General features: G+C 67.7%; 38 protein-coding genes. 32 read left to right on the forward strand and 6 right to left on the reverse strand.

Going from position 1 to position 40,796, the window contains the following annotated elements; genetic code table 11:
• Window positions 1-60: 60 nt before the first annotated feature.
• Window positions 61-927, forward strand: coding sequence for a lysophospholipid acyltransferase family protein (locus HA630_RS15480; protein WP_166835821.1), 867 nt, complete (start codon window positions 61-63; stop codon window positions 925-927).
• Between the two features lie 6 nt (window positions 928-933).
• Here the strand turns inward: HA630_RS15480 and HA630_RS15485 are convergent, their stop codons facing one another.
• On the reverse strand, window positions 934-1,845 hold the full coding sequence (locus tag HA630_RS15485) for an alpha/beta fold hydrolase (protein WP_166835823.1): 912 nt from the start codon (window positions 1,843-1,845) through the stop codon (window positions 934-936).
• Complete coding sequence (gene yihA / locus HA630_RS15490) at window positions 1,842-2,552, reverse strand: ribosome biogenesis GTP-binding protein YihA/YsxC (RefSeq protein WP_166835824.1); 711 nt, start codon at window positions 2,550-2,552, stop codon at window positions 1,842-1,844. The genes HA630_RS15485 and yihA overlap by 4 nt, the downstream gene beginning before the upstream one ends.
• A 109-nt stretch (window positions 2,553-2,661) precedes the next feature.
• Between yihA and HA630_RS15495 the strand changes: the two genes are divergently transcribed.
• The 5 genes from HA630_RS15495 (at window position 2,662) to HA630_RS15515 (ending at window position 8,697) form a co-directional block, all read left to right on the forward strand.
• Entirely contained in the window at window positions 2,662-3,276 is a 615-nt protein-coding gene (locus HA630_RS15495) for a cytochrome c (protein WP_166835825.1), read from the forward strand.
• A gap of 194 nt (window positions 3,277-3,470) precedes the next feature.
• Entirely contained in the window at window positions 3,471-5,615 is a 2,145-nt protein-coding gene (locus HA630_RS15500) for a cytochrome c biogenesis protein ResB (RefSeq protein ID WP_166835827.1), read from the forward strand.
• Window positions 5,612-6,973: a c-type cytochrome biogenesis protein CcsB gene (ccsB, locus tag HA630_RS15505; RefSeq protein ID WP_166835828.1), complete on the forward strand. Its 1,362-nt coding sequence runs from the start codon at window positions 5,612-5,614 to the stop codon at window positions 6,971-6,973. The genes HA630_RS15500 and ccsB overlap by 4 nt, the downstream gene beginning before the upstream one ends.
• Window positions 6,974-7,064: 91 nt before the next feature.
• Complete coding sequence (gene msrP, locus HA630_RS15510; RefSeq protein ID WP_166835830.1) at window positions 7,065-8,063, forward strand: protein-methionine-sulfoxide reductase catalytic subunit MsrP; 999 nt, start codon at window positions 7,065-7,067, stop codon at window positions 8,061-8,063.
• A 4-nt stretch (window positions 8,064-8,067) separates the two neighbouring features.
• On the forward strand, window positions 8,068-8,697 hold the full coding sequence (locus HA630_RS15515) for a sulfite oxidase heme-binding subunit YedZ (RefSeq protein ID WP_166835831.1): 630 nt from the start codon (window positions 8,068-8,070) through the stop codon (window positions 8,695-8,697).
• Window positions 8,698-8,728: 31 nt separating this feature from the next.
• Here HA630_RS15515 and lysA read toward each other — a convergent pair whose 3' ends face one another.
• Both lysA and HA630_RS15525 read right to left on the reverse strand, forming a co-directional pair.
• Window positions 8,729-10,027, reverse strand: coding sequence for a diaminopimelate decarboxylase (gene lysA, locus HA630_RS15520; RefSeq protein WP_166835833.1), 1,299 nt, complete (start codon window positions 10,025-10,027; stop codon window positions 8,729-8,731).
• A gap of 25 nt (window positions 10,028-10,052) precedes the next feature.
• Window positions 10,053-10,217, reverse strand: a complete 165-nt coding sequence (locus tag HA630_RS15525; RefSeq protein WP_166835834.1) for an LPS translocon maturation chaperone LptM — start codon at window positions 10,215-10,217, stop codon at window positions 10,053-10,055.
• A gap of 12 nt (window positions 10,218-10,229) precedes the next feature.
• Between HA630_RS15525 and cyaY the strand changes: the two genes are divergently transcribed.
• Window positions 10,230-10,559: an iron donor protein CyaY gene (gene cyaY, locus HA630_RS15530; protein WP_166835835.1), complete on the forward strand. Its 330-nt coding sequence runs from the start codon at window positions 10,230-10,232 to the stop codon at window positions 10,557-10,559.
• Here cyaY and HA630_RS15535 read toward each other — a convergent pair.
• The gene (locus HA630_RS15535; RefSeq protein WP_166835837.1) at window positions 10,549-12,951 is read right to left on the reverse strand and encodes a penicillin-binding protein 1A; all 2,403 of its coding nucleotides are present in this window, start codon (window positions 12,949-12,951) and stop codon (window positions 10,549-10,551) included. The two genes, cyaY and HA630_RS15535, sit on opposite strands and share 11 nt — an antisense overlap.
• A gap of 263 nt (window positions 12,952-13,214) precedes the next feature.
• On the opposite strand from HA630_RS15535, the gene HA630_RS15540 reads away from it, so the two are divergent.
• The 25 genes from HA630_RS15540 (at window position 13,215) to HA630_RS15660 (ending at window position 39,486) form a co-directional block, all read left to right on the forward strand.
• Window positions 13,215-14,297 carry a pilus assembly protein PilM gene (locus tag HA630_RS15540; RefSeq protein ID WP_166835881.1) on the forward strand — a complete coding sequence of 361 codons (1,083 nt, stop codon included), beginning with the start codon at window positions 13,215-13,217 and terminating at the stop codon, window positions 14,295-14,297.
• On the forward strand, window positions 14,294-14,914 hold the full coding sequence (locus HA630_RS15545; protein ID WP_166835839.1) for a PilN domain-containing protein: 621 nt from the start codon (window positions 14,294-14,296) through the stop codon (window positions 14,912-14,914). Before HA630_RS15540 ends, HA630_RS15545 begins: the two co-directional genes overlap by 4 nt.
• 23 nt (window positions 14,915-14,937) lie before the next feature.
• A complete protein-coding gene (locus HA630_RS15550) occupies window positions 14,938-15,621 on the forward strand; it encodes a type 4a pilus biogenesis protein PilO (protein ID WP_166835841.1) in 684 nt (227 codons plus the stop codon).
• Window positions 15,618-16,169 (forward strand): pilus assembly protein PilP, encoded by a 552-nt coding sequence (locus HA630_RS15555; protein WP_166835842.1) that lies wholly within the window; start codon window positions 15,618-15,620, stop codon window positions 16,167-16,169. Before HA630_RS15550 ends, HA630_RS15555 begins: the two co-directional genes overlap by 4 nt.
• 26 nt (window positions 16,170-16,195) lie before the next feature.
• Window positions 16,196-18,307 (forward strand): type IV pilus secretin family protein, encoded by a 2,112-nt coding sequence (gene pilQ, locus HA630_RS15560; protein ID WP_166835844.1) that lies wholly within the window; start codon window positions 16,196-16,198, stop codon window positions 18,305-18,307.
• Window positions 18,304-18,849, forward strand: coding sequence for a shikimate kinase (locus HA630_RS15565; protein ID WP_166835845.1), 546 nt, complete (start codon window positions 18,304-18,306; stop codon window positions 18,847-18,849). Before pilQ ends, HA630_RS15565 begins: the two co-directional genes overlap by 4 nt.
• 4 nt (window positions 18,850-18,853) lie before the next feature.
• Window positions 18,854-19,960: a 3-dehydroquinate synthase gene (gene aroB / locus HA630_RS15570; protein ID WP_166835847.1), complete on the forward strand. Its 1,107-nt coding sequence runs from the start codon at window positions 18,854-18,856 to the stop codon at window positions 19,958-19,960.
• Window positions 19,944-21,197 carry a deoxyguanosinetriphosphate triphosphohydrolase family protein gene (locus tag HA630_RS15575; RefSeq protein WP_166835848.1) on the forward strand — a complete coding sequence of 418 codons (1,254 nt, stop codon included), beginning with the start codon at window positions 19,944-19,946 and terminating at the stop codon, window positions 21,195-21,197. The genes aroB and HA630_RS15575 overlap by 17 nt, the downstream gene beginning before the upstream one ends.
• Before the next feature lie 16 nt (window positions 21,198-21,213).
• Window positions 21,214-22,428, forward strand: coding sequence for an MFS transporter (locus HA630_RS15580; protein WP_166835850.1), 1,215 nt, complete (start codon window positions 21,214-21,216; stop codon window positions 22,426-22,428).
• Between the two features lie 11 nt (window positions 22,429-22,439).
• Complete coding sequence (locus tag HA630_RS15585; RefSeq protein WP_166835851.1) at window positions 22,440-23,147, forward strand: transposase; 708 nt, start codon at window positions 22,440-22,442, stop codon at window positions 23,145-23,147.
• Between the two features lie 194 nt (window positions 23,148-23,341).
• A complete protein-coding gene (locus HA630_RS15590) occupies window positions 23,342-28,081 on the forward strand; it encodes a glutamate synthase-related protein (RefSeq protein WP_166835853.1) in 4,740 nt (1,579 codons plus the stop codon).
• A 30-nt stretch (window positions 28,082-28,111) separates the two neighbouring features.
• Window positions 28,112-29,587, forward strand: a complete 1,476-nt coding sequence (locus HA630_RS15595; protein WP_166835854.1) for a glutamate synthase subunit beta — start codon at window positions 28,112-28,114, stop codon at window positions 29,585-29,587.
• 94 nt (window positions 29,588-29,681) lie between these two features.
• Window positions 29,682-30,491 (forward strand): ABC transporter ATP-binding protein, encoded by an 810-nt coding sequence (locus tag HA630_RS15600; RefSeq protein WP_166835855.1) that lies wholly within the window; start codon window positions 29,682-29,684, stop codon window positions 30,489-30,491.
• Window positions 30,488-31,270, forward strand: coding sequence for a lipid asymmetry maintenance ABC transporter permease subunit MlaE (gene mlaE, locus HA630_RS15605; RefSeq protein ID WP_166835857.1), 783 nt, complete (start codon window positions 30,488-30,490; stop codon window positions 31,268-31,270). The genes HA630_RS15600 and mlaE overlap by 4 nt, the downstream gene beginning before the upstream one ends.
• A gap of 16 nt (window positions 31,271-31,286) precedes the next feature.
• Window positions 31,287-31,769, forward strand: a complete 483-nt coding sequence (gene mlaD / locus HA630_RS15610) for an outer membrane lipid asymmetry maintenance protein MlaD (protein ID WP_166835859.1) — start codon at window positions 31,287-31,289, stop codon at window positions 31,767-31,769.
• Window positions 31,770-31,811: 42 nt separating this feature from the next.
• A complete protein-coding gene (locus HA630_RS15615; protein ID WP_166835861.1) occupies window positions 31,812-32,537 on the forward strand; it encodes a VacJ family lipoprotein in 726 nt (241 codons plus the stop codon).
• Between the two features lie 105 nt (window positions 32,538-32,642).
• A complete protein-coding gene (locus HA630_RS15620; protein WP_166835863.1) occupies window positions 32,643-33,296 on the forward strand; it encodes a phospholipid-binding protein MlaC in 654 nt (217 codons plus the stop codon).
• Between the two features lie 12 nt (window positions 33,297-33,308).
• Window positions 33,309-33,590, forward strand: coding sequence for an STAS domain-containing protein (locus tag HA630_RS15625; RefSeq protein ID WP_166835865.1), 282 nt, complete (start codon window positions 33,309-33,311; stop codon window positions 33,588-33,590).
• A 12-nt stretch (window positions 33,591-33,602) separates the two neighbouring features.
• Window positions 33,603-34,526 (forward strand): ABC transporter ATP-binding protein, encoded by a 924-nt coding sequence (locus tag HA630_RS15630; RefSeq protein WP_166835867.1) that lies wholly within the window; start codon window positions 33,603-33,605, stop codon window positions 34,524-34,526.
• Between the two features lie 8 nt (window positions 34,527-34,534).
• Window positions 34,535-35,290, forward strand: a complete 756-nt coding sequence (locus HA630_RS15635; RefSeq protein ID WP_166835884.1) for an ABC transporter permease — start codon at window positions 34,535-34,537, stop codon at window positions 35,288-35,290.
• 1 nt (window position 35,291) lies between these two features.
• The gene (locus HA630_RS15640) at window positions 35,292-35,531 is read left to right on the forward strand and encodes a BolA family protein (RefSeq protein WP_166835869.1); all 240 of its coding nucleotides are present in this window, start codon (window positions 35,292-35,294) and stop codon (window positions 35,529-35,531) included.
• 9 nt (window positions 35,532-35,540) lie between these two features.
• Window positions 35,541-36,815 carry a UDP-N-acetylglucosamine 1-carboxyvinyltransferase gene (gene murA, locus HA630_RS15645; protein WP_166835871.1) on the forward strand — a complete coding sequence of 425 codons (1,275 nt, stop codon included), beginning with the start codon at window positions 35,541-35,543 and terminating at the stop codon, window positions 36,813-36,815.
• Window positions 36,812-37,498 (forward strand): ATP phosphoribosyltransferase, encoded by a 687-nt coding sequence (hisG, locus tag HA630_RS15650; RefSeq protein WP_166835873.1) that lies wholly within the window; start codon window positions 36,812-36,814, stop codon window positions 37,496-37,498. Before murA ends, hisG begins: the two co-directional genes overlap by 4 nt.
• Window positions 37,495-38,820: a histidinol dehydrogenase gene (gene hisD, locus HA630_RS15655; protein WP_166835875.1), complete on the forward strand. Its 1,326-nt coding sequence runs from the start codon at window positions 37,495-37,497 to the stop codon at window positions 38,818-38,820. Before hisG ends, hisD begins: the two co-directional genes overlap by 4 nt.
• A gap of 15 nt (window positions 38,821-38,835) precedes the next feature.
• A complete protein-coding gene (locus HA630_RS15660; protein WP_166835877.1) occupies window positions 38,836-39,486 on the forward strand; it encodes a glutathione peroxidase in 651 nt (216 codons plus the stop codon).
• A gap of 67 nt (window positions 39,487-39,553) precedes the next feature.
• Here HA630_RS15660 and hisC read toward each other — a convergent pair whose 3' ends face one another.
• Window positions 39,554-40,630 (reverse strand): histidinol-phosphate transaminase, encoded by a 1,077-nt coding sequence (hisC, locus tag HA630_RS15665; protein WP_166835879.1) that lies wholly within the window; start codon window positions 40,628-40,630, stop codon window positions 39,554-39,556.
• Between the last annotated feature and the right edge of the window lie 166 nt (window positions 40,631-40,796).

Below are 40,796 nucleotides of genomic sequence, written 5' to 3' on the forward strand. Positions count from 1 at the left end.
GCATTGTAATTCCAACCCGCTGGGCGGTGCAGGCACCGGCCCATGCCCTGACGTGTGACCATGCTGTCTGTGTTCCGATTTTTGGCCCGCTGGCCGCTGCCACTGCTGCACGCCGTGGGCTGGGGCTTGGGCTGGCTGGCCTGGCTGCTGGCGCCCGATTACCGCCGCCGCTGGTTCCACCACACCGCTCTGGCGGGGGTGCGGGGCCGGGTGCGCTGGGCGTCGGTGGGCGAGGCGGGCAAGCAGGTGGCCGAACTGCCGCGCCTGTGGTTTGGCGCCCCCGTGCCCACCGGGTGGGAGGGTGCCGCCCACGTGGAAGCCGCCCTGCGCCACGGTCAGGGCATACTGTTCCTCACGCCGCACCTGGGCTGTTTCGAGATCACCGCCCAGGCCTACGCCCAACGCTTTGGCCAGGCGCTGGAGCCCACGCCCGGCACCGCGGCCCAGCCGATCACGGTGCTGTTCCGCCCGCCGCGCAAGGCCTGGGCCGCCGAGGTGCTGCGCACCGCCCGCGAGCGCCCGGGCCTGGCCACCGCGCCCACCACGCTGGCCGGGGTGCGCCAGCTGATCCAGGCGCTCAAGCAGGGCCAGACCGTGGGCCTGTTGCCCGACCAGGTGCCGCCCGAGGGCCTGGGCGTGTGGGCGCCATTTTTTGGCGAGCCGGCCTACACCATGACGCTGTCGGTGCGCTTCGCGCGCACCCCGGGCACGCAGGTGTTGTTCATCTGGGGTGAACGCAAGCCCTGGGGCCGCGGCTACGTGGTGCACGTGCAACCCTGGGACGAGGTGGTGGCCGAGCCCCTGGCCGACGACATGGTGCAGGCCGCCACCCAGATCAACCGGGCCATGGAGCGCATGGTGTTGCGCCAGCCCGACCAGTACCTCTGGGGTTACGCCCGCTACAAGGTGCCGCGCAAAGGGCTGTGAAGCGGGTCAGCCGGCCAGAAAGTCGCCCAGCAGCGCCTGCACCCGCGCCGGCTGCTCGTGCACCAGCCAGTGCGAGGCGTCCGGCAGCCGCTCCACGCGCAAGCGCGGCACGTGGGCCTCCAGCCCGTCCAGCAGGCTGGGCAACAAGGCGTGGTCGCCCAGGCCCCACAGCACCAGGGTGGGCACCGACACCCGCAGCAACGCGGGTGGCAGCTGCACGCCGCTGGCGCCCGCGTCGTGCGCCGTGGCCGGGCGCAGCGGCGAGGCGCGGTAGTAGTTCAACGGCCCGGTCAGGCCCTGGCGCCAGACAGCGCGGTAGCGCTCGCGCAGCGCCTCGGTCAGCCAGGGGGCGCCGTCGCCCATTTGGGTGAAAAAGGGCCAGAGCCGGGCGAAGTCGTTCTCGGCCAGCAGGGCCTCGGCGTCGGGTCGCACCAAAAAATTCATGTAGGCGCTGGCCGCTTGTTGCAGGGGGTTGTTTTGCAATTCCCGTGCGAAAAGGCCTGCGTGCGGGGCGTTCAGGATGGCCAGCTGGCGCATCGCCTCGGGGTGCTGCGCCGCCAGGCCCCAGGTCACGGCGCCGCCCCAGTCGTGCGCCACCACCGCCGCGGCCTGGCCCGGGGTCGGGCTGTCGGCGGTGACCTGGTCGATCAGCGCTTTCAGGTCTTGCACCAGGTGTTTGGCGCGGTAGGCCGACACCTCGGCGGGCGCGCTGGAGCCGGCGTAGCCGCGCAGGTTGGGCGCCACGCAGCGGTAACCACCATGCTCGGGCTGGGCAAAGTGGCGCAGCAGGTCGTCCCAGACGAACGCGGCCTCGGGAAAACCGTGCACAAACACCAGCACCGGCCGCCCCGCCGCCCCGGCCACGTGGCATTCCAGGTGGATGCCGTGCGGCAGGTGGGCGGTGCGGGTCTGGATCATGGGGTGGCGTCGGGTGGCGGTGGGGTGATGGGGGTGTCGGGCGCCGCGCCGGCGGTCGGGTGGGTCCAATCCCACAGCGTCAGCGCCACGTCGTCCAGGCCTTGTTTTTTCAGGGCCGAAAACAGTTTCGCCTCGCCGCCGCCGGCCTGCAGTCGCGCAATCGACAGCGCCTTGTTCGCCTCGGCGCGGGTGAGCTTGTCGGCCTTGGTGAGCAGCACCAGAAAGCGCAGGCCCTGTTCCACCCGCGGGCGGATGATCTCGAGCAGCGCCTCGTCCAGCTCGGTCAGCCCCAGGCGCGGGTCGCACAGCAGCACCACGCCGGCCAGGTTGGGGCGGCTGACCAGGTAGTTGGCCATGACCTGCTGCCAGCGGCGCTTGGCCTCCTGTGGCACCGCCGCGTAGCCGTAACCGGGCAGGTCGGCCAGCACCGCGTCGGTGGCGCCTTGCTTGCCCAGGGCGAACAGGTTGATGCTTTGCGTGCGCCCCGGCGTTTTGGAGGCAAACGCCAGCCGCTTTTGCTGCGTCAGCGTGTTGATGCAGGTGGACTTGCCCGCGTTGGAACGCCCAACGAAGGCCACCTCCGGCACGTCGAGCGCGGGCAGGTGGTGCAACTGCGGCGCTTCGGTCAGGAAACGGGCCGTGTGCAGCCAGCCGTTGGCGGCTTTGGCGTCGGTGGCGGGGCCGGCGGGAGGGGTGTTGGGGGGCATGGGCAAATCCGTGGTCATTGGACATTGTAAAATCTCTGTGTTTTGCGCCTGCCGGACCTTGTGGTCGTCGGGGGCGAGTTCGTAGCAATCCACGCCCACTGCCCACGACATGAAATTCATCGCCTCCCTCATCGGTGCCGCCGCACTGGCCACGCTGTCCCTGTCTGTGCACGCGCAGGCCGCCAAGGTCGACCTGAAAAAGGGCGCCGAACTCTACGGCCAGGTCTGTGTGGCCTGCCACGCCGCCGACGGCAACTCCACCGTCGCCGCCAACCCCAAGCTGGCCCAGCAGCACCCGGAATACCTGGTCAAACAGCTGCAGGAATACAAGTCGGGCAAGCGCGCCAACGCCATCATGAGCGGCTTTGCCGGCGCCCTGTCGGACGACGACATGCGCAACATCGCCTACTGGGTGGCCAGCCAGCCGGCCAAGCCGGGCTTTGCCCGCGACAAGGAACTGGTGGGTCTGGGCGAGCGCATCTACCGCGGTGGCATTGCCGACCGCAAGGTGGCTGCCTGCGCCGGTTGCCACGCGCCCAACGGCGCCGGCATCCCGGCCCAGTACCCGCGCCTGTCCGGTCAGCACGCCGACTACACCACCGCCCAGATGAAGGCCTTCCGCTCCGGCGAGCGCAAGAACAGCGTGCAGATGACCCAGATCGCCGCCTACATGAGCGACAAGGAAATCGCCGCGGTGGCCGACTACATCGCCGGCCTGCGTTGACCCGGCCGGGGGGGCCGGCCGCGTGCCAGAGTCCCCAGCCGCAGTCGGGTTTCGGTGCAAGCATAAGCGAGCGTTAATATTCGACGGGACAATATACTGGGTCCTGCGTATTGAACCGATTGCCAGCGAACGACTCACAGTCAGGGCAGGTCCTCTTCAGGCCTGCCTTTTTTCATGCCCCTTTCTTTCTTGACATGAGCGCATCCACCGCAGGTATCGAACTCAAAAGCGGCTCGCAACGGTTGAGTGCAGCGGTGGAGCTGCTGTCGTCCATGCGCTTTGCCATCTCGCTGCTGACGGTGATCTGCATCGCCTCGGTGGTGGGCACCGTGCTCAAGCAGCACGAGCCGCTGAACAACTACGTCAACCAGTTCGGGCCGTTCTGGTCCGAGGTGTTTGGCGCGCTCAGCCTGTACTCGGTGTACAGCGCCTGGTGGTTCCTGCTGATCCTGGCGTTTCTGGTGGTCAGCACCAGCCTGTGCATTCTGCGCAACACGCCCAAAATCCTCACCGACCTCAAGCTCTACAAGGAAAACATCCGCGAACAGAGCCTGAAGGCCTTCCCGCACAAAGCCGAAGCCCGCCTGAACGAAAACACCGAGGCCGCCGCCCAGCGCATGGGCCAGGTGCTGTTGGCCTCGGGCTGGAAGGTGCGGCTGCAACGGCGCGACACGCCCCAAGGTCCGGGCTGGATGGTGGCGGCCAAGGCCGGCGCCGCGAACAAGCTGGGCTACATCGCCGCGCACGTGGCCATCGTGCTGGTGTGCATTGGCGGGCTGCTGGACGGCGACCTGGTGGTGCGCGCGCAGATGTGGTTCAACGGCAAGACGCCGTTCACCGGCGGCGGGCTGATCGCCGACGTGCCCGCGGAGCACCGCCTGAGCGCGCGCAACCCCACCTTCCGCGGCAACCTGCTGGTGACCGAAGGCACCCGCGCCGGCACCGCCATCCTGGCGCAGCCGCAGGGCGTCATCCTGCAGGACCTGCCGTTCGACGTCGAGCTGAAAAAATTCGTGGTGGAGTATTACTCCACCGGCATGCCCAAGCTGTTCGCCAGCGACATCGTCATCCACGACCGCGACACTGGCGAGACCCAAGAAGCCCGGGTGGAGGTCAACCACCCGGTCAGCCACCGGGGCATCCAGATCTACCAGTCCAGTTTCGACGACGGCGGCTCGCTGCTCAAGCTGCGGGGCCTGCCCATGGGCGGCGCCAGCGCCGCGGCGTTCGAGGTGCAGGGCCGGGTCGGCGAAAGCACCGCGCTGACCAATGGCGACGAGCGCCTGCTGCTCGAGTTCACCGGCCTGCGGGTGATCAACGTCGAAAACTTCACCGACACCTTGCAGAGCGGCGCCGACGTGCGCAAGGTGGACCTGCGCCAGGCCATCGAGGGGCGGCTGGGCTCGGCCCACAAGACCATGACCGAGAAGGAGCTGCGCAACGTCGGCCCCAGCGTGAGCTACAAGCTGCGCGACGCCGCCGGCCAGGCCCGCGAGTACCACAACTACATGCTGCCGATCGACCTGGACGGTGCCCGCGTGTTCGTGCTGGGTGTGCGCGAAACCCCGGCCGAGCCGCTGCGCTACCTGCGCGTGCCGGCCGACGAAAACGACAGCATGGACGGCTACGTGCGGCTGCGCACCGCCCTGGCCAACGCCGACTGGCGCCGCGAGGCGGTGCGCCGTTACGCCGACCAGGCCGCCCAAGGCCAGCGGTCCGAGGTGGTGCAGGCCTTGGCGGTCTCGGCCCAGCGCGCCATTGAACTGTTTGCCGGCACCGACCCCGACGTGGGCCGCCAGCCCAACGACAGCACGCGCCCGCTGGGGGGGCTGCAGGCGGTGTCGGCCTTCATGGAAATGAACGTGCCCGAGGCCGAACGCGAACGCGCCGCCGAGGTGCTGCTGCGCATCCTCAACGGCACCCTGTTCGAGCTGTACCAGATGAGCCGCGAGCGCGCCGGGCTGGCCCGCGCCGACCGCAGTGAGCAGAACGCCGCCTTCATGACCCAGGCGGTGCTGAGCCTGAGCGACGGCTTCTTCTACCCCGCCCCCATGGCCTTCATGCTGACCGACTTCGAGCAGGTGCAGGCCAGCGTCTTCCAGGTGGCGCGTGCCCCGGGCAAGAACATCGTCTACCTGGGCTGCCTCTTGCTCATCATCGGTGTTTTTGCCATGCTCTACGTGCGCGAGCGCCGGCTGTGGGTGTGGCTGGCGCCGCAGGGCGACGGTGCCCGGGCCAGCATGGCCCTGTCGTCCAACCGCAAGCTGATGGACAACGACCGCGAATTCGACACCCTCAAAACCCGTTTGCTGCAGAACTCTTCCGAGGTGACCCCATGAACGCTGCGACCCACACCGTCGACCTGAAACGAAGCGCCGGCGGCGCTGGCCTGCGCCCCGGCTATTTCGCCCGCCGCAACCTGTGGGACTGGTTGTACGCCGCGCTGGTGGTGGCCGCCGGCGGCTACGGCCTGTTCCTCTACGGCGATTTCATGGACGGCTACGAACAGGCCATCCTGGTCGGCACGGTGCCCAGCCTGATCGCCCTGGCCTGGTTCTGGCGCCCGGTGCGCGCGCTGACCGTGGTCTCGGCCGGCCTGGCCTTGCTGGCCATCTGGCTCTACCAGGTGGACGGTGTGCCGCAGGTCGCCCGGGCCGATGAAGCCTTTCTGCTCAAGTACTTCCTCTCCAGCCAGTCCGCCATCCTGTGGATGAGCGTGCTGTTCTTCATGAGCACCGCCTTCTTTTGGGTCGGCATTTTTTCGCGCCGCAACGCCGACGCCTTCGAGGCCCTGGGCTCGCGCCTGGCCTGGGTGGCGGTGACGTTGGCGCTGGTCGGCTCGCTGGTGCGCTGGTTCGAGAGCTACCTGCTGGGCCCGGACATCGGTCACATCCCCGTGAGCAACCTGTACGAGGTGTTCGTGCTGTTTTCCTGGCTCACCGCCGCCTACTACCTGTACTACGAGGACCGCTACCAGACCCGCCGCATGGGCGCTTTTGTGATGCTGGTGGTCAGCGCCGCCGTGGGCTTTTTGCTGTGGTACACGGTGGTGCGCGAAGCCCACCAGATCCAGCCGCTGGTGCCGGCGCTGCAAAGCTGGTGGATGAAGCTGCACGTGCCGGCCAACTTCATCGGCTACGGCACCTTCGCCATCGCCGCCATGCTGGCGTTTGCCTACCTGATCAAGCAAAGCGCCAGCGAAACCCGCTGGTACAAGCTGGCCCCGCTGTGGCTGCTCGGTGTGGTGCTGTGTTTCGAGCCGCTGGTGTTCCGCCAAGGCGCCGCCGAGGGCGGCGGCAGCTACTGGTTCGTCTACTTCGGCCTGTCGGCACTGATCGTCGGCGGCATCCTGGCCGCGCGCCGCCGCATCGCCGAACGCCTGCCCGCCCTGGAGGTGATGGACGACGTGATGTACAAGGCCATCGCCGTGGGCTTTGCCTTCTTCACCATCGCCACCGTGCTGGGCGCGCTGTGGGCGGCCGAGGCCTGGGGCGGCTACTGGAGCTGGGACCCGAAGGAAACCTGGGCCCTGATCGTCTGGCTGAACTACGCCGCCTGGCTGCACATGCGCCTCATGAAAGGCCTGCGCGGCACCGTGGCCGCCTGGTGGGCGCTCGTGGGGCTGGCGGTCACCACCTTCGCCTTCCTGGGGGTGAACATGTTCCTGAGCGGCCTGCACAGCTACGGCGAGCTGTGATCCGCGGCGCTTGAGACCGGCCACGGGGGTTCTGCGGAACCCCCGTGCCGTTGGTGGGGTCACATCGGTCTCTGTTGCACCGAAAGCCGCCATGCTGATACGCACCGATTCCGACGGATTCCAGCACCCCACGCCCAGCGAGATCACGCCGCAGGCCGTTTACCAGGACCGGCGGCGCTGGCTGCAACAGGCGGCGCTGGGGCTGGGTGGCGCCGCGTTGACCAGCATGGCCGCGCGCCAGGCCTGGGCCCAGGGCCCGGCCCGCCCAGGCCAGCTGGCCGCCTTGTCCGGCGCACCCACCGCGGTGCCGGGCGCCACCACGGTGGAGGCCCTGACCCCCTACCGCGACGCCAGCACCTACAACAACTTCTACGAATTCGGCCTGGACAAGGCCGACCCGGCCCGCCTGGCCGGTCGGATGCCGACCCGGCCCTGGACGGTGCAGGTGGAGGGCCTGGTGGCCAAGCCCCGCACCTACGACCTGGACGAACTGCTCAAGCTCAGCCCGATGGAGGAGCGGATCTACCGCCTGCGCTGCGTCGAAGGCTGGTCCATGGTCATCCCGTGGGTGGGGTATTCGCTGGCCGCGCTGGTGCGCCAGGTGCAGCCGCTGGGCAGCGCCCGGTACGTGGAGTTCCACACCCTGGCCGACCGGGGCAGCATGCCCGGGTTGCGCTCCAGTGTGTTGCTGTGGCCCTACGTCGAGGGCCTGCGCCTGGACGAGGCGCTGCACCCGCTGACCCTGCTGGCCTTTGGCATGTACGGTGAGGTGCTGCCCAACCAGAACGGCGCACCGCTGCGCTTGGTGGTGCCTTGGAAGTACGGTTTCAAGAGCGGCAAGTCGCTGGTGAAGATCCGCTTCGTGGACAAGCAGCCCGTCACCGCCTGGAACGCGGCCGCGCCGCAGGAATACGGCTTTTACTCCAACGTCAATCCCGAGGTGCCGCACCCGCGCTGGAGCCAGTCCAGCGAACGCCGCATTGGCGAAGGCGGGCTGCTGGCCAAACGCCTCAAAACCCAGCTGTTCAACGGCTACGCTGCCCAGGTGGGGCAGCTGTACGCCGGCATGGATTTGCGCAAGTTCTACTGAGACGATGAAGCCGCGGCATGGGACGGCGCCCTGGGTCAAGCCCGTGGTGCTGGTGTTGTGTGCGGTCCCGGCGGTGTGGTTGTGGTTCGCGGGTTTCACCGACCGGCTGGGCGCCAACCCAGCCGAGGCCTTGATCCGCGGCCTGGGCGACTGGACCCTGCGCCTGCTGTGCCTGACCCTGCTCGTCACCCCCTTGCGCCAGGCGTTTGGCCTGGCGGCGCTGGCGACCTGGCGGCGCGGGTTGGGCCTGTGGACTTTTGCCTACGCCAGCCAGCACCTGTGGGCTTATGCCTGGCTGGACACGGGGCTGGACGGCGCCGAACTGCTGCGCGACGTGTGGGAACGCCCCTTCATCGCGGTGGGCCTGCTGGCCTGGCTGCTGCTGTTGCCGCTGGCCGCGACTTCGTTCCCCCGTGCCATCCGGGCGCTGGGTGCGGTGCGCTGGCGGCGCCTGCACCGCGCGGTGTATGTGGTGGCCGGGTTGGCCGTGCTGCATTTTTACTGGATGCGCACCGGCAAAAACCATTTCGGCGAGGTCTACCTGTACGGCACCGTGTTGGCGGGGGCGCTGGCTTGGCGCGTGTGGCGCGGGTGGGCCGACCAGCGCGCCACCCTTCGCCGGGCGCCCCGCTGAGGGTGCGCTGTGGGTGAGGCGCGCAGGCGGTTCAGCCCAGCGCCAGCAGGCGTTCCTGCCGCAACTGGTCGTCCACCGTTTCGCGCGCGCGGATCAGTTGCGCCCGGTCGCCGCGCACCAGCACCTCGGCCGCGCGGCCACGGGTGTTGTAGTTGCTCGACATGCTCATGCAGTAGGCCCCGGCCGAGCAGACCGCCAGCAGGTCGCCGGGCTGCACGTTCAGGGCCCGGTCGCGGCCCAGCCAGTCGCCGCTTTCGCAGACCGGGCCCACCACGTCCCACGCGCTCGCTTCGCCCGCCCGCGGCTGCACCGGCACGATGGCGTGGTAAGCCTCGTACATGGCGGGGCGGGGCAGGTCGTTCATGGCGGCGTCCACCACCAGAAAGTTTTTCTGCTCGCCGGGCTTGAGGAACACCGCCTCGGTCACGCAAATGCCGGCGTTGCCCACCAGCGAACGGCCCGGCTCGATCAACAGCCGGCGCTGGCCGTAGCCCCGGGCGTCCAGTTGGGCCAGCAGCGCCTGCCACAGGGCGTCGGCGGCCGGCGGCGTGTCGCCTTGGTAGTCGATGCCCAGGCCGCCGCCAAAGTCGATGTGCTCCAGCGTGATGCCGGCCGCCTCGATCGCGTCCACTAGGTCGAGGATGCGGTCCATCGCGTCCAGGTAGGGCGACATTTCGGTGATCTGCGAGCCGATGTGGCAGTCGATGCCGACCACCTTCAGCCCCGGCAACTGGGCCGCGTGGCGGTAGGCTTGCAGCACCGCGTCGTGTGCGATGCCGAACTTGTTGCCCTTGAGGCCGGTGGAGATGTAAGGGTGGGTTTTGGCGTCCACATCGGGGTTGACGCGCAAGCTGACCGGCGCACGTCGGCCCATCGCGGTGGCCACTTCGCTCAGCACATCCAGTTCCGGCAGGCTTTCCACGTTGAAGCAGCCGATGCCGGCTTCCAGCGCCGCGCGCATCTCGGCGCGGGTCTTGCCCACCCCGGAAAAAATCACTTTCTCGGGCGCCACGCCGGCGCGCAGGGCACGGGCCAGCTCGCCGCCCGAAACGATGTCCAGCCCGCAACCGGCCTGCACAAAGGTCTGCAGCACCGCCAGCGAGGAGTTGGCCTTCATGGCGTAGCAGATCAGCGCCTGGCGCCCGGCAAAGCCGCGCTGGTAGGCGGCCAGCGCCGACAGCATGGCGGTCTGCGAATACACGAACAGCGGCGTGCCGTGTTCGCGGGCCAGGTCGGCCACCGGCAGGCCTTCCACGCGCAGGGCGCCGTCTTGGTAGGCAAAGTGGGGGTGGCCGGGCAGGCGCGGCGCGGGGGCAGGGGACAGGGCCATGAACAATGCAACAGAAGCAGGGGGGTCAGCGGGCAGCGGCCGGCGGCGCGCTGGCGGGGGCAGGCAGGGCGCCGGGCGCCGCTGCGGTGGTGGCGGGCGGCAGGTACAGCGGGCCTTTCTGGCCGCAACCGGCCAGCGCCAGCGCCAGGGTCAATCCCGACACACCTAAAATTTGGCGGAGTGTGAACATCAAGGAATTGTAATGACCGATCTGGAATACCTCGACCGCGCCGAAGCCGCCTTGCAGGCCATCGAGGCCAGTTGCGACCGCATCAACGACGACACCGACGCCGACATCGACAACCAGCGCGTCGGCGGCATGATCACCCTGGTGTTTGCCAATGGCAGCCAGATCGTGGTCAACCTGCAAAAGCCGCTGCACGAAATCTGGGTGGCGGCCCGTTCGGGCGGCTACCACTACCGCTTCGACGGCCAGTGCTGGATGGACACCAAGGGCGCCGGCGAGCTGTTCGACCACCTGAGCCGCGAGGCCACGGCGCAGTCGGGCCAGGCGCTGCGTTTCACTGCCTGAACAGGTCGAGGATGTTGCGTTTTTCCTGGGTGCCGCTGGCCGGCGTGTTCACGTCCGGGTCGGTCCCGGCTTCGTCGCTGGCGCCGGTGGCCATGCCCAGGCTGGCCACCCCCGCGCCGGGCTGGTATTCCTCATAGAACCATTCGCCCTGGGTGTAGACCACGCCCGCTGGCGGCGCCGGCTCCTGCACCGGCACGTTGCGCAGTGCCTCGGCCATGAACTGCACCCACACCGGCAGGCTCAGCGCGCCGCCGGTGGCCTGGCGGCCCAGGTTGCGCGGGGTGTCGTAGCCCATCCACACCGCCGCCGACAGCGTGGGGTGGTAGCCCACGAACCAGGCGTCCACCGAGTCGTTGGTGGTGCCGGTCTTGCCGTACAGGTCGGGGCGTTTGAGCGTGGCCTGGGCCCGCGCCGCCGTGCCCGAGCGGGTGATCTCCTGCAGCAACTGGCTCATGATGAAGGCATTGCGCTCCGGGATCACGCGCTGCGACTCGTCGGGCGCCCGCGGCGCGGCCTCCATCAGCACCTTGCCTTTGTGGTCGGTGATGCGGGTGATCAGCATCGGCGGCACGTAGTGGCCGCCGTTGGCGAACACGCCGTAGGCGCTGGCCATTTGCAACGGGGTCACCGAGCCGGCCCCCAGCGCCATCGTCAGATAGGGTGGGTGTTTGGCCGCCTCAAAACCAAAGCGGGTGACCCATTCCTGCGCACTGCTGGTGCCCACCGCCTTGAGGATGTTGATCGACACCATGTTCTTGGACTTGGCCAGGCCGGTGCGCACCGTCATCGGACCGTCGAACTTGCCGTCGTAGTTCTTGGGCTCCCAGGGCTTGCCGCCGGTCACCGTGGCGCTGAAGAACAGCGGGGCGTCGTTGACCAGTGTCGCCGGGGTGATGCCTTTTTCCAGGGCGGCGGAGTAAATGAAGGGCTTGAAGCTGGAGCCAGGCTGGCGCTGCGACTGGGTGACCCGGTTGAACTTGTTGCGGTTGAAGTCGAAACCGCCCACCAGGGCGCGGATTTCGCCGGTGCGCGGGTCCAGCGCCACGAAGGCGGTTTCCACCTCCGGCGTCTGGGTGATGTACCAGCCGCTGGCGCCTTTGACGGCGCGCACCACCGCGCCCGGGCGCAGCTTGAGGTGCGGCGGCGCGTTGTCGGCCAGGCCCGAGCGCACCGGGTCGAGTCCGGTGCCCGTGACCTCGAACGGCGTGTCGTCGCCACGCACCAGCACCACCTTGCGCGCGCTGGCCTCCAGCACCACGGCCGTCAGCAGGGTGCCGTTGTCGGGCAGGGCGGCCAGGGCCTGGTCCACCGCCTCCTCCCGCGCCTGCGGGTTGGCCGGCAGGTCGATGAAGCGTTCCGGCCCGCGGTAGAACTGGCGCCGCTCAAAGTCCAGCACGCCCTGGCGCACCACCCGGTGGGCCAGCCGCTGGGCCGCCGCATCGACCGAGGTGTGCACCTGCAGCCCGCGGGTGTAGGCCTCGTCGCCGTATTGCTCGAACACCGACTGGCGCACCATTTCGGTCAGGTAGTCGGCGTTGACGAACTGCTCCGGGTCGATGCGCCGCAGCCGCAGCGGCTCGTCCTTGGCGGCGCGCGCCTCGGCTTCGGTGATGAAGCCGTTTTCCAGCATGCGGTCGATGATGTGCAGCTGCCGCGCCCGGGCGCGCTTGGGGTTGCTGATCGGGTTGTAGGCCGACGGCGCTTTGGGCAGGCCGGCCAGCATGGCCGCTTCGGCGATGCTGACCCGGTCCAGCGGCTTGCCGAAATAGGTTTGCGAGGCGGCCGCAAAGCCATAGGCCCGGTGCCCCAGGAAGATCTGGTTCATGTAGATTTCCAGAATCTGTTCCTTGGTCAGCAGGTGTTCCAGCTTGAAGGTCAGCAGCACCTCGTAGATCTTGCGCAGGTAGCTTTTTTCGCTGGACAGGTAGACGTTGCGCGCCACCTGCATGGTGATGGTGGACGCGCCCTGGCTTTTGGCCTCGCCCAGGTTGGCCAGCGCCGCCCGCAGCATGCCGCGGTAGTCCACCCCGTTGTGCTCGAAGAAGCGGGCGTCCTCAATGGCCAGCACCGCGTTGACCATCACCGGTGGGATGTCCTCGAACGGCAGCAGGTTGCGGCGTTCCTCGCCAAATTCCCCGATCAGTTCGCCGTCGCGCGCGTACACCCGCAGCGGCAGCTTGGGCCGGTAGTCGGCCAATTCGGTCACGTCGGGCAGGTTGGGGTAGGCCATGGCCAGCCCCAGGCCCAGCACCAGCGCCAGGCTCGCCACCCCCGCGCCGGCCAGGCCCAGCAACCAGACCAGCACCCGCGCCAGCCCGCCACGGGGCCGGGATGATCGTTGGGGGGAGGGGGCGGAGGAGGGAGCGGAAGAGGGGGTGGGGCGTTGGGTCATGCAGGCCTTGGTGTCTGGCCGGAATTATAAAAACCGGGGCTGGGGCGGGGGGAATTTGCGTGTTTGGGGTGTGAAAGTTTGTAAGCGCGCGTGAAAAATGGCGGATACTGTGCCCGTGAGCGAGAAATGCAACGTGTGTTTTTGACAACGTCGGGGCTGGCAGCGAGGCGGCAGTGGCTTGGGTGCAGCGCGTGCTTGCTGATAGTATTGAAACAGGACGTTCACAGGTGACGTGAAACGGACACACACATTTGGGGATGGAATTGATCTCACTGGGGTCTATGTTCAGCCGGGAGCCCGCGCCGCTTCTGGGCATTGATGTCAGCTCCACCACGGTCAAGCTGGTCGAGCTGGGGCGTGGTCGGGATGGCGGGCTGGTGCTCCAGCACTGCGCCATCGAGCCGCTGGAGCGCGGCTGGATCAACGAAGGCAACGTCGAGAAGTTCGACGAAGTCGCCGAGGCCCTGCGACGGCTGGTGCGCAAGGCCGGCACCAAGACGAAAAACGTCGCCATGGCCCTGCCGGGTTCGGCCGTCATCACCAAGAAAATCAACCTGCCCGCCGGCCTGACCGACGCCGAGCTGGAGGTGCAGGTGGAGTCCGAAGCCACCCAGTACATCCCCTTCCCCTTGTCGGAGGTCAGTCTTGACTTCTGCGTGGTGGGGCCGGCCGCCAACCTGCCCGACTACGTCGAAGTCCTGCTCGCCGCCTCGCGCAAGGAAAAGGTGTCCGACCGCCAAGGCTTGGCCGAAGCCGCTGGCCTCAACCCGGTGGTGCTGGACGTCGAGTCCTACGCCTCGCGGCTGGCGGCCTCCCGCCTGATCGAGACGCTGCCCAACAAGGGCCGCAACATGCTGATCGCGCTGTTTGAGGTCGGCTCCCAGACCACCAGCCTGCAGGTGATCCGCAACGACGAAATGATTTACGAGCGCGACCAGGTGTTCGGTGGCGTCCAGCTGTCGAACCAGATCGCGCGCCAGTACGGCATCCCCTTTGACGAGGCCGAGGCCAAGAAGCGCTCCGGCGCCGGCCTGCCCGCGGATTATCGGGACACGGTACTCACGCCCTTCATGGAAGGGGTGGGCCAGGAGTTGGGCCGCGCCCTGCAGTTCTTCTTCACCAGCACCCCGCACAACAAGGTGGACCACATCCTGCTGTCCGGGGGCTCGGCCGCGCTGCCCGGTCTGGCCGAGGCCGTCATGGCGCAGACGTCCTTCCCGTGCAAGGTCATCAACCCGTTCGACGGCATGGCGGTGGCCCCTTCCATCCCGGCCAGCCGCCTGAGCATGGAAGCCACGTCCTACCTGGTGGCCACCGGCCTGGCGCTGCGGAGGTTCAGCCAATGATCACCATCAACCTCCTGCCTCACCGCGAGGCCGCGCGCAAGAAGCGGCGCGAGCAGTTCTTTGTGCACCTGGGGCTGGCCGCTGTGGCGGGCTTGGCGGTGTCGGCGGCCATCTTCGGGGTCTACGAGGCCCGCATGGCCGAGCAGCAGCAGCGCAACGGTTTCCTGCAGTCCGAAATCGCCAAGTTGGACGTGCAGATCAAGGAGATCGCCACGCTGCAGCAGGAACTGGACGGCCTCAAAGCCCGCCAGGCCGCGGTGGAGAGCCTGCAGGCCGACCGCAACCTGCCGGTGTACCTGCTGAACGAAATGGTCAAGCAACTGCCGGAGGGCGTGTACCTGCGCACCCTCAAACAGGAGGACATGGCCATCGCCATCGAGGGCGTGGCCCAGTCGCAGGAGCGGGTGTCCGAACTGCTGCGCAACCTGGGCAACCACAGCCCGTGGCTGACCAAGCCGCAGTTGATCGAAATCACCGCGACCACCGCCAGCCTGGGCCAACGGGGCCAGCGCCGGGTGTTCAATTTTTCGCTGCGTGCCACCCTGACCAAAGAGGCCGCCACAGCGGCGGGTCAGAACGGGGCGGCCGCGTCCACGCCCGCGGCGGGCAAGGTGTGAGGCGGCGGTTTCGTCGGACAACCATGGCCAAAACCTCGAAAAAATCTTCCATCGACTTTGCTGCCCTGCAGCAAAACATCCGCAGCCAGTTCACCGGGCTGGACCCCAACGACCCTTCCTTGTGGCCCAACCTGCCGCGCTACCTGCTGCTGTGCGTGGTGGCGGTGCTGGTGGTGGTGGCCCTGTGGTACGTCTGGCTCAGCGACCTCGACACGCGCCTGACCGCCGAACGCAACCGCGAAACCCAGCTGCGCGCCGAATACACGCAGAAACTGGGAAAAACCGTCAACTTCGAGATCCTCAAAGCCCAGCTTGAGCAGGTGCGTCAGTATGTGGCCCAACTGGAAAAACAGTTGCCCAGCAAGGCTGAAATGGACGCTTTGCTCTCAGACATCAACCAGGCCGGGCTGGGCCGCAGCCTGCAGTTTGAGCTGTTCCGCCCTGGGCAGGAGGTGGTGCGCGACTACTATGCCGAACTGCCCATCACCGTGCGGGTCACCGGCAGCTACAACGAAGTGGGCCTGTTTGTGTCCGACGTGGCACACCTCTCGCGCATCGTCACCCTGAACAACCTGGCGTTGTCGCCGGTGCAGGCGCGTGCGGGCGTGCTGACCATGGACGCCACGGCCAAGACCTTCCGCTACCTGGACCCGGACGAGGTGCTGGCCCAGAAAAATGCCCAGAAAGCCAAGGAGGCCAAGAAATGATCGCCTCTGCTGTGCAGCGCCCCTTGCTGCTGGTTGCGCTGGTGGCGGCCTTGACGGGCTGCGGCGCGTCGGGGCAGCAGGAACTGGCCGACTGGATGACCGGGCAACGCAACACCGTCAAGCCCAATGTGGAGCCGGTGTCGGAGCCCAAGCCTTACGTGCCACAGGCTTTCACCGACCAGGCGGAACTGTCGCCCTTCAGCGAGGAAAAGCTGAGCCGGTCGTTCCGCGACGAAGCCTCTACTGCCGCCGCCTCGGGCCTGCTGGCGGCCGAGGTCAACCGCCGCAAGGAGCCGCTGGAGGCCCTGCCGCTGGACACCATGACCATGGTCGGCCTGATGGACCGCCGTGGCCAGACCGTGGCCCTGGTGCGGGCCAACAACCTGTTGTACCAGGTGCGTCCGGGCAACTACCTGGGGCAGAACTACGGTCGCGTGACACGCATCACCGAAAACCAGATCACCCTGAGGGAAATCGTTCAGGACGCGGCGGGCGAGTGGATCGAGCGCATGTCGACTTTGGAGCTACAAGAGGGAACCGGCAAATGACAACCACACACACCACCGGCAACGCCATGGCACGCACCTTCTCCCGCACGGGCAAACTGTCTTTCCTGGTTTCGGCGCTGTTCATGGCCGGGCTGGCGCAGGCGCAACTGGCGATCCAGTCCGTCACCGCCGCCACCCAGGGCGGGGGCGAGGTCATCCGTATCCAGATGAGCGAGCCGCTCAAGCAGCTGCCGGCCGGCTTTGCCATCCAGTCGCCGGCCCGCATCGCGCTGGACTTTGCCGGCGCCATCAACGCCAGCGGCAAAAACCTGTTCGAGATCAACCAGGGCAACCTGCGCTCGGCCAACGTGGTCGAGGCCGGTGACCGCACCCGGGTCGTGCTCAACCTGGGTCAGGCCGTGGCCTACGAGACCCGGATCGACGGCAACGCCCTGCTGGTCACCCTGCAGCAGCCGCCGGTGACCACACCGGTGGCGGGCGGGGCCATGGGGTCGGTGTTCGCGGCACCGGGCGTGCCGTCCGACGTGGCCGCGCTGTCCGACATCGACTTCCGTCGCGGGCCCGAGAACGCCGGCCGTGTGGTGGTCAACCTGGCCAACAACCAGACCGGGGTGGACATCCGCCAGCAGGGGCGCAACCTGGTGGTCGAGTTCCTGAAAACCTCGCTGCCCGAGGGCCTGCGCCGCCGCATGGACGTGGCCGACTTCGGCACCCCCATCCGCATGGTCACCGCGACCCAGGCCGGTGATCGCGTCCGTCTGTTGATCGAGCCCACCGGCAACTGGGAGCACAGCGCCTACCAGAGCGACAACCAGTTCGTGCTGGAGGTGCGCGAGGTCAAGACCGACCCGAACCAGCTCACCCAGGGCCCGAACTACAGCGGTGAAAAGCTTTCGCTCAACTTCCAGAACATCGAGGTGCGCTCGCTGTTGCAGGTGATCGCCGATTTCACCAACTTCAACATCGTGACCTCCGATTCGGTGACCGGCAGCGTCACCCTGCGCCTGAAGGACGTGCCTTGGGACCAGGCGCTGGACATTGTGTTGCAGGCCAAGGGCCTGGGCATGCGCAAGACCGGCAGCGTGATCTGGGTGGCGCCGCAGGCCGAGATTCTGGCCCAGGAAAAGTCCGAACTGGAGGCCAAGCAGGCCTTGCGGGTGCTGGAAGTGCCCCGCACCCAGAGTTTCCGCCTGAACTTTGCCACCGCCGAAGACGTGGCCAAGCAACTCACCACCGCCGTGGGCAGCGGCGAGGCGCAGGTGCGCATCCTGAGCAAGCAGGGTTCGGTGTTTTCCGAGCCGCGCACCAACCAGATCTTCGTCACCGACGTGGCCTCCAAGCTGGAGGAAATCGCGGCACTGATCAAGAAAATCGACATCCCGGTCAAGCAAGTGCTGATTGAGGCGCGCATCGTGGAGGCAACAGATGACTTCAGCAAGCGTCTGGGTGTGCGGTTTGGTGCTCGATCTAGGCCTGCACAGTTGAGTGCTGACGGTACAACATCTACTGCTCCTGGTGCTTCGTTTGGTTTTGGATCTCTCGCTCCAAATTCGTCTAATGCTTTTACTACTATTCCTACTGGCGAGAACTTCCCTGAAAGTGGTTTGAATCCTCGTGGAGGTTTGGTCGCGTTGTCTCTTTTTAATTCTGGTGTAACTAGACTCCTTAATTTGGAAATTGTGGCGAACGAGTCGGATGGAAAAATAAAAACGATTGCTAGTCCAAAAATTTTGACTGCTGATCAGCGCGAGGCGCTGATTCAGGATGGCCAAAGAATTCCATACAATAAGCAGGATCAAGCTGGAAACACGACTACTGAATTTGAAGAGGCGGTTCTTGCTCTTAAGGTGGTTCCTCAAATTACGCCTGATGGGGATGTGATTATGAAGCTCGAAATCAAAAAGGATGAACCTCGCTTGGATTCGACAGGTAGATTGATCCTGGTTCAGAAGAAGCTGGTTGAAACCCAAGTGCTTGTCGAAAACGGTGGCACTATTGTTATTGGCGGGATATATACGCAGCAAGAAGGCCAGACCGTAGACAAGGTCCCAGGCCTTGGCGATATTCCGGTTCTTGGTCATCTATTTAAAACTCGCGGTACTACGACTGCAAAAACCGAACTGCTGGTGTTCATCACCCCGAGGTTGCAGACCGAATCGCTGGCCAGCCAGCGGTGATCGCACTGGTCGGCCTGCCGGGTTCCGGCAAAACCACCGTGGGGCGCCAGTTGGCCCGGCGCCTGCAGATTCCTTTCGTGGATTCGGACCAGCGCATCGAAACCCAACTGGGTTGCTCGATCCGCGATTTCTTTGCCCGCGAAGGCGAAGACGCCTTCCGCGATGTCGAGGAGTCGGTCATCGACGCGCTGACGCAGGACGGGCCCTGTGTCCTGTCCACCGGGGGGGGGGCGGTGTTGCGGCCGGCCAACCGCCGGCACCTGCGCGACCGAGCCCGGGTGTTCTACCTGCGGTCCACGCCGGAAGACGTGTTCCGCCGCGTCCGGCACGACCGCAACCGGCCTTTGCTGCAGGTGGACGATCCCCTGCAAAAGTTGCGCGACCTCTACGCGGTGCGCGACCCGCTGTACCGCGAGACGGCCCATTTCGTCATCGAAACCGGGCGCCCGTCGGTGGCGACCCTGGTCAACATGATCGCCATGCAACTGGACCTGGCGGCCAGCCCCGGTGCCGAGGACCGGGACACGCCCTCGCTACACTAGCAGGATGTCCTCTGCCACCGCACCGCTCACCGTTTCCATCGACCTGGCCGACCGCAGCTACCCGATTCTGATCGGTCGGGGTTTGCTGGACGATCCGGCCACCTGGGCTGGCCTGCCCCGGGCGGCGGCGGCCCTGATCGTGACGAACGACGTGGTCGGTCCGCTCTACGCCGAGCGACTGCGCCGGGCCCTGGCGGGTCTGTACGGCCAGGTGCACGTGGTGCAGCTGCCCGATGGCGAAGCGCACAAGACCTGGGATTCGCTGAACGGTATTTTTGACGCCCTGCTGTCGCGCGCCTGCGACCGCAAGACCGTGCTCTACGCCCTGGGGGGCGGGGTGGTGGGCGACATGACGGGGTTTGCCGCCGCTTGCTACATGCGCGGGGTGCCGTTCGTGCAGGTGCCCACCACGCTGCTGGCCCAGGTGGATTCCTCGGTGGGGGGCAAAACGGCCATCAACCACCCGCTGGGCAAGAACATGATCGGGGCCTTCTACCAGCCGCTGCGGGTGGTGTGCGACCTGGACACCCTCTCCACCCTGCCCGAACGCGAACTGAGCGCCGGCCTGGCCGAGGTGATCAAGTACGGTCCGATCGCCGACCTGGATTTTCTGGCCTGGATCGAGGCGCACCTGCCCGCGCTGCGGGCACGCGACGCCGGGGCCTTGGCCCACGCCGTGCGCCGCAGTTGCGAAATCAAGGCCTGGGTGGTCGGGCAAGACGAAAAGGAGGCCGGGCTGCGCGCCATCCTGAATTTCGGGCACACCTTTGGCCACGCCATCGAGGCCGGCATAGGCTACGGCGCTTGGCTGCACGGCGAGGCGGTGGGCTGCGGCATGGTCATGGCCGCCACCCTGTCGGCCCGGTTGGGCCTGCTGCCCGAGACCGAGGTGGCGCGGCTGACGCGCCTGGTGGCCGACGCCGGCCTGCCGGTGCGGGCCCCAGTGCTGGCGCCAGACCAGGCCTCGCGCTTTCTGGAACTGATGCGGGTGGACAAAAAGGCCGAGGCCGGCGAGATCAAGTTCGTGCTGGTCAACGGCCGGGGCGAGGCCGTGGTGCGCGGCGCCCCCGATGCGCTGGTGGCCGAGGTCGTCGATGCCTGCACCGGCTGACGCCACCGCGCTGCCGCCCGGCTGCGCCTGCGACCCGGCCCTGAGCCAGGGGCGGCGCCACCCCGAGGCGCCGGCGCCCACGCGCAACGATTTCCAGCGCGACCGCGACCGGGTGATCCACAGCACCGCCTTCCGGCGCCTGGTGTACAAGACCCAGGTGTTCCTCAACCACGAGGGCGACCTGTTTCGCACCCGGCTGACCCATTCGCTGGAGGTGGCGCAGCTGGGCCGCAGCATAGCCCGCAGCCTGGGCCTGAACGAGGACCTGGTGGAGGCGATTGCGCTGGCCCACGATCTGGGGCACACGCCCTTTGGCCACGCCGGCCAGGACGCGCTGAACGCCTGCCTGCACGGTCAGCCGCCCGAAGCCGAGGTCGAGCTCCCGCACGCGCCCGACCCCGTGGACGGTGTGCCCGGCCACGCCGACGCCGCGGGCCCGGACGAGCCGCGCGGCGGTTTCGAGCACAACATGCAGAGCCTGCGCGTGGTGGACGAACTGGAAGAACGCTACCCCGCCTTCAACGGCCTGAACCTGTGTTTCGAGACCCGCGAAGGCATCCTCAAGCACTGCTCACGGGCCAACGCGCAGTGGCTGGAAGCGCGGGAACCGGGTGGCGTGGGGGCGCGTTTTTTGCGGGGCCAGTCGCCGTCGCTGGAGGCGCAACTGGCCAACCTGGCCGACGAGATCGCCTACAACGCCCACGACATCGACGATGGGGTGCGTTCCGGTCTGCTGACCCTGGCGCAGTTGGAGGCGGTGCCGCTGTTCGACGAGCACCGCCGGGCGGTCCTGCGCGAACACCCCGACCTGACCGGGCGGCGTGTGCTGTTCGAGTCCATCCGCCGCATGCTGAGCGCCCAGGTGTACGACGTGATCGACGCCACCCGCGCGGCGGTGCGCGAGGCCGGCGTGGACAGCCTCGACGGGGTGCGGCAACACGGGCCGCTGCTGCGCTTTTCCCCGGGCATGCGCCAGGCCTCGTCCGAGCTCAAGCGCTTTCTGATGCTGAACCTGTACCGCCACCCGCAGGTGCTGGCCACCACCGGGCGGGCCCGCCGCATCGTTGGCGACCTGTACCAGGCCTACACCCAAGCGCCCGAAGCAATGGCGCAGCCGCCGCAGACCCTGCGCCCGCTCAGCCTGCGCCGGCGCGTGGCCGACCACATTGCTGGCATGACCGACCGCTACGCCATCCGCGAGCACGAGCGGCTGACCGGCCTGCGCCTGTTCACCTGAAACGGCCCCGACGACCGTGCCCAGCACCGCCCCCCGTTGCGCCGACCCACGGACCGACACGCGCATCGCCGCGCTGATCGTTGGGGTGGGCATCGTCAGCGCTTTCCATGTCGGCAAGCTGCCGCCGGCCATCCCGGTGCTGGCGCGGGACCTGGGGCTGACCCTGGTGCAGGGCGGTTTTTTGCTGGCCGTGATCCAGATGGCGGGCATGACGCTGGGCGCGGTGGTGGGCATGCTGGCCGACCGGCTGGGACCGCGGCGGGTGATGCTGCTGGGCCTGGCCCTGTTGGGCCTGGGCAGTGCACTGGGGGCTGCGGCGCCCAGCCCGGCGGTGTTGCTGGCCACCCGGGCCCTGGAGGGCCTGGGTTTTTTGCTGGCCGTGCTGCCCGCGCCGGGCCTGCTGCGGCGCCAGCTGCAGGCCCCCGCGGTGCTGAACAAGGCCTTGGGGTTTTGGGGGGCGTACATGCCGATCGGTGCCGCGACCACCCTGCTGGTGGGGCCGCTGGTGTACGCCGGTCTGGGCTGGCGCGCCGGTTGGGCCACCCTGGCCCTGGCCACCTGGGTGTGTGCCGGGCTGGTGTGGCGCTGGGTGCCGCCCGACGCGCCAGCGGCCCCGGGCGGTGGCTTGGGTCTGTGGCCCCGGCTGGCCGGCACCCTGTCTTCGGGCGGCCCGTGGCTGGTGGCCTTGGCGTTTCTGATGTATTCGGGGCAGTGGCTGGCGGTGGTGGGGTTTTTGCCCACCATCTACACCGCGGCGGGCTGGTCGCTGGCGGCCGTGGGGGCGCTCAGTGCGTTGGCGGCAGGCGTCAACCTCATCGGCAACATCGCCGCCGGGCGCTGGCTGGCCCACGGCGTGCGGCCGCTGACGCTGCTGGGCTGGGGCTACGGCAGCATGGCGCTGGGAGCCTACTGGACCTTCAGCGGCTGGGGCGGACCGGTGGTCAATTACCTGGCGGTGCTGGTGTTTTCGGCGCTGGGGGGCTTGATCCCGGGCACCCTGTTCACCCTGGCGGTGCGGCTGGCCCCCGGGGGCCACGCGGTGTCCACCACCGTGGGTTGGGTGCAGCAGTTGTCGTCGCTGGGCCAGTTCGTGGGGCCGCCGCTGGTGGCCTGGCTGGCCGCGCGCGTCGGGGGCTGGCACCTGACCTGGACGGTCAACCTGGCCTGCTGCCTGGTCGGTGGGGTGTTGTCGCTGGCCCTGCAGCGGCGGCTGGACCGCGTCGGGCACTGATTCACCCCGCCATGGCCCGCCTGCCGCGTTTGTCCCTGGCCGAGGTGTTGCACCAGGTCGTCTGGCGGGGCCACAACGGCCAGCCGGTGTTCGTGGACGTGGTTGACCGGCAGCGCTTGCTGGACCTGTTGGCCACGCTGGCCCCGCGCGAGCGGGTGCAGGTGCATGCCTACTGTCTGCTGGACAACGCGGTGCACCTGTTGCTCACGCCGCAGACCGACGACGCGGTGGGCAAGCTGATGCAGGCGCTGGGCCGCAGCTATGTGCGTGCCTTCAACCAGCGCCACGCCCGCAGCGGCACCCTGTGGGAGGGGCGCTACCGCTCCACCCTGCTGGAGGCTGCCTCTTACCTGATCCCCAGCATGGTGAATCTGGACCTGCTGCCCGTGCGCGCCGGTCTGGTGCATGCACCGGCGGCGTACCCGTGGTCCAGCCACGCCCATTACCTGGGCCGGCGGCAGGACCGCTGGCTGACCCCGCACCCCTTGGTGTGGGCGCTGGGCAACACCCCGTTTGCGCGCGAAGCCGCCTACGCGGCGCGGGTGGAGCAGGGGCTGGACGCCGCCACCCAGGCGCGGCTGGCGGAAGCCACCCTCAAGGGCTGGGCCTTGGGCAGCGAGCCGTTCTTGCAGGCCTTGCACGAGCGCACGGGCCGCCGCCCCAGCAAAGCCCGGGCCGGGCGACCGCCCAAGGCCCAGGTTGGCCCCACGCCGTCCTGAGGGTAGACGGAGTGCCCGTGCTAGGCCTCGGGTTGAAGGCGCAAGTCCATCGAGTCGATTTAATCTGTCCCCAATTAGTTTGGTGATTAGAGTTTTTGGATTTTAATTTTACTCCGACCCCAATTAAAAGGCTTGGCATTGTTGTTGCATTGCACTATGCTTCGCACACTTGTCATCAGTCTCAGGAGTTTGGCGTGACCCAGTCCCACGAAATCGCAGCGCTGCAACAGCACGGTCTGTACGACGCTGCCCAGGAACACGACGCGTGCGGCGTCGGTTTTGTGGCCCACATCAAGGGCCAGAAGAGCCACGCCATCGTGGAGCAGGGTCTGAAGATCCTGGAAAACCTCGACCACCGCGGCGCCGTGGGCGCCGATGCCCTGATGGGCGACGGCGCGGGCATTCTGATCCAGATCCCGGACCAACTGTACCGCGAGGAAATGGCCAAGCAGGGCGTGGCCCTGCCACCCGCCGGTGAATACGGCGTGGGCCTGGTGTTCCTGCCCAAAGAGCACGCCAGCCGCCTGGCCTGCGAGCAGGAGATGGAGCGCGCCATCAAGGCCGAAGGCCAGGTGCTGCTGGGCTGGCGCGACGTGCCGGTCAACGCCGACATGCCGATGTCGCCCACCGTGCGCCAGACCGAACCCATCATCCGCCAGGTCTTCATCGGCCGGGGCACCGACGTGATCGTGCAGGACGCGCTGGAGCGCAAGCTGTACGTGATCCGCAAGACCGCCAGCGCCAACATCCAGCGCCTGAAGCTGACGCACAGCAAAGAGTATTACGTGCCCAGCATGAGCAGCCGCACCGTGGTGTACAAAGGCCTGCTGCTGGCCAACCAGGTGGGCGAATACTTCCTGGACCTGAAGGACGCGCGTTGCGTGTCGGCCCTGGGTCTGGTGCACCAGCGCTTCTCCACCAACACCTTCCCCGAGTGGCCGCTGGCCCACCCCTACCGCTACGTGGCCCACAACGGCGAGATCAACACCGTCAAGGGCAACTACAACTGGATGAAGGCGCGCGAGGGCGTGATGTCGTCCCCCGTGCTGGGCGAAGACCTGCAAAAGCTCTACCCCATCAGCTTTGCCGGCCAGTCCGACACCGCCACCTTCGACAACTGCCTGGAATTGCTGACGATGGCGGGTTACCCCATCAGCCAGGCGGTGATGATGATGATCCCCGAGCCGTGGGAACAGCACACCATGATGGACGAGCGCCGCAAGGCGTTCTACGAGTACCACGCCGCCATGCTGGAGCCGTGGGACGGCCCGGCGTCCATCGTGTTCACCGACGGCCGCCAGATCGGCGCCACGCTGGACCGCAACGGCCTGCGCCCGTCGCGCTACTGCGTGACCGACGACGATTTCGTGATCATGGGCTCCGAGTCCGGCGTGCTGCCGGTGCCCGAGAGCAAGATCGTGCGCAAGTGGCGCCTGCAGCCCGGCAAGATGTTCCTGATCGACCTGGAACAGGGTCGCATGATCGACGACGAGGAGCTGAAGGCCAACATCGCCAACACCAAGCCGTACAAGCAGTGGATCGAAGGCCTGCGCATCCGCCTGGACGACGTGACCCAGCCGGTGGCCGGCGAGGCCGAAGGCCAGCAGGTACTGACCGAAGAGTCCTCGCACGCAGCGATGGAGCAGGTCGATGCCTCGCTGCTGGACCGCCAACAGGCGTTTGGCATGACGCAGGAGGACATCAAGTTCCTGATGGCGCCGATGGCCCAGAACGGCGAGGAAGGCATCGGTTCCATGGGCAACGACAGCCCGCTGGCCGTGCTGTCCGACAAGAACAAGCCGCTGTACAACTACTTCAAGCAGTTGTTCGCACAGGTGACCAACCCGCCGATCGACCCGATCCGCGAAGCGATCGTGATGTCGCTGGTGTCCTTCATCGGCCCCAAGCCGAACCTGCTGGACATCAACCAGGTGAACCCGCCGATGCGGCTGGAGGTGAGCCAGCCGGTGCTGAACCACGCCGACATGGCCAAGCTGCGCGAGATCGAAAAGCACACGCACGGCAAGTTCAAGAGCACCACGCTGGACATCACCTACCCCGTGTCCTGGGGCAAGGAAGGCGTGGAGGCGCAGCTCGCCTCGCTGTGCGCCGAAGCGGTGGACGCCATCAAGGGCGGCAGCAACATCCTCATCGTCAGCGACCGCGCGGTGAGCGCCGAGCGGGTGGCGATTCCGGCTCTGCTGGCGTTGTCGGCGCTGCACCAGTTCCTGGTGCGTGAAGGCCTGCGCACCACTGCTGGCCTGGTGGTGGAAACCGGCTCGGCCCGCGAAGTGCACCACTTTGCCGTGCTGGCCGGCTACGGCGCCGAGGCCGTGCACCCGTGGCTCGCCATGGACACGCTCAAGGCCATCCACAAGGACCTGCCGGGTGACCTGTCGGCCGACAAGGCGATCTACAACTACGTCAAGGCGATCGGCAAGGGCCTGTCCAAGATCATGTCCAAAATGGGCGTGAGCACCTACATGTCGTACTGCGGCGCGCAGCTGTTCGAGGCCATTGGCCTGAGCAGCGACACCGTGGCCAAGTTCTTCACCGGCACCCCCAGCCGGGTGGAAGGCATTGGCGTGTTCGAGATCGCCGAGGAAGCCATCCGCATGCACAAGGCCGCCTTTGGCGACGACCCGGTGCTGGCCCAGATGCTGGACGCCGGCGGCGAATACGCCTGGCGCACCCGCGGCGAAGAGCACATGTGGACGCCTGACGCGATCGCCAAGCTGCAGCACTCGACCCGCGCCAACAACTTCAACACCTACAAAGAGTACGCGCAGATCATCAACGACCAGACCCGCCGCCACATGACGCTGCGCGGCCTGTTCGAGTTCAAGGTGGACCCGGCCAAGGCCATTTCGGTGGAAGAGGTCGAGCCCGCCAAGGAGATCGTCAAGCGTTTCGCCACCGGTGCCATGTCGCTGGGTTCCATCTCCACCGAAGCGCACGCGACGCTGGCCGTGGCGATGAACCGCATTGGCGGCAAGAGCAACACCGGCGAAGGCGGCGAGGACCCGGCGCGCTACCGCAACGAGCTCAAGGGCATCCCGATCCAGCAGGGCGAGTCGCTCGCGTCCATCATCGGCCGCGACAAGGTGGAAAGCGACATCCCGCTGCTGGCCGGTGACAGCCTGCGTTCCAAGATCAAGCAGGTGGCGTCGGGCCGTTTCGGCGTCAACGCCGAGTACCTGGTCAGCGCCGACCAGATCCAGATCAAGATGGCCCAGGGCGCCAAGCCGGGCGAGGGCGGCCAGCTGCCGGGCGGCAAGGTGTCCGAGTACATCGGTTTCCTGCGCTACTCGGTGCCGGGCGTGGGCCTGATTTCCCCGCCGCCGCACCACGACATCTATTCGATCGAGGACCTGGCCCAACTGATCCACGACCTGAAGAACGTCAACACCCGGGCCGACATTTCGGTCAAGCTGGTGTCGGAAATCGGCGTGGGCACCATCGCCGCCGGCGTGGCCAAGGCCAAGGCCGACCACCTGGTGATCGCCGGTCACGACGGTGGCACGGGCGCCTCGCCCTGGTCGTCCATCAAGCATTGCGGTTCGCCTTGGGAAATCGGCCTGGCCGAGACCCAGCAGACCCTGGTGCTGAACCGCCTGCGCGGCCGCATCCGAGTGCAGGCCGACGGCCAGATGAAGACCGGCCGCGACGTCGTCATCGGCGCATTGCTGGGCGCCGACGAGTTTGGCTTCGCCACCGCGCCGCTGGTGGTCGAAGGCTGCATCATGATGCGCAAGTGCCACCTCAACACCTGCCCGGTGGGCGTGGCCACCCAGGACCCGGAGCTGCGCGCCAAGTTCGCCGGCAAGCCCGAGCATGTGGTGAACTACTTCTTCTTCGTCGCCGAGGAAGTGCGCCAGATCATGGCCCAGCTGGGCATCCGCAGCTTCGACGAGCTGGTGGGCCGGGCCGACCTGCTCGACACCCGCGCCGGCATCGCCCACTGGAAGGCCAAGGGCCTGGACTTCAGCCGCCTGTTCTACCAGCCGGCCGTGCCGGCCGACGTGCCGCGCAAGCACGTGGACGTGCAGGACCACGGTCTGGACAAGGCGTTGGACGTCAAGCTGATCGAGAAGTCGCGCGCCGCCATCGACAAGGGCGAGAAGGTCAGTTTCATGGAAACGGCCCGCAACGTGAACCGCACCGTCGGCGCCATGCTGTCGGGCGAGGTGACGCGTTTCCACCCCGAGGGCCTGCCGGACGACACGCTGCGCATCCAGTTGGAAGGCACGGGCGGCCAGTCCTTCGGCGCGTTCCTGACCAACGGCATCACGCTGTACCTGATCGGTGACGCCAACGACTACACCGGCAAGGGCCTGAGCGGCGGCCGCGTGGTGGTGCGCCCGAGCATCGAGTTCCGCGGCGACGCCGCCAAGAACATCATCGTGGGCAACACCGTGCTGTACGGCGCCACCCGCGGCGAGGCCTTCTTCCGGGGCGTGGCCGGCGAGCGTTTCGCGGTCCGTCTGTCCGGCGCCACCGCGGTGGTGGAAGGCACCGGCGACCACGGTTGCGAATACATGACCGGCGGCACCGTGGCCGTGCTGGGCCTGACCGGCCGCAACTTCGCCGCTGGCATGAGCGGCGGCGTGGCCTACGTGTACGACGAGGACGGCCTGTTCGCCCAGCGCTGCAACACCGCCATGGTGGCCCTGGAGAAAGTGGTGACCGCCGCCGAGCAGGAAGCCACCACCGACCGCGCCACCTGGCACCGTGGCCAGACCGACGAGGCCCAGCTGCGCAAGCTGCTGGAAGACCACAACCGCTGGACCGGCTCCACCAAGGCGCGCGAGATTCTGGACAACTGGGCGCAGACCCGTGGCAAGTTCGTCAAGGTGTTCCCGACGGAATACAAGCGCGCGCTGGCCGAACTGGCCGCCAAGGCCGCTGCCCCCCAGGCCGCCGTGGCCGCCTGAACCCGCTGAACCGAACCGAGGATACGTATCATGGGAAAAATCACCGGCTTCATGGAATTTGAGCGCCTGGAAGAGGGCTACAAGCCCGTGCCCGAGCGCCTGAAGCACTACAAGGAATTCGTGGTGGGCCTGACCGATGAGCAGGCCAAGGTGCAGGGCGCCCGCTGCATGGACTGCGGCACGCCGTTCTGCAACAGCGGCTGCCCGGTCAACAACATCATCCCGGACTTCAACGACCTGGTCTACCGCCAGGACTGGGAGAACGCGATCGCGGTGCTGCACAGCACCAACAACTTCCCCGAGTTCACCGGCCGCATCTGCCCCGCACCCTGCGAGGCCGCCTGCACCCTGAACGTGAACGGCGACGCGGTGGGCATCAAGTCCATCGAGCACGCCATCATCGACAAGGCCTGGGCCGAGGGCTGGGTCCAGCCGCGCCCGGCCAAGATCAAGACCGGCAAGAAGGTGGCGGTGGTCGGCGCCGGCCCGGCGGGCCTGGCGGCCGCCCAGCAACTGGCGCGCGCCGGTCACGACGTGACCGTGTTCGAGAAGAACGACCGCGTCGGCGGCCTGCTGCGTTACGGCATCCCCGACTTCAAGATGGAGAAGTGGCTGATCGACCGCCGCGTTGAGCAGATGGAGGCCGAAGGCGTGACCTTCCGCACCGGCGTCATCGTCGGCGCCTTGCCGACCGAAGGTCCGGCGGCCAAGGTGACCAACGACGCCAAGGAAACCGTGTCGCCCGAGCAACTGAAGGCCGAGTTCGACGCGGTGCTGCTGACCGGCGGTTCCGAGCAGAGCCGCGACCTGCCGGTGCCCGGCCGCGAGCTGGACGGCGTGCACTTCGCGATGGAGTTCCTGCCGCAGCAGAACAAGGTCAACGCCGGCGACAAGCTGAAAAAGCAGCTGCGTGCCGACGGCAAGCACGTCGTCGTGATCGGCGGTGGCGACACCGGCTCCGACTGCGTGGGCACCAGCAACCGCCACGGCGCCGCCAGCGTCACCCAGTTCGAGGTGATGCCGATGCCGCCCGAGCAGGAAAACAAAGAGCTGACCTGGCCCTACTGGCCGATCAAGCTGCGCACCTCGTCCAGCCACGAAGAGGGCTGCACCCGCGAGTTCGCCATCTCCACCAAGTCGTTCAACGGCGCCAAGGGCAAGGTCACCAGCCTGACCACGGTGAACGTGGAGTTCAAGGACGGCAAGCTGGTCGAGATTCCCGGCACCGAGAAGGAATACAAGGCCGACCTGGTGCTGCTGGCCATGGGCTTCACCAATCCGGTGGCGACCGTGCTGGACGCCTTTGGCGTGGACAAGGACGCGCGCGGCAACGCCAAGGCCACCACCGACTTCACCGGCGGCTACGCCACCAACGTGGCCAAGGTGTTCGCCGCCGGCGACATGCGCCGTGGCCAATCGCTGGTGGTGTGGGCCATCCGCGAAGGCCGCCAGGCGGCGCGCGCGGTGGACGAGTTCCTGATGGGCTACTCCGACCTGCCGCGCTGAGCGGCCAACGGCGTGCGGCGCACGCCGTTGCGGGTTATCCCGTATCATCCGACAAGCCGGTTCGCCGGCTTTTCTGTTTCAAGCCCTTCTTTGCATGTCCTCCCCCGCCCTGGTCCAGCTGCGCGATCTCACCTTCGGGTACGGAGATCGCTTGATCCTGGACGGGCTGAGCCTGGACATCCCGCGCGGCAAGGTCACCGCGCTGATGGGCGCCTCGGGCGGGGGCAAGACCACGGTGCTGCGCCTGATCGGGGGCCAGTACCGGGCCCAGGCCGGCCGTTTGCACTTTGACGGCGCGGACGTGATGGCCATGGACGCGGCGGGCCTGTACCGGATGCGCCGCCGCATGGGCATGCTGTTCCAGTTCGGCGCCCTGTTCACCGACCTCAGCGTCTTCGACAACGTGGCCTTTCCGCTGCGCGAACACACCCGCCTGCCCGAAGAACTGGTCCGCGACGTGGTGCTGATGAAGCTCGACGCGGTCGGTCTGCGCGGGGCGCGGGACCTGATGCCCTCGGAAATCTCGGGCGGCATGAGCCGGCGCGTGGCGCTGGCGCGTGCCATCGCGCTGGACCCGGAGCTGGTGATGTACGATGAGCCCTTCGCCGGGCTGGACCCGATCTCGCTGGGCACGGCAGCGCGGCTGATCCGCCAGCTCAACGACGCCATGGGGCTGACCAGCATCCTGGTGTCGCACGACCTGGACGAAACCTTTGCCATCGCCGACCACGTGGTGGTGCTGGCCAACGGCCGCGTCGCCGCGCAGGGCACGCCCGACGAGGTGCGGCACAGCACCGACCCGCTGGTGCACCAGTTTGTGCACGCCGAACCGGAGGGGCCGGTGCATTTCCACTACCCGGCCCCCCCCGCGGGCGACGACTACGGCCCCGGGAGGCGCGCATGAGCCGCTCCGGCCTCTCGGCCATCGGTTACGCGGTGCGGCTCAAGCTGGCCGACATCGGCTACGCCACCCGGCTGTTTGGGCGGCTGCTGGCCTGCGCCGGCACCGCGCTGCGGCGCTTTGGCCTGGTGCGCGAGCAGATCCATTTCCTGGGCAACTACTCGCTGGCCATCATCGGCGTGTCTGGTTTGTTCGTGGGCTTTGTGCTGGCCTTGCAGGGCTACTACACCTTGCAGCGTTTCGGCTCCACCGAGGCGCTGGGCCTGCTGGTGGCGCTGAGCCTGGTGCGCGAACTGGGCCCGGTGATCGCCGCGCTGCTCTTCGCCGGGCGGGCCGGCACCTCGCTCACCGCCGAAATCGGCCTCATGAAAGCCGGCGAGCAGATCAGCGCGATGGAGATGATGGCGGTCGATCCGGTTTCGCGCATCCTGGCGCCGCGCTTCTGGGCCGGTCTGGTGGTGCTGCCGGTGCTGACCGCGGTGTTCAGTGCCGTGGGCATCGTCGGTGGCTGGCTGGTGAGCGTGCCCATGCTGGGCGTGGACAGCGGCTCCTTCTGGAGCCAGATGCAGGCCGGCGTGGACGTGTGGAGCGACGTCGGCAACAGCGTGGTGAAAAGCCTGGTGTTCGGCGTGGCCGTCACCTTCATCGCCTTGTTGCAGGGCTACGTGGCCCAGGCCACGCCCGAGGGTGTCTCGCGCGCCACCACCCGAACGGTGGTGATGGCTTCTTTGACGGTGCTGGGCCTGGACTTCGTCCTGACCGCGCTGATGTTTGGTATTTGAACCGAGGAGGGTGTGCATGCAACGCTCTGCCAAAGACCTGTGGGTGGGTTTGTTTGTGCTGCTGGGGGCGTTGGCCCTGTTGTTCCTGTCGCTGCAGGCGGCCAACCTGCTCAACCTGAGCTTCGAGTCCACCTACCGCGTCACCGCGCGTTTTGACAACATCGGCGGGCTCAAGCCCAAGTCGGCGGTGCGCAGCGCCGGCGTGGTGGTGGGCCGGGTCGAGTCCATCGCCTTCAACGACCAGACCTTTCAGGCCGACGTGGTCATGGCGCTGGAGTCGCGCTACGCTTTCCCCCAGGACAGCTCGCTGAAAATCCTCACCAGCGGCCTGCTGGGCGAGCAGTACGTGGGCATCGAGGCCGGTGGCGCCGACGGCAACTGGGCGGCGGGTGACGTGATCACCCAGACCCAGTCGGCCGTGGTGCTGGAAAACCTGATCGGCCAGTTCCTGTTCAACAAGGCCGAGGAGGCCGGTGCCGCCGCGCCCGCCGAGCGCTGAACGGCGACAATACCCACACACCAACCACCGAGGGAGTTTTTCATGAAGAAGCACCACGCGACCCGTTCGATGCTGCTGGCCCTGGGCCTGAGCGTCGGCCTGCTCGCCGGTTGCGCGACCGGGCCGAACGCCCACCCGCAAGACCCGCTGGAGCCCTTCAACCGCGGCGTCACCCGCTTCAACGACGGCCTGGACGACGCGGTGCTCAAGCCCGTGGCCACCGCCTACCAGGACGTGACGCCCAGCCCGGTGCGCACCGGCGTGCACAACTTCTTCAACAACCTGCGCGACGTCTGGTCCTTCGTCAACGCGCTGTTGCAGGCGCGCCCGGCCGAGGCGGCCGAGAACTTCATGCGCTTCAACGTCAACACCGTGTTTGGTCTGGGCGGTGTGCTGGACGTGGCGAGCGAGATGGGCATCCCCCGTACCACGCTGGACTTTGGCCACACCATGGGGCGCTGGGGCGTGCCTTCCGGCCCCTACCTGGTGCTGCCGGTGTTCGGGCCGTCCAGTGTGCGCGACGCCGCCGGCCTGGTGGTGGACCAGCGGGGCGACCTGCTGACCCAGGGCGTGGACCACGTGCCCACCCGCAACAGCGCCATCGGCCTGCGCGTGGTGGACACCCGCGCCAGCCTGCTGCGCGCCGGCGAACTGCTGGACGAGGTGGCCCTGGACAAGTACAGCTTCACCCGCGATGCCTACCTGCAGCGGCGCGCCTCGCAGATCAGCGGCAACGGCGCCGCCCCCGAAGAACGTTACGACGATTGAAACCCCGGTGACCGGGTGTAACGCACGGGAACCTGTGCGCCGCAGCCGGTACCCCACCAGGGCCCGCGCGACCACCCCGGCGCCACGGCCCACAAGGAACGCCCCATGAACCCCTCTGTCACGCCCCTGACCACCGACCGCCGCGGCTGGCTCGCCTTGAGCGCCGGCCTGTGTGCCGCCCTGGCCTGGCCGCTGGCCGCCCACGCCACCGCGGTGGAAGCCCCGGACGCCCTGATCCAGCGCGTCGCCGGTGAGGTGTTTGCCCTGGTCAAGAGCGACCCGGCCATCCAGGCCGGCGACATGAACAAGGTGGCCCAGCTGGTGGACACCAAGCTCATGCCGCACCTGAGCTTCACCCGCATGACCGCCTCGGCCGTGGGCCGGTCCTGGCGCCAGGCCACACCCGAGCAGCGCCAGCGCCTGCAGGCCGAGTTCAAGACCCTGCTGGTGCGCACCTATTCCGGCGCACTGGGCCAGGTCAAGGACCAGACCCTGGTGCTGCGCCCCATGCGTGCCGCGCCCACCGACACCGAGGTGGTGGTGCGCTCCGAGGTGCGCGGCCGCGGCGACCCGATCCAGCTCGACTACCGCCTGGAAAAAACCGCCAGCGGCTGGAAGGTCTACGACATCAACGTGCTGGGCGTCTGGCTGGTGGACACCTACCGCGGCCAGTTCGCCCAGGAAATCCAGGCGCGGGGCCTGGACGGTCTGATCGCCGCGCTGGCCGAGCGCAACCGCAGCAACGCGGCCAAGTCCTGAGCCGGCCCCGCCATGCGCCTGCCCGCTGCCCCCGCCCGACTGACCCAGGCCGAAGCCGGTGCCTACCTGGACCGTTGCCTGGCGGCCCTGCGGGCCGAGCCGCCCCAGGCCGGGGCCGTGGTGGTGCTGGACGCGCAAGCCCTGAACGAGTTCGACTCGTCGGCCCTGGCGGTGCTGCTGGGCGTGCGCCGCCGCGTGCTGGCGCTCGGGGCCCGCTGGCAGGTGCAGGGCCTGCCGGCCCGTTTGCGCGACCTCGCGGCCCTGTACGGCGTGAGTGCATTGCTGCCCGCGTAAAATGCTGGGCCCATGTCCGCCGTTTCCTTCCAACGCGTTTCCAAAAGCTACACCACCCCCCGAGGCGAGCTGCAAGCCCTCAAGGGGGTGAGCTTTGACATCGAACCCGGCGAGTTCTTTGGCCTGCTCGGGCCCAACGGGGCAGGCAAAACCACCCTCATCAGCATCCTGGCGGGCCTCACCCGGGCCAGCGGTGGTCACGTCGCGGTGCACGGCGCCGACGTGCAGACCGACTACGCCCAGGCGCGCCGCCGCCTGGGCGTGGTGCCGCAGGAGCTGGTGTTTGACCCCTTCTTCAGCGTGCGCGAGGCGCTGCGCTTCCAGTCGGGCTACTTCGGCATCCGCGACAACGCCGGCTGGATCGACGAACTGCTGGACGGCCTGGGCCTGGCCGACAAGGCCGGCGCCAACATGCGACAACTGTCGGGCGGCATGAAGCGCCGGGTGCTGGTGGCGCAGGCGCTGGTGCACAAGCCGCCGGTCATCGTGCTGGACGAACCCACCGCCGGCGTGGACGTGGAACTGCGCCAGACGCTGTGGCAGTTCGTCTCGCGCCTGAACAAGCAGGGCAGCACCGTGTTGCTGACCACCCACTACCTCGAAGAAGCCGAGGCCCTGTGCGGCCGCATCGCCATGCTGAAACAGGGCGAACTGGTGGCGCTGGAAAAAACCTCCGATCTGCTCAAGCAAGCCTCGGCCAACGTGCTGCGCTTCAAGACCGACCACGCCCTGCCGGCCGACCTGGCGGCCCAGGCGCGGGTCACCGGCCGCTTTGTGCAACTGCCGGCGCCCGACGCGCTGGCGGTCGAGCGCCTCCTGGCGCGGGTGCGCGAGGCCGGCGTGGCGGTGGAGGACATCGAAATCACCAAGGCCGACCTGGAGGACGTGTTCCTCGACCTCACCGGCCACAAACCGGCGGCGGAGGTGGCGGCATGAACCACACCATGACCGGTTGGCAGACCCTGTTCCTCAAGGAAATCCTGCGCTTCTGGAAGGTCGGCTTCCAGACCGTGGCCGCGCCCGTGATGACGGCCATCCTTTACCTGCTCATCTTCGGCCACGTGCTGGAGGAACACGTCAAGGTGTACGACACGGTCAGCTACACCGCCTTCCTGCTCCCCGGGCTGGTGATGATGAGCGTGCTGCAAAATGCCTTTGCCAACAGCTCGTCCAGCCTGATCCAGAGCAAGGTCATGGGCAACCTGGTGTTCGTGCTGCTCACGCCGCTGTCGCACCGCGCCTGGTTCGTGGCCTACGTCGGCTCGTCCATCGTGCGCGGGCTGGTGGTGGGGCTGGGCGTGCTGCTGGCCACCGTCTGGTTCACCGACCTCACCTTTGTCGCGCCGGGGTGGATCGCGGTGTTCGCCTTCCTGGGTGCCGGGCTGCTGGGGTCGCTGGGTGTGATCGCCGGGCTGTGGGCCGAAAAATTCGACCAGATGGCCGCGTTCCAGAACTTCATCATCATGCCCATGACCTTCCTCAGCGGCGTGTTCTACTCCATCCACTCCCTGCCATCCTTTTGGCAGCAGGTCAGCCACCTCAACCCGTTCTTCTACATGATCGACGGTTTCCGCTACGGCTTCTTTGGCCAGGGCGACGTCTCGCCCTGGGTCAGCCTGGCGGTGGTCGGCGCGGCCTTCGCCGGGGTGGCGGGCCTGGCCCTCCATTTGCTGAAAACCGGCTACAAGATCCGGCACTGACATGACCTCCGACGAATTGCACTCCCTCATCGCCAGCGGCCTGGCCTGCGACCACCTGGAGGTCACGGGCGACGGCCGCCACTGGGCCGCGGTCATCGTGTCGCCGGCCTTCGAGGGCAAGCGCCTGATCCAGCGCCACCAGCTGGTGTACGCCACGCTGGGCGCCCGCATCCAGACCGACGAGGTGCACGCCCTGTCGATGAAAACCCACACCCCGGCCGAATGGGCCGCCCAACGCTGAGCCTCGCCCATGGACCAATTGCGCATCCGCGGCGGCCGCCGCCTGCACGGTGAAGTGACCGTTTCGGGCGCCAAGAACGCCGCCCTGCCCGAGCTTTGCGCCGCGCTGCTGACCGACCAGCCGGTGATGCTGCGCAACGTGCCGCGCCTGCGCGACGTGGCCACCATGCGCAAGCTGCTGGAAAACATGGGCGTGCAGACCCAGGCCCACGGCGAGCGCGGCGGCCTGACCCTGCACGCCGCCGGCGACCTGCTGCCCGAGGCGCCCTACGAGCTGGTCAAGACCATGCGCGCTTCGGTGCTGGTGCTGGGGCCGCTGCTGGCGCGCTTTGGCCGCGCCAAGGTGTCGCTGCCCGGCGGTTGCGCGATCGGTTCGCGCCCGGTGGATCAGCACATCAAGGGCCTGCAGGCCATGGGCGCCGAGATCGTTGTGGAACACGGTTACATGGTGGCGCAGCTGCCCGCGGGCCAGACCCGCCTGAAGGGCGCGCGCATCACCACCGACATGGTCACCGTCACCGGCACCGAGAACTTCCTGATGGCCGCGGCCCTGGCCGACGGCGAAACCGTGTTGGAAAACGCCGCCCAGGAGCCCGAGGTGACGGACCTGGCCGAGATGCTGATCAAGATGGGCGCCAAGATCGAAGGCCACGGCACCAGCCGCATCCGCATCCAGGGCGTGGAGCGCCTGGACGGCTGCGACCACGCCGTGGTGGCCGACCGCATCGAGGCCGGCACCTTTTTGTGCGCGGTGGCGGCCACCGGCGGCGAGGCGCTGTTGCGCCACGCCCGCGGCGACCACCTGGACGCGGTGATCGACAAACTGCGCGATGCCGGCGTGACGGTGGACGAGGTGCCCGGTGGCCTGAGGGTGGCCTCGCCTGGCGCGGCGGCGCTCAAGGCCCAGACCTTCCGCACCACCGAATACCCCGGTTTCCCGACCGACATGCAGGCCCAGTTCATGGCGCTCAACTGCGTGGCGCCGGGTGCCAGCAGCGTGACCGAAACGATTTTTGAAAACCGCTTCATGCACGTGCAGGAGCTGCAGCGCCTGGGCGCCAAGATCCACATCGACGGCCGCGTCGCCCTGGTCGAAGGCGTGGAGCGCCTGTCCGGCGCCACCGTCATGGCGACCGACCTGCGCGCCTCGGCCAGCCTGGTGATCGCCGGGCTGGTGGCCGACGGCGAAACCGTGGTGGACCGCATCTACCACCTGGACCGCGGCTACGACCAGATGGAAGTGAAACTGCGCGCCCTGGGCGCGGACATCGAAAGGCTCTCATGAGCGCCCGCCAGTTGACCCTGGCCCTGTCCAAGGGCCGCATCTTCGAAGAAACCCTGCCGCTGCTGGCCGCCGCCGGCATCGAGGTGCTGGAAGACCCGGAAAAGTCGCGCAAGCTGATCCTGCCCACCAACCGGCCCGATGTGCGGGTGGTGCTGGTGCGCGCCTCCGACGTGCCCACCTACGTGCAGTACGGCGGCGCCGACCTGGGCGTGTGCGGCAAGGACACCCTGCTGGAGCACGAGGCCGAGTGGGGCGGTGCCGGCAACGTGGGCCTGTACCAGCCGCTGGACCTCGGCATTGCCAGGTGCCGCATGAGCGTGGCCGTGCGTGCCGACTTCGACTACGCACGCGCCGTGCGCCAGGGCGCCCGCCTGAAGGTGGCCACCAAGTACGTGGCGATTGCGCGCGACTTCTTTGCCAGCAAGGGCGTGCACGTGGACCTGATCAAGCTCTACGGCAGCATGGAGCTGGCGCCGCTGACCGGCCTGGCCGACGCCATCGTGGACCTGGTGTCCACCGGTAACACCCTCAAGGCCAACCACCTGGTCGAGGTGGAGCGCATCATGGACATTTCCTCGCGCCTGGTGGTGAACCAGGGCGCGCTCAAAGTCAAGCGCGAGGCGCTGCGCCCCATTCTGGACGCGTTCGCGCGCGCCAGCCAGCCGCAGGGGGTGGCCGCATGACCGATACCGCCCTCAAAGCCAAGCCGCTGCGCCTGAACACCGCCGACGCCGATTTCGAGGCCCGCTTCCAGCAGCGCCTGCACTGGTCGGCCGACACCGACGCCGCCATCGAGCGGCGGGTGGCCGACATCCTGGCCGACGTGAAAGCGCGCGGCGATGCCGCCGTGCTGGAGTACACCCAGCGTTTCGACGGCCTGAGCGCCGCCGCCATGGCCGAACTCGAACTGACCCAGGCCGAGCTGAAGACTGCGTTCGACGGCCTGCCCGCCGCCCAGCGCGACGCGCTGCAAAAGGCGGCCGACCGGGTGCGCCGCTACCACGAGGCGCAGAAGAAGGCCAGCGGCGAAAGCTGGACCTACCGCGACGAAGACGGCACCCTGCTGGGCCAGAAGGTCACGCCGCTGGACCGCGTGGGCATTTACGTGCCCGGTGGCAAGGCGGCCTACCCGTCGTCGGTGCTGATGAACGCCATCCCGGCCCACGTGGCGGGGGTCGAAGACATCGTCATGGTGGTGCCCACCCCGCGTGGCGAGAAAAACCCGCTGGTGCTCGCCGCCGCTTACGTCGCGGGCGTCAGCCGCGCCTTCACCCTGGGCGGGGCGCAGGCCGTGGCCGCGCTGGCCTACGGCACCCAGACCGTGCCCAAGGTGGACAAGATCACCGGCCCCGGCAATGCCTACGTGGCCAGTGCCAAGAAGCACGTGTTCGGCACCGTGGGCATCGACATGATCGCCGGCCCCAGCGAAATTCTGGTGCTGGCCGACGGCAGCACCCCCGCCGACTGGGTGGCGATGGACCTGTTTTCCCAGGCCGAGCACGACGAGTTGGCTCAGTCCATCCTGTTGTGCCCGGACGCCGTCTACCTCGACGCGGTGCAGACCGCCATCGACCGCTTGCTGCCGACCCTGCCGCGCGCCGAGATCATTGCCAAGAGCCTGAACGGCCGGGGTGCGCTCATCCTCACCCGCAGCATGGACGAGGCCTGCGCCATCAGCAACCGCATCGCGCCCGAGCACCTGGAAGTCTCCAGCCACGAACCGCACCGCTGGGAGCCGCTGCTCAAGCACGCCGGCGCCATCTTCCTGGGCGCCTACACCAGCGAAAGCCTGGGCGACTACTGCGCGGGCCCCAACCATGTGCTGCCCACCAGCGGCACCGCGCGCTTTTCCAGCCCGCTGGGGGTGTACGACTTCCAAAAACGCAGCAGCCTGATCGAAGTCAGTGAAACTGGCGCGCAAAAACTGGGTCAGATAGCCTCGGTCCTCGCCCACGGCGAGGGGTTGCAGGCGCACGCCCGTGCGGCGGAGTTGCGCCTGCGTTGAACGCAGGAATTTGTCATGCCACACCGTCCCTTGGGTTGCCTCCACCGCCTGGCCACGCTGCCCCGCCTGTTGGCTGCGCTGCCGGCCGGTTTGCTGGGCCTGCTCACCTTGTCTTCGGCCCCGACCGCGCTGGCCGCCAGCCCGCTGGCCACGCCCTCGGCGCCCGTGGCCAGCGGTGCCTGCCCCGCGCTGCTCAACCACACCTTCCCGCGCCTGCAGGACGAAAAACCGCAGTCGCTGTGCCAGTACCGTGGCAAGGTGCTGCTGGTGGTGAACACCGCCAGCTACTGCGGCTTCACCAACCAGTACCAGGGGCTGGAAGACCTGTACGCCCGCTACCAGGACAAGGGCTTGGTGGTGCTGGGTTTCCCGTCGGGCGACTTTTTCCAGGAAAAGAAAAGCAACGACGAAATCGCGGAGTTCTGCGAGAACACCTTTGGCGTCAAATTCCCGATGTTCGCCAAAAGCTCGGTGCGCGGCTCGGGTGCCTCGCCCTTCTACAAACAGCTGGCGCAGCAGACCGGCGTGTCGCCCAAGTGGAACTTCTACAAATACCTGATCGGCCGTGACGGCCAGGTCGTGTCGGCCTACGCCAGCACCACCGGTCCCAGCGACCGCAAGCTGCTGGCCGACCTGCAGGCGCAACTTGCCCGCCCCGCGCCTTGAGCGCCCCGCGCCTGCCCAGCCATGGGTGGGTGCTGACGGCGCTGGCTGGGTCGCGCCAGTCGGGGGGTCAGCCGGCGGTCAGTACCTCGCGCAAGGCGGCCACCAGCGCGTCGCACTGCGCGTCGGTGCCCACGGTGATGCGCAGGAACTGGTCGATGCGCGGCAGTTTGAAGTGCCGCACGATGATGGCCCGCTGGCGCAGCGCCGCCGCCAGGGCCGCGCCGTCGTGGCCCGGGTGGCGCGCGAAAATGAAGTTGGCCGCCGACGGCAGCACCTCGAAGCCCAGCGCGGTCATTTGCGTCACCAGCCGCTCGCGGGTGTCCACCACCTGGCGGCAGCTGTGTTGGAAAAACGCCTCGTCTTCCACCGACGCCACCGCGCCAGCGATGGCCAGCCGGTCCAGTGGGTAGGAGTTGAAGCTGTTCTTCACCCGCTCCAGCCCTTCGATCAAATCGGGGTGGCCAATGGCAAAACCCACCCGCAGGCCCGCCAGCGACCGGCTCTTGGAGAAGGTGTGCACCACCAGCAGGTTGGGGTAGCGGTCCACCAGGGCGATGGCGCTGTCGCCGCCAAAGTCCACATAGGCTTCGTCCACCAGCACCACCGCGTCGGGGTTGCCAGCGACGATGCGTTCCACCGCCTGCAGCGGCAGCAGTCGGCCGGTGGGGGCGTTCGGGTTGGGGAAGATGATGGCGCCGGCCCGCTGCCCGTCGCGTGGCAGGTAGTCTTCCACCCGCAGGGTGTAGTCGTCGGCCAGCGGCACCACACGGTGCGCAACGCCGTACAGGCCGCAGTACACGGGGTAGAAGGAGTAGGTCACGTCCGGGAACCAGAGTTCGCCGTCGTGTTTCAGCAAAGCCTGAAAGGCGTGGGCCAGCACCTCGTCGGAGCCGTTGCCCACGAACACCTGGTTGGGCTTGACGCCGTGGCGCTGGGCCAGCGCGGTTTTCAGTGCGTCGGCGTTCGGGTCCGGGTATAAGCGTAGCGCGTCCGAGGTGGCGTGGCGGATCGCTTCCAACGCCTTGGGCGAGGGACCGTAGGGGTGCTCGTTGGTGTTGAGCTTGACCAGGTTGTCGAGTTTGGGCTGTTCGCCCGGCACGTAAGGGGTCAGGCCGTGGACGACGGCACTCCAGAATCGGCTCATGGGGTATAGGGGTAAAGGGCAGTGTTTGCCTTGGAGGTGGATGGTATCATGCCCCCTCGAACAACCCTTGGAATCGCTCTTGGAAGCCCTGGCCCTCATGCGGCAAGCCGACGTCACCCGCAACACCCTCGAAACCCGCATCACCGCCCGCGTCAACCTGGACGGC

Source organism: Aquabacterium sp. A08, assembly GCF_011742065.1.

Coding starts and splice junctions, on each gene's coding strand:
- HA630_RS15480 (WP_166835821.1), top strand. CDS start 61: ATGCTGTCTGTGTTCCGATTTTTGGCCCGCTGGCCGCTGCCACTGCTG.
- HA630_RS15485 (WP_166835823.1), bottom strand. CDS start 1,845: ATGATCCAGACCCGCACCGCCCACCTGCCGCACGGCATCCACCTGGAA.
- yihA (WP_166835824.1), bottom strand. CDS start 2,552: ATGCCCCCCAACACCCCTCCCGCCGGCCCCGCCACCGACGCCAAAGCC.
- HA630_RS15495 (WP_166835825.1), top strand. CDS start 2,662: ATGAAATTCATCGCCTCCCTCATCGGTGCCGCCGCACTGGCCACGCTG.
- HA630_RS15500 (WP_166835827.1), top strand. CDS start 3,471: ATGAGCGCATCCACCGCAGGTATCGAACTCAAAAGCGGCTCGCAACGG.
- ccsB (WP_166835828.1), top strand. CDS start 5,612: ATGAACGCTGCGACCCACACCGTCGACCTGAAACGAAGCGCCGGCGGC.
- msrP (WP_166835830.1), top strand. CDS start 7,065: ATGCTGATACGCACCGATTCCGACGGATTCCAGCACCCCACGCCCAGC.
- HA630_RS15515 (WP_166835831.1), top strand. CDS start 8,068: ATGAAGCCGCGGCATGGGACGGCGCCCTGGGTCAAGCCCGTGGTGCTG.
- lysA (WP_166835833.1), bottom strand. CDS start 10,027: ATGGCCCTGTCCCCTGCCCCCGCGCCGCGCCTGCCCGGCCACCCCCAC.
- HA630_RS15525 (WP_166835834.1), bottom strand. CDS start 10,217: ATGTTCACACTCCGCCAAATTTTAGGTGTGTCGGGATTGACCCTGGCG.
- cyaY (WP_166835835.1), top strand. CDS start 10,230: ATGACCGATCTGGAATACCTCGACCGCGCCGAAGCCGCCTTGCAGGCC.
- HA630_RS15535 (WP_166835837.1), bottom strand. CDS start 12,951: ATGACCCAACGCCCCACCCCCTCTTCCGCTCCCTCCTCCGCCCCCTCC.
- HA630_RS15545 (WP_166835839.1), top strand. CDS start 14,294: ATGATCACCATCAACCTCCTGCCTCACCGCGAGGCCGCGCGCAAGAAG.
- HA630_RS15550 (WP_166835841.1), top strand. CDS start 14,938: ATGGCCAAAACCTCGAAAAAATCTTCCATCGACTTTGCTGCCCTGCAG.
- HA630_RS15555 (WP_166835842.1), top strand. CDS start 15,618: ATGATCGCCTCTGCTGTGCAGCGCCCCTTGCTGCTGGTTGCGCTGGTG.
- pilQ (WP_166835844.1), top strand. CDS start 16,196: ATGGCACGCACCTTCTCCCGCACGGGCAAACTGTCTTTCCTGGTTTCG.
- aroB (WP_166835847.1), top strand. CDS start 18,854: ATGTCCTCTGCCACCGCACCGCTCACCGTTTCCATCGACCTGGCCGAC.
- HA630_RS15575 (WP_166835848.1), top strand. CDS start 19,944: ATGCCTGCACCGGCTGACGCCACCGCGCTGCCGCCCGGCTGCGCCTGC.
- HA630_RS15585 (WP_166835851.1), top strand. CDS start 22,440: ATGGCCCGCCTGCCGCGTTTGTCCCTGGCCGAGGTGTTGCACCAGGTC.
- HA630_RS15595 (WP_166835854.1), top strand. CDS start 28,112: ATGGGAAAAATCACCGGCTTCATGGAATTTGAGCGCCTGGAAGAGGGC.
- HA630_RS15600 (WP_166835855.1), top strand. CDS start 29,682: ATGTCCTCCCCCGCCCTGGTCCAGCTGCGCGATCTCACCTTCGGGTAC.
- mlaE (WP_166835857.1), top strand. CDS start 30,488: ATGAGCCGCTCCGGCCTCTCGGCCATCGGTTACGCGGTGCGGCTCAAG.
- mlaD (WP_166835859.1), top strand. CDS start 31,287: ATGCAACGCTCTGCCAAAGACCTGTGGGTGGGTTTGTTTGTGCTGCTG.
- HA630_RS15615 (WP_166835861.1), top strand. CDS start 31,812: ATGAAGAAGCACCACGCGACCCGTTCGATGCTGCTGGCCCTGGGCCTG.
- HA630_RS15620 (WP_166835863.1), top strand. CDS start 32,643: ATGAACCCCTCTGTCACGCCCCTGACCACCGACCGCCGCGGCTGGCTC.
- HA630_RS15625 (WP_166835865.1), top strand. CDS start 33,309: ATGCGCCTGCCCGCTGCCCCCGCCCGACTGACCCAGGCCGAAGCCGGT.
- HA630_RS15630 (WP_166835867.1), top strand. CDS start 33,603: ATGTCCGCCGTTTCCTTCCAACGCGTTTCCAAAAGCTACACCACCCCC.
- HA630_RS15635 (WP_166835884.1), top strand. CDS start 34,535: ATGACCGGTTGGCAGACCCTGTTCCTCAAGGAAATCCTGCGCTTCTGG.
- HA630_RS15640 (WP_166835869.1), top strand. CDS start 35,292: ATGACCTCCGACGAATTGCACTCCCTCATCGCCAGCGGCCTGGCCTGC.
- murA (WP_166835871.1), top strand. CDS start 35,541: ATGGACCAATTGCGCATCCGCGGCGGCCGCCGCCTGCACGGTGAAGTG.
- hisG (WP_166835873.1), top strand. CDS start 36,812: ATGAGCGCCCGCCAGTTGACCCTGGCCCTGTCCAAGGGCCGCATCTTC.
- hisD (WP_166835875.1), top strand. CDS start 37,495: ATGACCGATACCGCCCTCAAAGCCAAGCCGCTGCGCCTGAACACCGCC.
- HA630_RS15660 (WP_166835877.1), top strand. CDS start 38,836: ATGCCACACCGTCCCTTGGGTTGCCTCCACCGCCTGGCCACGCTGCCC.
- hisC (WP_166835879.1), bottom strand. CDS start 40,630: ATGAGCCGATTCTGGAGTGCCGTCGTCCACGGCCTGACCCCTTACGTG.